The organism is Microbacterium wangyouchuni (assembly GCF_054072595.1).
Window position 1 is genome coordinate 1 of record NZ_JBSVRM010000001.1, and the last position, 55,406, is coordinate 55,406.

General features: G+C 65.0%; 57 protein-coding genes and 2 tRNA genes (1 of these 59 running past the window's edge). 27 read left to right on the top strand and 32 right to left on the bottom strand.

Annotated elements, in window-relative coordinates; genetic code table 11:
- The first annotated feature begins 183 nt into the window (after positions 1 to 183).
- The 7 genes from ACW5CM_RS00005 to pknB are packed head-to-tail and all read left to right on the top strand — an operon-like array spanning position 184 to position 9,118.
- A complete protein-coding gene (locus ACW5CM_RS00005) occupies positions 184 to 876 on the top strand; it encodes an FHA domain-containing protein (protein ID WP_439255442.1) in 693 nt (230 codons plus the stop codon).
- Positions 873 to 1,400, top strand: coding sequence for an FHA domain-containing protein FhaB/FipA (locus ACW5CM_RS00010; RefSeq protein WP_457123731.1), 528 nt, complete (start codon positions 873 to 875; stop codon positions 1,398 to 1,400). Before ACW5CM_RS00005 ends, ACW5CM_RS00010 begins: the two co-directional genes overlap by 4 nt.
- Before the next feature lie 7 nt (positions 1,401 to 1,407).
- The gene (locus ACW5CM_RS00015; protein ID WP_438252453.1) at positions 1,408 to 2,733 is read left to right on the top strand and encodes a PP2C family protein-serine/threonine phosphatase; all 1,326 of its coding nucleotides are present in this window, start codon (positions 1,408 to 1,410) and stop codon (positions 2,731 to 2,733) included.
- Positions 2,730 to 4,115: an FtsW/RodA/SpoVE family cell cycle protein gene (locus ACW5CM_RS00020; RefSeq protein WP_439255440.1), complete on the top strand. Its 1,386-nt coding sequence runs from the start codon at positions 2,730 to 2,732 to the stop codon at positions 4,113 to 4,115. Before ACW5CM_RS00015 ends, ACW5CM_RS00020 begins: the two co-directional genes overlap by 4 nt.
- Positions 4,115 to 5,569, top strand: coding sequence for a peptidoglycan D,D-transpeptidase FtsI family protein (locus tag ACW5CM_RS00025; RefSeq protein ID WP_457123732.1), 1,455 nt, complete (start codon positions 4,115 to 4,117; stop codon positions 5,567 to 5,569). Before ACW5CM_RS00020 ends, ACW5CM_RS00025 begins: the two co-directional genes overlap by 1 nt.
- Positions 5,566 to 7,359, top strand: a complete 1,794-nt coding sequence (locus ACW5CM_RS00030; RefSeq protein ID WP_457123733.1) for a protein kinase domain-containing protein — start codon at positions 5,566 to 5,568, stop codon at positions 7,357 to 7,359. The genes ACW5CM_RS00025 and ACW5CM_RS00030 overlap by 4 nt, the downstream gene beginning before the upstream one ends.
- 46 nt (positions 7,360 to 7,405) lie before the next feature.
- Positions 7,406 to 9,118 (top strand): Stk1 family PASTA domain-containing Ser/Thr kinase, encoded by a 1,713-nt coding sequence (gene pknB / locus ACW5CM_RS00035; RefSeq protein WP_457123734.1) that lies wholly within the window; start codon positions 7,406 to 7,408, stop codon positions 9,116 to 9,118.
- Here pknB and ACW5CM_RS00040 read toward each other — a convergent pair.
- The 3 genes from ACW5CM_RS00040 to ACW5CM_RS00050 are packed head-to-tail and all read right to left on the bottom strand — an operon-like array spanning position 9,106 to position 10,728.
- The gene (locus ACW5CM_RS00040) at positions 9,106 to 9,762 is read right to left on the bottom strand and encodes an anthranilate synthase component II (protein ID WP_457123735.1); all 657 of its coding nucleotides are present in this window, start codon (positions 9,760 to 9,762) and stop codon (positions 9,106 to 9,108) included. The two genes, pknB and ACW5CM_RS00040, sit on opposite strands and share 13 nt — an antisense overlap.
- Before the next feature lie 2 nt (positions 9,763 to 9,764).
- Positions 9,765 to 9,920: a hypothetical protein gene (locus tag ACW5CM_RS00045; protein ID WP_438252446.1), complete on the bottom strand. Its 156-nt coding sequence runs from the start codon at positions 9,918 to 9,920 to the stop codon at positions 9,765 to 9,767.
- Between the two features lie 10 nt (positions 9,921 to 9,930).
- Positions 9,931 to 10,728, bottom strand: coding sequence for a class E sortase (locus ACW5CM_RS00050; RefSeq protein WP_457123736.1), 798 nt, complete (start codon positions 10,726 to 10,728; stop codon positions 9,931 to 9,933).
- Between the two features lie 78 nt (positions 10,729 to 10,806).
- Between ACW5CM_RS00050 and ACW5CM_RS00055 the strand changes: the two genes are divergently transcribed.
- Positions 10,807 to 11,046, top strand: coding sequence for a cell division protein CrgA (locus tag ACW5CM_RS00055; RefSeq protein WP_438252444.1), 240 nt, complete (start codon positions 10,807 to 10,809; stop codon positions 11,044 to 11,046).
- A gap of 156 nt (positions 11,047 to 11,202) precedes the next feature.
- Here the strand turns inward: ACW5CM_RS00055 and ACW5CM_RS00060 are convergent, their stop codons facing one another.
- Together ACW5CM_RS00060 and ACW5CM_RS00065 are read right to left on the bottom strand one after the other, a co-directional pair.
- Entirely contained in the window at positions 11,203 to 12,090 is an 888-nt protein-coding gene (locus tag ACW5CM_RS00060) for a rhomboid family intramembrane serine protease (RefSeq protein ID WP_438252443.1), read from the bottom strand.
- A 25-nt stretch (positions 12,091 to 12,115) separates the two neighbouring features.
- Positions 12,116 to 12,673 carry a peptidylprolyl isomerase gene (locus ACW5CM_RS00065; protein ID WP_438252442.1) on the bottom strand — a complete coding sequence of 186 codons (558 nt, stop codon included), beginning with the start codon at positions 12,671 to 12,673 and terminating at the stop codon, positions 12,116 to 12,118.
- 156 nt (positions 12,674 to 12,829) lie between these two features.
- Here ACW5CM_RS00065 and ACW5CM_RS00070 point away from each other — a divergent pair, with 156 nt between their 5' ends.
- Together ACW5CM_RS00070 and ACW5CM_RS00075 are read left to right on the top strand one after the other, a co-directional pair.
- On the top strand, positions 12,830 to 13,324 hold the full coding sequence (locus ACW5CM_RS00070) for a DNA helicase (RefSeq protein ID WP_438252441.1): 495 nt from the start codon (positions 12,830 to 12,832) through the stop codon (positions 13,322 to 13,324).
- A gap of 29 nt (positions 13,325 to 13,353) precedes the next feature.
- Complete coding sequence (locus ACW5CM_RS00075; RefSeq protein ID WP_457124102.1) at positions 13,354 to 13,815, top strand: aminoacyl-tRNA deacylase; 462 nt, start codon at positions 13,354 to 13,356, stop codon at positions 13,813 to 13,815.
- Positions 13,816 to 13,840: 25 nt separating this feature from the next.
- Here ACW5CM_RS00075 and ACW5CM_RS00080 read toward each other — a convergent pair whose 3' ends face one another.
- A complete protein-coding gene (locus ACW5CM_RS00080; protein ID WP_457123737.1) occupies positions 13,841 to 14,263 on the bottom strand; it encodes an NUDIX hydrolase in 423 nt (140 codons plus the stop codon).
- 111 nt (positions 14,264 to 14,374) lie between these two features.
- Here ACW5CM_RS00080 and ACW5CM_RS00085 point away from each other — a divergent pair, with 111 nt between their 5' ends.
- The 3 genes from ACW5CM_RS00085 to ACW5CM_RS00095 are packed head-to-tail and all read left to right on the top strand — an operon-like array spanning position 14,375 to position 16,706.
- A complete protein-coding gene (locus ACW5CM_RS00085; protein ID WP_457123738.1) occupies positions 14,375 to 15,481 on the top strand; it encodes a zinc-binding dehydrogenase in 1,107 nt (368 codons plus the stop codon).
- Between the two features lie 23 nt (positions 15,482 to 15,504).
- A complete protein-coding gene (locus ACW5CM_RS00090; RefSeq protein WP_439255433.1) occupies positions 15,505 to 16,254 on the top strand; it encodes an SDR family oxidoreductase in 750 nt (249 codons plus the stop codon).
- Complete coding sequence (locus ACW5CM_RS00095; RefSeq protein ID WP_457123739.1) at positions 16,251 to 16,706, top strand: MaoC family dehydratase; 456 nt, start codon at positions 16,251 to 16,253, stop codon at positions 16,704 to 16,706. The genes ACW5CM_RS00090 and ACW5CM_RS00095 overlap by 4 nt, the downstream gene beginning before the upstream one ends.
- Before the next feature lie 71 nt (positions 16,707 to 16,777).
- Here ACW5CM_RS00095 and ACW5CM_RS00100 read toward each other — a convergent pair whose 3' ends face one another.
- Both ACW5CM_RS00100 and ACW5CM_RS00105 read right to left on the bottom strand, forming a co-directional pair.
- Positions 16,778 to 18,001, bottom strand: a complete 1,224-nt coding sequence (locus ACW5CM_RS00100) for an acetyl-CoA C-acetyltransferase (protein ID WP_439255432.1) — start codon at positions 17,999 to 18,001, stop codon at positions 16,778 to 16,780.
- 25 nt (positions 18,002 to 18,026) lie between these two features.
- On the bottom strand, positions 18,027 to 19,253 hold the full coding sequence (locus ACW5CM_RS00105) for an acyl-CoA dehydrogenase family protein (protein ID WP_457123740.1): 1,227 nt from the start codon (positions 19,251 to 19,253) through the stop codon (positions 18,027 to 18,029).
- Positions 19,254 to 19,365: 112 nt separating this feature from the next.
- On the opposite strand from ACW5CM_RS00105, the gene ACW5CM_RS00110 reads away from it, so the two are divergent.
- The 5 genes from ACW5CM_RS00110 (at position 19,366) to ACW5CM_RS00130 (ending at position 24,455) form a co-directional block, all read left to right on the top strand.
- Entirely contained in the window at positions 19,366 to 20,034 is a 669-nt protein-coding gene (locus tag ACW5CM_RS00110) for a QsdR family transcriptional regulator (protein ID WP_439255430.1), read from the top strand.
- A 58-nt stretch (positions 20,035 to 20,092) separates the two neighbouring features.
- Positions 20,093 to 20,494, top strand: coding sequence for an acyl-CoA thioesterase (locus ACW5CM_RS00115; RefSeq protein WP_438252433.1), 402 nt, complete (start codon positions 20,093 to 20,095; stop codon positions 20,492 to 20,494).
- A 97-nt stretch (positions 20,495 to 20,591) separates the two neighbouring features.
- Positions 20,592 to 21,626, top strand: a complete 1,035-nt coding sequence (locus ACW5CM_RS00120; protein WP_457123741.1) for a phosphotransferase family protein — start codon at positions 20,592 to 20,594, stop codon at positions 21,624 to 21,626.
- On the top strand, positions 21,626 to 22,840 hold the full coding sequence (locus ACW5CM_RS00125) for an acyl-CoA dehydrogenase family protein (protein WP_457123742.1): 1,215 nt from the start codon (positions 21,626 to 21,628) through the stop codon (positions 22,838 to 22,840). Before ACW5CM_RS00120 ends, ACW5CM_RS00125 begins: the two co-directional genes overlap by 1 nt.
- A gap of 40 nt (positions 22,841 to 22,880) precedes the next feature.
- Positions 22,881 to 24,455, top strand: coding sequence for an AMP-binding protein (locus ACW5CM_RS00130; RefSeq protein ID WP_457123743.1), 1,575 nt, complete (start codon positions 22,881 to 22,883; stop codon positions 24,453 to 24,455).
- Here ACW5CM_RS00130 and ACW5CM_RS00135 read toward each other — a convergent pair.
- Positions 24,421 to 25,329, bottom strand: a complete 909-nt coding sequence (locus ACW5CM_RS00135) for a helix-turn-helix transcriptional regulator (RefSeq protein WP_439255426.1) — start codon at positions 25,327 to 25,329, stop codon at positions 24,421 to 24,423. The two genes, ACW5CM_RS00130 and ACW5CM_RS00135, sit on opposite strands and share 35 nt — an antisense overlap.
- Before the next feature lie 151 nt (positions 25,330 to 25,480).
- Here ACW5CM_RS00135 and ACW5CM_RS00140 point away from each other — a divergent pair, with 151 nt between their 5' ends.
- On the top strand, positions 25,481 to 26,461 hold the full coding sequence (locus ACW5CM_RS00140) for an SMP-30/gluconolactonase/LRE family protein (protein ID WP_457123744.1): 981 nt from the start codon (positions 25,481 to 25,483) through the stop codon (positions 26,459 to 26,461).
- 74 nt (positions 26,462 to 26,535) lie between these two features.
- Here ACW5CM_RS00140 and ACW5CM_RS00145 read toward each other — a convergent pair whose 3' ends face one another.
- The 10 genes from ACW5CM_RS00145 to ACW5CM_RS00190 form a co-directional block, all read right to left on the bottom strand.
- Entirely contained in the window at positions 26,536 to 27,822 is a 1,287-nt protein-coding gene (locus ACW5CM_RS00145) for an ABC transporter substrate-binding protein (RefSeq protein ID WP_438252427.1), read from the bottom strand.
- 7 nt (positions 27,823 to 27,829) lie between these two features.
- Positions 27,830 to 28,867, bottom strand: a complete 1,038-nt coding sequence (locus ACW5CM_RS00150; RefSeq protein WP_438252426.1) for a branched-chain amino acid ABC transporter permease — start codon at positions 28,865 to 28,867, stop codon at positions 27,830 to 27,832.
- Entirely contained in the window at positions 28,864 to 29,742 is an 879-nt protein-coding gene (locus tag ACW5CM_RS00155) for a branched-chain amino acid ABC transporter permease (RefSeq protein ID WP_438252425.1), read from the bottom strand. Before ACW5CM_RS00155 ends, ACW5CM_RS00150 begins: the two co-directional genes overlap by 4 nt.
- A complete protein-coding gene (locus tag ACW5CM_RS00160) occupies positions 29,742 to 30,461 on the bottom strand; it encodes an ABC transporter ATP-binding protein (RefSeq protein WP_438252424.1) in 720 nt (239 codons plus the stop codon). The genes ACW5CM_RS00155 and ACW5CM_RS00160 overlap by 1 nt, the downstream gene beginning before the upstream one ends.
- Positions 30,458 to 31,219, bottom strand: a complete 762-nt coding sequence (locus ACW5CM_RS00165) for an ABC transporter ATP-binding protein (RefSeq protein WP_457123745.1) — start codon at positions 31,217 to 31,219, stop codon at positions 30,458 to 30,460. The genes ACW5CM_RS00160 and ACW5CM_RS00165 overlap by 4 nt, the downstream gene beginning before the upstream one ends.
- 102 nt (positions 31,220 to 31,321) lie before the next feature.
- The gene (locus tag ACW5CM_RS00170; protein WP_439255421.1) at positions 31,322 to 32,056 is read right to left on the bottom strand and encodes a glucose 1-dehydrogenase; all 735 of its coding nucleotides are present in this window, start codon (positions 32,054 to 32,056) and stop codon (positions 31,322 to 31,324) included.
- Entirely contained in the window at positions 32,053 to 33,060 is a 1,008-nt protein-coding gene (locus ACW5CM_RS00175) for an NADPH:quinone oxidoreductase family protein (RefSeq protein WP_457123746.1), read from the bottom strand. The genes ACW5CM_RS00170 and ACW5CM_RS00175 overlap by 4 nt, the downstream gene beginning before the upstream one ends.
- On the bottom strand, positions 33,044 to 33,637 hold the full coding sequence (locus ACW5CM_RS00180) for a TetR/AcrR family transcriptional regulator (protein WP_457123747.1): 594 nt from the start codon (positions 33,635 to 33,637) through the stop codon (positions 33,044 to 33,046). The genes ACW5CM_RS00175 and ACW5CM_RS00180 overlap by 17 nt, the downstream gene beginning before the upstream one ends.
- A 45-nt stretch (positions 33,638 to 33,682) precedes the next feature.
- Positions 33,683 to 34,441: an SDR family oxidoreductase gene (locus ACW5CM_RS00185; RefSeq protein WP_438252419.1), complete on the bottom strand. Its 759-nt coding sequence runs from the start codon at positions 34,439 to 34,441 to the stop codon at positions 33,683 to 33,685.
- A 199-nt stretch (positions 34,442 to 34,640) separates the two neighbouring features.
- Positions 34,641 to 35,777: an aminotransferase class V-fold PLP-dependent enzyme gene (locus tag ACW5CM_RS00190; protein ID WP_457123748.1), complete on the bottom strand. Its 1,137-nt coding sequence runs from the start codon at positions 35,775 to 35,777 to the stop codon at positions 34,641 to 34,643.
- A gap of 256 nt (positions 35,778 to 36,033) precedes the next feature.
- Here ACW5CM_RS00190 and ectA point away from each other — a divergent pair, with 256 nt between their 5' ends.
- The 5 genes from ectA to ACW5CM_RS00215 all read left to right on the top strand — a co-directional run bounded on the left by ectA (position 36,034) and on the right by ACW5CM_RS00215 (position 40,721).
- A complete protein-coding gene (gene ectA / locus ACW5CM_RS00195; RefSeq protein WP_457123749.1) occupies positions 36,034 to 36,534 on the top strand; it encodes a diaminobutyrate acetyltransferase in 501 nt (166 codons plus the stop codon).
- 74 nt (positions 36,535 to 36,608) lie between these two features.
- Positions 36,609 to 37,925: a diaminobutyrate--2-oxoglutarate transaminase gene (gene ectB, locus ACW5CM_RS00200; protein WP_457123750.1), complete on the top strand. Its 1,317-nt coding sequence runs from the start codon at positions 36,609 to 36,611 to the stop codon at positions 37,923 to 37,925.
- Complete coding sequence (locus ACW5CM_RS00205) at positions 37,922 to 38,314, top strand: ectoine synthase (protein WP_438252415.1); 393 nt, start codon at positions 37,922 to 37,924, stop codon at positions 38,312 to 38,314. Before ectB ends, ACW5CM_RS00205 begins: the two co-directional genes overlap by 4 nt.
- Positions 38,315 to 38,446: 132 nt before the next feature.
- Positions 38,447 to 39,343, top strand: a complete 897-nt coding sequence (gene thpD, locus ACW5CM_RS00210; protein ID WP_457123751.1) for an ectoine hydroxylase — start codon at positions 38,447 to 38,449, stop codon at positions 39,341 to 39,343.
- 295 nt (positions 39,344 to 39,638) lie between these two features.
- Complete coding sequence (locus ACW5CM_RS00215; protein WP_457123752.1) at positions 39,639 to 40,721, top strand: 3-deoxy-7-phosphoheptulonate synthase; 1,083 nt, start codon at positions 39,639 to 39,641, stop codon at positions 40,719 to 40,721.
- A gap of 128 nt (positions 40,722 to 40,849) precedes the next feature.
- Here ACW5CM_RS00215 and ACW5CM_RS00220 read toward each other — a convergent pair whose 3' ends face one another.
- The 13 genes from ACW5CM_RS00220 to dnaA all read right to left on the bottom strand — a co-directional run bounded on the left by ACW5CM_RS00220 (position 40,850) and on the right by dnaA (position 54,519).
- Positions 40,850 to 41,128, bottom strand: coding sequence for a hypothetical protein (locus tag ACW5CM_RS00220; protein ID WP_438252412.1), 279 nt, complete (start codon positions 41,126 to 41,128; stop codon positions 40,850 to 40,852).
- Positions 41,129 to 41,207: 79 nt separating this feature from the next.
- Positions 41,208 to 41,280: transfer RNA gene (locus ACW5CM_RS00225), tRNA-Ala, on the bottom strand.
- Between the two features lie 24 nt (positions 41,281 to 41,304).
- Positions 41,305 to 41,378: transfer RNA gene (locus ACW5CM_RS00230), tRNA-Ile, on the bottom strand.
- A gap of 52 nt (positions 41,379 to 41,430) precedes the next feature.
- Positions 41,431 to 42,465, bottom strand: a complete 1,035-nt coding sequence (locus ACW5CM_RS00235; protein ID WP_457123753.1) for a DUF4097 family beta strand repeat-containing protein — start codon at positions 42,463 to 42,465, stop codon at positions 41,431 to 41,433.
- The gene (locus ACW5CM_RS00240; protein WP_438252410.1) at positions 42,462 to 43,151 is read right to left on the bottom strand and encodes a response regulator; all 690 of its coding nucleotides are present in this window, start codon (positions 43,149 to 43,151) and stop codon (positions 42,462 to 42,464) included. The genes ACW5CM_RS00235 and ACW5CM_RS00240 overlap by 4 nt, the downstream gene beginning before the upstream one ends.
- A complete protein-coding gene (locus ACW5CM_RS00245; RefSeq protein ID WP_457123754.1) occupies positions 43,139 to 44,428 on the bottom strand; it encodes a sensor histidine kinase in 1,290 nt (429 codons plus the stop codon). Before ACW5CM_RS00245 ends, ACW5CM_RS00240 begins: the two co-directional genes overlap by 13 nt.
- 183 nt (positions 44,429 to 44,611) lie before the next feature.
- Positions 44,612 to 45,016 carry a DUF3566 domain-containing protein gene (locus ACW5CM_RS00250; protein WP_438252407.1) on the bottom strand — a complete coding sequence of 135 codons (405 nt, stop codon included), beginning with the start codon at positions 45,014 to 45,016 and terminating at the stop codon, positions 44,612 to 44,614.
- Positions 45,013 to 47,598 (bottom strand): DNA gyrase subunit A, encoded by a 2,586-nt coding sequence (gene gyrA, locus ACW5CM_RS00255; RefSeq protein WP_438252406.1) that lies wholly within the window; start codon positions 47,596 to 47,598, stop codon positions 45,013 to 45,015. Before gyrA ends, ACW5CM_RS00250 begins: the two co-directional genes overlap by 4 nt.
- 38 nt (positions 47,599 to 47,636) lie before the next feature.
- Complete coding sequence (gyrB, locus tag ACW5CM_RS00260) at positions 47,637 to 49,682, bottom strand: DNA topoisomerase (ATP-hydrolyzing) subunit B (protein ID WP_438252405.1); 2,046 nt, start codon at positions 49,680 to 49,682, stop codon at positions 47,637 to 47,639.
- Between the two features lie 119 nt (positions 49,683 to 49,801).
- On the bottom strand, positions 49,802 to 50,293 hold the full coding sequence (locus tag ACW5CM_RS00265) for a DciA family protein (protein ID WP_457123755.1): 492 nt from the start codon (positions 50,291 to 50,293) through the stop codon (positions 49,802 to 49,804).
- Entirely contained in the window at positions 50,286 to 51,470 is a 1,185-nt protein-coding gene (recF, locus tag ACW5CM_RS00270) for a DNA replication/repair protein RecF (RefSeq protein ID WP_457123756.1), read from the bottom strand. Before recF ends, ACW5CM_RS00265 begins: the two co-directional genes overlap by 8 nt.
- A gap of 86 nt (positions 51,471 to 51,556) precedes the next feature.
- Complete coding sequence (gene dnaN, locus ACW5CM_RS00275) at positions 51,557 to 52,699, bottom strand: DNA polymerase III subunit beta (RefSeq protein ID WP_438252401.1); 1,143 nt, start codon at positions 52,697 to 52,699, stop codon at positions 51,557 to 51,559.
- Between the two features lie 428 nt (positions 52,700 to 53,127).
- Positions 53,128 to 54,519: a chromosomal replication initiator protein DnaA gene (dnaA, locus tag ACW5CM_RS00280; RefSeq protein WP_457123757.1), complete on the bottom strand. Its 1,392-nt coding sequence runs from the start codon at positions 54,517 to 54,519 to the stop codon at positions 53,128 to 53,130.
- A gap of 322 nt (positions 54,520 to 54,841) precedes the next feature.
- Here dnaA and rpmH point away from each other — a divergent pair, with 322 nt between their 5' ends.
- The 3 genes in view from rpmH to yidD are tightly spaced (at most 5 nt apart) and all read left to right on the top strand, a layout consistent with a single transcriptional unit that may run on beyond the window.
- Positions 54,842 to 54,979, top strand: coding sequence for a 50S ribosomal protein L34 (gene rpmH / locus ACW5CM_RS00285; protein ID WP_438252400.1), 138 nt, complete (start codon positions 54,842 to 54,844; stop codon positions 54,977 to 54,979).
- A gap of 5 nt (positions 54,980 to 54,984) precedes the next feature.
- The gene (gene rnpA, locus ACW5CM_RS00290; RefSeq protein ID WP_438252399.1) at positions 54,985 to 55,335 is read left to right on the top strand and encodes a ribonuclease P protein component; all 351 of its coding nucleotides are present in this window, start codon (positions 54,985 to 54,987) and stop codon (positions 55,333 to 55,335) included.
- Positions 55,332 to 55,406: the beginning of a membrane protein insertion efficiency factor YidD gene (gene yidD / locus ACW5CM_RS00295; RefSeq protein ID WP_439255409.1), read on the top strand. The gene runs 276 nt beyond the window's last position; the window shows 75 of its 351 coding nt (coding positions 1-75); it begins with the start codon at positions 55,332 to 55,334; its stop codon lies off the right edge, out of view. The genes rnpA and yidD overlap by 4 nt, the downstream gene beginning before the upstream one ends.

Genomic DNA, 55,406 nt, shown 5'->3' on the forward strand with positions numbered 1-55,406 from the left:
CCACCAAATCAGCAAGAAGCGTTACCGATGTCCTGAGACACAACCGTCACCAATGTCCTGAGACTTCACACGCCCTGTCTCGTGCTGGAAAGTGTTTTTCGCGGCCGCGACGCCCCCCGCGGGCACACATCCAGCTCACCTGGCTACGATGTGTCTACCGGTCAGCCATGCCAGAGGAGCCCAGTGGGACTACTTGACAGCTTTGAGAAAGGTCTTGAGCGCGCCGTAAACGGCGCATTCGCCAAGACCTTCCGCAGCGGCATCCAGCCGGTCGAGATCGCCTCGGCCATCCGCCGTGAAGCTGACATCAAGGCCGCCGTCGTCAGCCGCGACCGCATCATCGCCCCCAACAGCTACGTCGTGCGCCTGAGCGCCGACGACTTCGACCGGATGCACGCGCTCGGCGGAGCACTCACCGACGAATTGCACGCTCTGCTTGACACCCACGCGAAGTCACAGGGCTACAGCTTCGCCGGCCCCGTCTCGATCGCACTCGAAGAAGACGAAAAAGTCGCCACCGGCACCGTGCGCGTCAACTCCGGAACCGTCGAGGGCCGCGTCAGCTGGCAGGGCGTCATCGATGTCGAAGGCCATCGTCATTCCCTCACCCGCGCCCGCACCGTCATCGGACGCGGCAGCGACGCCGACATCACCATTTCGGATGCCGGATCCAGCCGCAAGCACGTCGAAATCCTGTGGGACGGCGAGCGCGCCATGATGCGCGACCTTGGTTCCACGAACGGCACGAAGGTCAACGGCACCAAGGTGCGCGAAGCGCCGCTGCCCACCGACACCACGCTCACGATCGGTCGCACCGACCTCGTCTTCAGAATCGTCCCCGTAACCATGGATCGCACGTCGGGAGTGAATCGATGAGCGATGTCCCTGAACTCACGCTCCTGCTGCTGCGCATCGGCTTCCTCGTGCTGCTGTGGTTCTTCGTGTTCGGCGTCGTCTACTCGCTGCGCGCCGACCTGTTCGGCGTGAAGGTGCGAAAGCTTCCCGCCGAAGTAGCACCCGCTGGCCCCGCCCCGGCCTCGGCACCTGCCCCGGTCGCACCGCGACCGCAGTCGACGCCGCGCACCACGGGAGCTGCCACCACCAGCACCGTGTCCAAGCTCGTCATCACCTCCGGTCCCAAAGCCGGACTCGAGCTTCCCCTGGGCACGCAGCCGATGACCATCGGCCGCTCCAGCGAATCCGGCCTCGTCATCCGCGACGACTACACCTCCAGCCACCACGCGCGCCTGCTGCTGCGCGGCGACACCTGGATCATCCAGGACCTCGACTCCACGAACGGCACCTTCCTCGCCGGAGCGCGTGTGAGCGGAGCTCCGGCACCCATCAGTATCGGCGACCCCATCAAGGTGGGCGCCACGACGTTCGAGCTGCGAGCCTGACGCGGACATGGTGTTCGAAGGCTCGAGTGCCGCGATCTCCCACACCGGGAAGATCCGCTCCAACAACCAAGACTCCGGCTTCTCCGGCGACAACCTCTTCGCCGTCGCCGATGGCATGGGCGGCCACGCCGGCGGTGACGTCGCATCCACGATCGCGATCCAGCACCTCGAACGCCTCGACCGGGCCTATGAGAGCACCGATGACGCGCAAGCATCCCTGCAGGCCGCCGTCACCACAGCGGCAGGCGACCTCATCCGTGCGGCCAAAGAGCGCCCGGAACTCGCCGGCCTCGGCACCACCGTCAGCGCGATCATCATGGTCGACGATCACGCCGTCATCGGCCACATCGGCGACTCACGTATCTACCTCTACCGCGACGATGCGCTGACCCAGATCACCGCAGACCACACCTTCGTGCAGCGGCTCGTTGACTCCGGCCGCATCACTCCCGAGGAAGCCCGCTACCACCCGCGGCGCTCCGTGCTGATGCGCGTGCTCAGCGATATGGACCACGATCCAGAGCTCGACCTCTTCGTCATGCCGACGCTTCCAGGCGATCGCTGGCTGCTGTGCTCCGACGGGCTCTCCGGCGTCGTCGACGAAGTACACATCCTCAAGGCCATGCGCCTGGGCCTTCCCCCCGGCCGCACCGCCGACAACCTGCTCAAACAGGCTCTCGACGGCGGCGCACCCGACAACGTCACCATCGTGCTCGTCGAGGTCGGCGGTGCGCACCCGCTCTCCTCAGGACCTGCCACCATCGTCGGTGCAGCAGCAACTCCCTCCGGTGTTTTCATCCCGGCCGCTCGCGCCGCCCGCACGAACTGGCTGCACCCGGTGCGCCAGGCCGCGAACGAGCCCTCGCACTTCGAGCCGGACGACGATTACCTCGAGGAGCTCATCGAAGAAGACCGCCGACGCGCCAAGCGTCGACGGATCGGCTGGATCGCCGGGCTCATCGTCTTCCTGCTCGCTCTCACCGGGGCGGGCATCCTCGCCTACAACTGGACGCAGACCCGCTACTTCATTGGCGCCGACGAAGACAGCGTGGTGATCTTCCAGGGCGTGCAGCAGAGCATCGGTCCGATCTCGCTGTCCACCGAGCTCGAAGACACCCACATCCTGCTCGCCGACCTGCCGCCGTATCAGCGCGCCTCCGTCGAGCGCACGATCAACGCACGCTCGCTCGCCGATGCGATGGCGATCGTCGACCGGCTGCGCGCCGGCGCTGAAGCCGTCGTCGGCGAACCGCTCCTGCCCAGCCCCACGCCGACCCCGGAACCGACCACGCCTGCGCCCGCACCCACGACTGACGGGGAGGATGCCGGATGAGCGCCGACGTCGCCGCCGACACCGCGGTCATCAAAGCCCTGAAGCGGATCCGGATGCCGCAGACGCAGCGCAACCGGGAATTCTGGCTGCTGCTGTTCGCCTGCGCGATCAGCGGTGCAGCACTCACGCTGGTTCAGTTGGGCGCGCTCAAACTCATCGATCCGTTCATCCTGTTCATCGGCGGGGGGCTCGCGGTTCTCGCCTTCGCCCTGCACTTCGTGCTGCGGTTCGTGGCATCCGATGCTGATCCTTTCGTCCTGCCGATCGCGACCCTCCTCACTGGCCTCGGCATCGCGATGATCTACCGTCTCGACATCGCCGAGCACCTCACCGGATGGGCGGCGTACTCGACGAAGCAGCTGGTCTGGACGGCGATCTCCCTCGGCGGCGCCATCGCCGTGGTCATTCTGCTGCGCAACTACCGGGTGCTGTTCCGGTACACCTACCTGTTCGGCCTCGCCGGCATCCTGCTGCTGCTGCTGCCGTTCGTGCCGGGACTGGGCGTCTCCGAAGCGAACGCCGATGTCTGGGTGTCGCTCGGTGGCCTGTTCTCGTTCCAGCCCGGTGAGATCGCCAAGATCTGTCTGGCGATCTTCTTCGCCGGCTATCTGGTGCGCACCCGCGAGAGCCTCACCTCGGTTGGCAAGTCCTTCCTCGGGATGACCTGGCCGCGGATGCGGGAGCTCGGACCCGTCATCGTCGTCTGGGTGATCTCACTCGGCATCATCGTCTTCCAGCGCGACCTCGGCACCGGAATGCTCATCTTCGGCATGTTCATCGCCATGCTCTACGTCGCCACCGGCAAGACCAGCTGGGTGCTGATCGGGTTGACGCTTGTGGCGGCCGGAGTGTTCGTCGCCACGCAGATCCTGGCGTACGTGCGCGGCCGCTTCACCAACTGGCTCTTCGCCTTCGACCCCGAGATCGTCGACCCGCAGGGCCCCGGATATCAACTGGTGCAGGGCATCTTCGGCCTTGCACACGGCGGCCTGATCGGCACCGGGCTCGGCCAGGGGCGCCCCGACATCACCCCTCTCGCCCAGAGCGACTACATCATCCCCAGCCTCGGCGAGGAACTCGGCCTCATTGGTCTGTTCGCGATCCTCTGCCTGTACATGGTGTTCGTCAGCCGCGGTGTGCGCATTGGTATCGCAGGTCAAGATGACTTCGGCAAGCTGCTCTCGATCGGCCTGTCGTTCACGATCGCGCTGCAGGTGTTCATCATGGTCGGCGGCGTCACCCGGGTCATCCCGCTGACCGGTCTCACCACGCCCTTCCTCGCCGCTGGTGGATCGTCGCTGGTCGCGAACTGGCTCATCGTCGCGCTGCTGCTGCGCATCTCCGACGGCGTTCGCCGCCAACCCCGGGTGGTGATCGGCTGATGACGAAAGAACTCCGACGCCTCAGCATCGTGATGCTGTTCATGTTCCTCGCGCTGTTCGCGGCGACCAGCTGGATCCAGGTGGTCGAGGCCGAGAACCTCGCCCAGGCCGACCGCAACACCCGCTCACTGCTGGACAGCTACGAGATCCAGCGCGGGTCGATCATCGCCGACGGTACGCCGATCGCCTATTCGGTGCCGTCTGAGGACGAGTACCGCTACCAGCGCATGTATGCCGACTCTGCGATGTGGTCCGACGTCACCGGGTTCTTCAACCCAGCATTGCAGTCATCCACGGGCATCGAGAACGCACTGAACGCGGATCTGTCCGGTACCGGCGCAGGCGCCTTCTTCGCCGAGATCGAACGCATCGTCTCCGGCCAACCGCAACGCGGATTCAGCGTCGAACTGACTCTGGATGCTCCGGCTCAGCAGGCAGCGTTCGAAGCACTCGGCGACCTGCAAGGCGCCGTCATCGCGATCGAGCCGGCAACGGGCCGCATCCTCGCGATGGTCTCCAGCCCCGGGTACGACGCGAATCAGCTCGCCGTGCACAGTGCCAGTCAGGCCGAAGCGGCCTATGACGCTCTGGATGCCCAGAAGCCGAACCCGCTCATCAACCGTGCAATCGGCGAACTCAACCCGCCAGGGTCCACGTTCAAGGTGCTGGTGGCCGCTGCCGCATACGAGACGGGCGAGTGGACCCCGCAGTCGACGCTGCCGAACCCGGCGAGCTACACACTGCCGGGAACGTCGACCGCCGTGCATAACGCCTGGAACGGCACCTGCGGACCCGGCGCGACGGTGACAATCGCCGAGGCGCTCCGCCTCAGCTGCAACATTCCCATGGCGCAGCTCGCAATCGAGATCGGCAACGCCGCGATTTTCGAGACGGCCGAGAAGTTCGGGTTCAACCAGAGTTTTGAAACTCCCCTCGCATCAGCGGTGTCGAGCTACCCGCGTGGCCTCAGCGCCGATCAGACGGGCCTGACCGGTTTCGGGCAGAGAGCGGTCACCGCGACGCCGCTGCAGGTCGCCATGATCTCCGCCGGCCTCGCCAACGATGGCGTGGTGATGAACCCTCGTCTCGTGGATGCCGTGATCGGCAACGACCTCTCGGTGGTCCGTGAGTACGAGAACACCGAGTTCGGCCGGGCCGTAGATGCTGACGTCGCCAAGGATGTGACCGATTCCATGGTGGCCAGCGTCACAAACGGCGCCGCAACGGGTGCAAGAATAGACGGGATCGACGTCGCCGGTAAGACGGGGACGGCCGAACACAATCCAGACGATCCGTACACACTGTGGTTCACCGGTTTTGCACCGGCGAACGATCCGCAGATCGCTGTGGCGGTCGTCGTCGAAAACGGCGGCGGAATGGGACAATCGGGAACCGGCGACACGCTCGCCGCCCCGATCGCGAAGAAGGTCATTGAGGCGGTGCTTTACAAATGAGGCCGACGCAGGGTGTGTCGTTCGGTGGTCGATACGAGCTCCAGTCGCGTATTGCGATCGGTGGGATGGGCGAGGTCTGGGAAGCGACAGATCACGTCATCGGACGGACCGTCGCCATCAAGATCCTCAAGGACGAGTACATGGGGGATCCGGGCTTCCTCGAGCGCTTCCGCGCCGAGGCCCGGCACGCCGCACTCGTCAACCATGAGGGCATCGCGAGCGTGTTCGACTACGGCGAGGAGAACGGCAGTGCCTTCCTCGTCATGGAACTCGTCCCCGGTGAAGCGCTGTCGACAATTCTCGAGCGCGACGGGGCACTGAGCGCCGACAAGACACTCGACATCGTCGCCCAGACGGCATCCGCTCTGCAGGCAGCGCACGCAGCCGGTCTCGTGCACCGTGACATCAAGCCGGGAAACCTGTTGATCACCCCGGATGGGCGCGTCAAGATCACCGACTTCGGCATCGCCCGAATCGCCGATCAGGTACCGCTGACCGCCACCGGGCAGGTCATGGGCACCGTGCAGTACCTCTCTCCCGAGCAGGCCTCCGGCCACCCGGCGTCGCCGGCGACGGACACCTACTCGCTGGGCATCGTCGCGTACGAGTGTTTGGCCGGCAAGCGTCCGTTCACGGGCGAATCGCAGGTCGCGATCGCGATGGCGCAGATCAACGAGCAGCCTCCGCCGCTGCCGCCGACCGTGCCGATTCCCGTGCAGAACCTGGTCATGGCGATGATCGCGAAGAAGCCGGCAGATCGGCCTTCCTCCTCGGCGACGGTCGCCCGTGCGGCGCAGGCTCTGCGCCGCGGCGATCTGAACTCGGCAGCAATCGCTGTTCCGGCGATCGCCTCCGGCGGAGTCGCGGCAGACGACGCCACCCGCATGCTCACGGCCACGGGAGATGACGGCGCCACGCGAATCCTCGCGACCACCGCCCAACTGCCCGCAGGCGGCGACGACGAGGTGCGCCCGAAGAAGAAGCGCAGTCCCTGGACCTGGCCACTCATCGCGCTCATCACGCTGCTGGTGATCGTGCTCGGCGGCACGGTCTTCGCGCTCATGGATCAGGGTGAGACGCCGGGACCGGCACCCTCGTCTTCCACGCCACAGACCCCGAAGCCCGAACCGAGCACGCCCGCCCCGACGCCGACACCGACGCGCGTCAACGTCGACTCCCTCGGGCTGACCGGGCTGAGCTGTGATGAGGCGACCGCGAAACTCAGCGAGAACGGGTTCACCCTCTTCAGCTGCGTGCCCGGCGACCCAGCCAGCACCGATGAAGACGTCAACAAGGTCTACGAGGTCGCCCCGGGCGGCAACGTGGCAGTCGACCAGACAATCACCCTCACCCATTACAGCGGCCGCACCCCGCTGACGGCGCCCAGCGATGTTCCGATGATCAACGGCAACCCGGGCGAAGTCGAAGCGGGCTCGACCGTGACCATCACCTGGGGTGCCGGGTTCTCCTGCCCCAGCGGCACAACCGTGGCCGGATACACCCTGAACCTGCAGGGGGCGACATTCGCCGACGGATCGGGACCCTCGTTCGGGGCGGACGTCCGCAGCGTCCAGGTGATCGTCGCCGAGGATGCAGAGCGGCTGGTCGTCTCGTACGCCGGCATCTGCAGCGGCGGCGGCGAACCGCGCACGTCTCCGAACTCGAATGACCTCTCGGTCACGGTCACGGTCGCCCAGCCGGAGCCGGACCCGACGCCGACCACCGGTCCGGAAGAGGGCGGCGCCGGAGATAAGAACGAGTCGAACGGAAACGGCGCCAAGACCAACTGAGGGTAACCTTAGGCAATCGAGGTCACCAGCCCAGGGGGAGTCTTCAGTGTCCACAGAGCCACGCATCATTGCCGAGCGCTACCGCGTGGACGAGCTCATCGGCCATGGCGGGATGGCAAAGGTCTACCGCGGCTATGACATCACGCTCGGTCGCGAGGTCGCGATCAAGATTCTTGACCCGGATCTCGCTCGTGACACTGCTTTTCGCACCCGGTTCCGCTTAGAGGCGCAGTCGGCATCTCGCATGTCGCATCCGTCGATCGTTCGCGTTTTCGACGCGGGCGATCCGACCTCTGCCGGTGACGGTGCCATCACCGCCGGCGCTCCCGGCAGTGAGCCGTACATCGTCATGGAGCTCGTGCAGGGTCGGCAGCTGAAGGACATCATCGCCGAGGGGCCGGTTTCCACCGAGGATGCCCTCCGCTACATCGACGGCATCCTCGAAGCCCTGGACTACTCGCACCGCGCCGGCGTCGTGCACCGCGACATCAAGCCCGGCAACGTGATGGTCACCGACAAGGGCCAGGTCAAGGTGATGGACTTCGGGATTGCGCGCGCGGTCTCGGACTCGTCGTCGACCGTTGCGGAGACGACCCAGATCATCGGGACGGCCGCGTACTTTTCACCGGAGCAGGCCAAGGGCGAGCCGGTGGATGCCCGCGCCGACCTGTATTCGACCGGCATCGTGCTCTACGAGCTGCTGACGGGTCGTCAGCCGTTCCGCGGCGAATCACCGGTGGCGGTCGCCTACCAGCACGTCAGTGAGACGCCGGTGCCGCCCACCGAGGTCAATGAAGACGCACCCGGCGCGCTCGATCCGATTGTTCTTCGTGCGCTGGCCAAGGATCCCTATCAGCGCTATCCGGATGCTGCGAGCTTCCGCGCTGCGCTCGACAGCGCGGTGGCCGGCAAGGCGCCCACCAAGAAGCAGCTGGGCGCGCTGACCAGCGAGTTGTACGGACCGTCGCCGCGTCAGGCGCAGGAGACTGCCCGTTCGCTGCGTCAGCTCAGCACCGACACGACGATGGCGCGCACGCAGTCCGGGCCGCCGGTGGTCTGGATCTGGGCCGGTGTCGCTCTGCTTGCGGTACTGCTGGTCTCGGTGCTGCTGTGGGTTCTGCTGATGCCGCGGGGCGAGCAGATTCCCTCTTCGTCGCGCATCGTGCCCGATCTGGTCGATGTCTCCGCCCAGCGCGCACAGGACGACCTCGAAGACCTCGACCTGCTGTGGACGAGCGTGTCCGAGCAGAGTTCCGAGATCACCGAGGGGAATGTGGTGCGCACGGACCCCGCCGCCGAACAGACGGTCGAGGTGGGCCAGACGATCACGCTATATGTCTCTGCCGGTGCGGAAACGGTGCTCGTGCCGCCGCTGGTCGGACTGTCGCAGCAGGCGGCCTCCGCAGCTCTCGAGGCCGCGGGTCTGCAACTGGGCAATGTGATTCCCAGCAACGATGCCGACAGTGCCGCCGAAACCGTGCTCGAGACGCAGAACGTGCAGGAGGGTGATGAGGTCGCCCCGGGAACGATCGTGAATCTTGTGGTCGCCAGCGGCCGAATCGCGCTGGCGGATCTGACCGGTTACACCATCGACGGCGCCACAAAGGCGCTCGAAGCTCAGGGACTCACGCCGCTGCCGACAGCTGTCGGCGAGTGCAACGCTGACAAGGACGAGGCGCCCAATACGGTGCTGACGATGTCTTTGGCGCCGGGCGATGTGCCGGTGCACTCAGAGGTTGAGCTGCGCTACTGCGAGTGACGGGCAGGCAGGGCGCTCAGCCCGACTGACGCCTGCTCGGCATCGAATGCCGAACCGCCGGCGATCGCAACCTCAGCAAGCCAGTTGGCCAACAGCCGGTAGCCGTGCTGGGTGAGCACGCTCTCCGGGTGGAACTGCACCCCGCGGATTGGCAATTCGCGGTGGGCCAGCGCCATCACCGTGCCTGATCGCGTCCGCGCTGTGACGACCAGTTCTGGTGCGAGATCGTCCGCCGCGAGAGCGAGGGAGTGGTAGCGCCCGGCATCGAAGGGCGAGGGGATGCCGTCGAACAGGGCGGATCCGTCATGGCGGACCTCAGAGACCATGCCGTGCATGAGCTCCGCGGCCTCGGTGACCGCGGTGCCGAAGGCGACGCCGATCGCCTGATGCCCGAGGCACACGCCCAGAAGCGGAGTTTGCGCGGCCGCAGCGATCTGCACAACGGCTACGGAGGCGCCGGCATCCTCGGGTTGACCGGGACCGGGCGAGAGCATCACCGCATCGAAACGGGGCAGAAGACGCGCGAAGCCTGCTGCGGTCTCGGCATCCGCCTCGATCATCTCGGTCTCGGCACCGAGCTGGTGCAGGTAGCCGACGAGGGTGTGCACGAAGCTGTCGTGGTTGTCGACGACGAGCACCCGCACGCTCACTCCAGGTCGACCTCACCCGGGGTGATGAGCGGGCTCACCCAGGGGAACACGTAGAAGAACAGCCCGTACAGGATTGCGGCTACCGCGATGAGCAGGATCAGCACCCGCAGCCACCACGGGCCGGGCAGGATGCGCCAGATTGCTGCGTACATCAGATTCTCCTCACCACGACGGGGTCGCGACTTCGTCGACGGATGCCATGGATTCCGGGGCGCCCTCGGCGCGGGGCTGGAAACCTTCGAAAACCGCGTAGCCGACGATCCGCTCGGCGAGCGAGTACAGCGGCGAGCACGCGGTCAGCGTCAGATAGCGCTCACCCGTGACGGCCCCGGGTACCTGCGGTACATCCAGGAGCACGTCGACCTGGTCGGGCTGGACGTACTGGAGCGTGCGGAAGCGGTATGTGTACCAGCCCTCCTGCGTTTCGACGACGATCGCGTCGTTCAGCTTCAGTTTGTCCATGCGGTTGAGCGGGAAGCCCCAGGTCGTGCGGTGGCCGGCGACGGAGAAGTTGCCCACCTGTCCGGGCATGACCGACTGGTTGTAGACGCCGATCCAGCCGTTGTCGAGGGTGACGGAACGGCTGGTCCCGCCCGCGATCTGCACGTTGTAGTCGTCGCCGAACCGCGGGATGCGCATCTGCGCGAGGTATTCGCCGCTTTCCGGATGCTCCATCAGCGGCGGCTCGTACCAGGTCTGACCGGTGGTCGCGTCTTCGATGACCGGCGGAGGCTCGGGCGGAGGAAGCTGTTCCCACTCCTGGGTGACCGCTTGGCCCTCGCTGTTGCTCTGAGCGCTGATGATGATGTCGCCGATCCACATCTGCCAGGCGACGAACAGCAGAACCAGCACGCCGGCTGTCAGCAGCAGTTCGCCGAGAACGCTGGTGAAGGTGGCCTGTGGTGCACGACTGCGCCGTCGGTGATCACGCCGGGTCAGCGGCACGGCGGAGGCAGTCATAGGGGTGATCTTATCTCTCGGTGATGAACGTGAACCCGAGAAGAGAATGGATCGGCCTGTGATGGGTAGAATGACCCCATGGCACGTGACCGCAAGAATGAAGAACCCGTCGTCGAGCGCGCGGAGGGCGAACAAGCCCCGAACGCCGCATGGTTCAAACCGGTGATGCTGGGCTTCATGCTGCTGGGCCTCGCGTGGATCCTCGTCTTCTACATCTCGGGGATGCAGTTCCCAATTCCGGGTATCGACTCCTGGAACCTGGCCATCGGCCTCGGCATCGCCATGATCGGCTTCCTCATGACCACCCGCTGGCGCTGACGCCGCATCCAGATTCTTCGAAGGGCCTCCGCGGTGCGGGGGCCCTTCGTGCATGTCGCCCAGAGTTATCCCCAGAGTTATCCACACCTGGGGAGAATTACACGGTTGTTATTCACAGGGGTGGACAACCCTGTTAACAACTCCTGAACTGGGCTGTTAAGTCAGAATCAGCGGAGCGACGAGGAACACGAGCGCCAGCAGCACCAGGGCCACGGCAATCAGCAGCAGGATCTGCCAGCGCCGCTGCGAACGCTTGCGGGTGCGCAGCACGATGAGGCCGACCAGCGCGCCGACGACAGCGCCGCCGAGGTGCGCCTGCCAGGCGATGTTGAAACCGGGAACGAATCCGATCACCAGGTTGATGCCCAGTAGCACGAACAGGCCGGTCATGTTCGCACCCAGATGGAGCCCGATCACCAGCAGCGCGCCGAACAGCGCGAACACCGCGCCGGATGCCCCGACGGTGACGGTGCCCGGGGCGATGAGCCCGACGGCGACCGAGCCGCCGATCGCGCCCAGCACGTAGAGCGCGAGAAAGCGCCAGCGACCGAGCATGGGCTCCAGGCTCCGGCCGATCATCCACAGCGCAAGCATGTTGAGGCCGATGTGCCAGATGCCGCTGTGGACGAGTGCAGCGGTCAGCAGACGCCATGGCTGGAACGGGGCGCCGGAGAGTTCTGGCAGCAGATAACCGATCCAGAACTGCAGCCACGCGGTGACATTCAGGCCCGGCACCAGTTGCAGCAAGCCGACGAAGCCCGTGACAGCGATGATGGCGTAGGTCATCATCGGTTTGCCGGACTGCACGGCCGTGATCGTGCTGCTGCGACGGCTGCCCCACTGACGCTGCGCACGCTTCTGCGCCGGGGTGCGGCCCTTGCGCTCGGCCTTCATGCACTCCGGGCAGATGACGCCGACCGGCGCCTGGGTCTGGCATTCATGACAGACGGTGCGCATGCACCGCTGACAGAGCACGAAGCTCTGCCGATCCGGATGGCGATAACAGTAGTTCTCGCGATTGCTGGTGAACTCAGGCGTAGTCATCCGGATCAGCCAGTACTGACGTGGATCAGACGGCGGCGATGTCGACCGACTGCAGGACGACATCCTCGATCGGGCGGTCACCGGCACCGGTCTGCACCGCGGCGATCGCGTCGACGACCTTCTTGGAAGCGTCATCGGCGACCTCGCCGAAGATCGTGTGCTTGCCCTGCAGCCACGGCGTCGGGTCGGTGGTGATGAAGAACTGCGAGCCGTTGGTGCCCTCGGCCTTGCCGGTGATGGCGTTACGACGCTGGCCGGCGTTGGCCATGGCGAGGATGTAGGGCTCGTTGAAGTTGAGCTCCATATTGATCTCGTCGTCGAAGTTGTAGCCGGGGCCACCCACACCCTGACCGAGCGGGTCGCCGCCCTGGATCATGAAGTTCGGGATGATGCGGTGGAAGATGACGTCCTTGTACAGGGCGCCCTCGCCGGGCTTGCCGGTGGCGGGGTGCGTCCAGTCCTGAGTTCCGTCGGAGAGACCGACGAAGTTCTTGACGGTCTTGGGTGCGTGGTCACCGAAGAGGTTGATGACGATGTCGCCGTGGTTGGTGTGCAGAGTTGCAACGTGAGAGTGCTGAGCCATGCATCCATTCTCGCAGAGCTTCATATGACTTCGCTCGTGGCGGACGATGACGTTAGCGTGGAGAGTAAGAGTTGACAAGGGTCGGAAATTCCAGCCCGCAATACAGACTCGTCTGGCAAGATGGGGAACCCATACGCCAATGGACAGGAGAGCATCGTGAGCCTCACCCGCAAGCGGAAGAAAGAACTGCGCCGTCTGCAGAACGACGCCAATGAACTCTGGGAGTCTCAGCAGGTGCTTGTCGGCCACGCTGCAGACGTCGCCCGAGAGGCAAGTCGTCAGCTCGGCAACCTCGGCCGCGAGCAGGTTCTCCCGGTCGTGCAGGACACCTACAACCGCCGCTTCGCCCCGACAGTCGACCGCGGACTGAAGCTCGGCCGCCAGGTCGTCGACGACAAGGTCGTCCCGATCGTCGGCGGCGTCGTCGGCACTGCGCTGTCGGCGTGGGATGTCGCGAACGCAAAGCGTCAGGGTCTGTCGTTCTCGCATCACCCCGCCCCGAAGAAGAGCGGCCCTGGTGTCGGCTCGATCATCGCGATCGTTCTCGGTGCTGCCGCCGCAGCCGGTGTGCTCTACGCCGCCTGGCAGGCGCTGCGCGCCGATGATGAGCTCTGGGTTGCTGACGACCCGCTCTCCGCTCCGGACGCGTGAGTCCGTCTGCATCTGACCCGCATTCGCGGGTGCGGGATGCCGCGGCTGCTCGCGGGCTCGACATCGAGATCCGCGAGCGCCCGGCGGCGAACAGCCTGTATGAAGCGGCGGCCCTGCTGGGGATCGACCCATCCGGAATCGTGAAGACTCTGGTCGTCAAGCGCGCGGATGACACCTACCTGTTCGCGCTGGTACCGGGCGGACGATCGATCTCGTGGCCGAAACTGCGCGCCCTGGTGGGCGTGAACAAGCTGCGCCTGCCCGAGCCGGAGCTCGCTCTGGCAGCAACCGGCTACGAGCGCGGCACGATCGTTCCGATCGGCAGCAGCACCGACTGGCCGATCTACGCCGACGAATCAATCGTCGGCCAGCAGGTCGCGATGGGCGCGGGAGCACACGGCTTCAGCCTGTTCGTCGATGCGGATGCGCTGATTGCCGCCTACGGCGCGACGGTCGCCGATATCTCGGAGCCGGAGAAGCCCCGCTCCTGAGCGCCGCCCCCGCGCGGGATCCGCGTCACAGGACCTCGCCCATGCGCAGAGCGATGTCGACGAGCTTCACGCGCTGCAGCTCTGCAATGCTGGGAACCATGAACCAGCCGGCCATGTCGGTGGAGCCGTTCTCCTCGAAGCGGAGTTTTCCGCCGGAGATCTTGGCGCGATAGACAATGCGCAGGGTGTGCAGCGGCACGTCAGCCTTCTTCACGCGCCTGCCCGCGGGGATGACCCGCGAGTGGACGCCGAGAAGCTCCTGCACGTGCACGGTGTAGCCGGTTTCTTCGCGCACCTCGCGGCGCACGGCATCCTCTGGATCTTCACCGGCTTCGAGGCCGCCGCCGGGCATCGTCCAGGCGACGCGTCGCCCCTCGGTCCAGCGCGCCAGCAGCACCTTCCCGTCGTCATCGGTGACGACGGCGTATGCTGCGACCCGCAGATCCATGTTCACACCCTACTGGCGTCACCGTGATCTGATCGACTGGATTACATACCGCCCAGTCGGTATGATTATCGGACCGCGATGCATCGGAGCATCGCGTGCGAAGGAGACCGGATGCTAATCCGTGGAGCCGTACTCGAGACATCCGGATCGAAAGCGCCCTTCGCGAGGTCGAATCCGTTCACGATCGGTGAGGTGGAGCTGGATCAGCCCGCCGCCGGCGAGCTCCTTGTCCGCATCGAAGCGGCCGGCATCTGCCACTCCGACCTCAGCGTCGTCGACGGCAACCGCACTCGCCCGATGCCGATGCTGCTCGGACACGAAGCGGCGGGAAACGTCGAGCAGCTCGGGCCCGGCGTCTCTGACATCGCCATCGGCACGCGTGTTGTGATGACGTTCCTCCCACGCTGCGGCTCCTGCGAGAACTGCCAGACCGACGGCAGACTGCCCTGCATCCCCGGATCGGCGGCGAACAGCGCCGGCACGCTGGTCGGCGACGGCATCCGACTCCATCGAACAGCCACCGGCGAGAGCGTTCATCACCATCTCGGCGTCAGCGCCTTCGCCACGCACGCGGTTGTCAACCGCCAGAGCGTCGTGGCTGTCGAGTCCGATGTACCAGCGGAAATCGCCGCCCTGCTCGGTTGCGCCGTGCTCACCGGCGGCGGCGCGGTCATCAACGCGGCCCGCCCCGCGCCCGGCGAGCGCGTGATCGTGGTCGGTCTCGGGGGCGTCGGCATGGCAGCACTCCTGGTTGCCATCGCCCTCGGCCACGACGTCATCGGTGTCGACGCCGTGCCCGCCAAACTCGATCTCGCGCGGGAACTCGGTGCCTCTGCAGCGTTTGAGCCGGCCGCAATCATCGCCGCCGGGCACCAGACGTCCGTCGTGATCGAAGCGGCAGGGTCAGCACGGGCCTTCGAGACGGCTCTCGCCCTCACGGCCCCGGGCGGAACCACGGTGACCGTCGGCCTGCCCCCACCCGACGCCACCGCCACCGTCTCGCCACTGCAGCTGACCGCCCAGGCCCGAACCATCATCGGCAGCTATCTGGGTTCGGCCGTTCCGGAACGCGACATTCCCCGCTATGTCGACCTCTGGCGCACGGGGGCATTGCCGCTGGAACGACTGATCTCATCGAAAATCACCCTCGACGACCTGCCAGAGGCGATGGATCTCCTGGCCTCCGGCACCCAGCTGCGCCAACTGCTCACCTTCTGAATCACCCACTGAGAGGACACTTTATGACTCGCACTGCCATCGTGACCGGAGCCGCGCGCGGTATCGGCGCTGCCACCGCCATCCGTCTGGCCGCCGACGGATGCGCCGTCGCCGTGCTCGATCTGGACGAAGCCGCCTGCGCCGACACCGTGCAGGCCATCACTGATGCTGGCGGACAGGCCCTCGCCGTCGGCGCAGACGTCTCCGATGCTGCTGCCGTCGCCGCCGCCGTCGACCGCATCGCTGCCGAACTCGGAGCCCCGACGATCCTGGTGAACAATGCCGGCATCATCCGCGACAATCTGCTGTTCAAGATGACCGAGGATGATTGGGATCTCGTGCTGTCGGTGCATCTGCGCGGCGCGTTCCTGATGAGCAGGGCGGTGCAGAAGCATCAGGTCGACGCCGGCTGGGGTCGGATCGTCAACCTGTCGAGCACCTCGGCGCTCGGCAACCGCGGGCAGGCGAACTACTCCGCAGCCAAAGCCGGGATGCAGGGGCTCACCAAGACCCTCGCGATCGAACTGGGCCGCTACGGAGTCACCGCCAACGCGATAGCTCCCGGATTCATCGTCACCGATATGACGCGTGCAACCGCCGAGCGGATGGGCGTGGGATTCGACGAGTTCGTCGAGCACATGGCCAAAGAGGTTCCGGTGGGCAGGGCAGGAGCCCCCGACGACATCGCGGCCGCCGCGGCGTTCTTCTGTTCCGAAGAGGCGAGCTTCGTGTCGGGTCAGGTGCTCTATGTGGCAGGCGGGCCGACCGCATGAGCATCGTCGCAGATCACCCGTCCGCACTCGCCGATATGGTCGGCCGCAGCGCAACCGGCGACTGGTTCACCATTGACCAGGAGCGCATCCAGGCGTTCGCCGATGCCACGCAGGACTGGCAGTGGATTCACCTGGACGCCGAGCGTGCAGCATCCGGTCCTTTCGGCGCAACGATCGCGCACGGCTATCTCACCCTCTCGCTGCTGCCGCGCCTGACTGATGGCCTGCTCCAGGTCAGCGGAGCATCCATGGTCGTGAACTACGGACTCGACAAGGTGCGATTCCTGCAGCCGGTGACCGCCGATTCACGCGTGCGCGCGATGACCGAGATCACCGCGGCGGATGGCGGGGCGCAGGGCTGGCGGGTGAGCGCCCGCACCACGATCGAAATCGAGGGGTCCGAGCGTCCGGCGCTGGTCGCCGAGACCATCGCCCTGTTCATTCCGGCGTAGTCGGCAGACGAACAGACGAGGCGCGACCCTCAGCGGGTCGCGCCTCGTCTGTCGCTGTGTGGTGTGCCTCGTCAGACGCGCTCGAGCACCATCGCCATGCCCTGCCCGCCGCCGACGCACATGGTTTCCAGACCATAGCGTCCGCCGGTAGCGGCCAACCCATTGATGAGCGTCGACGTGATGCGCGCGCCCGTCATCCCGAAGGGGTGACCGACCGCGATCGCCCCGCCATGCACGTTCAGCCGCTCCTCGTCGATGCTCAACTCGCGAGCCGAGGCGATCACCTGCGAGGCGAAGGCCTCATTGATCTCCACGAGGTCGATATCGGCGATGTCGAGCCCCGCCCGGGAGAGCGCGCGCCGCGAAGATTCCACGGGCCCCAGCCCCATGATCTCCGGCGACAGCCCGCTCACCCCGGTCGAGACGATCCGTGCCAGTGGTTGAAGTCCCAGCTCCTCCACCACCCGTCCCGACACGATCACCACGGCCGCTGCCCCATCGTTGAGTGGGCAGCAGTTGCCGGCCGTCACAGTGCCGTCCGGACGGAAGACCGGCTGCAATCCGGCGAGCGACTCCGTTGTGACCCCGGGGCGGGGCCCATCATCAGCCGACACCACCGTGCCGTCCGCGAGGCTCACCGGGGTGATGTCACGCCCCCAGAAACCAGAGGCGATCGCCGCTTCGGCCCGCTGCTGCGACCGTGCGGCGAAAGCATCCTGCTCCTCACGGGTGATCCCGTGGATCTGCGCAACGTTCTCCGCGGTCTGCCCCATCGCGATATACGGATCGGGGAGCCGTCCGGCCGCCCGCGGGTCGGTCCATGCGGCAGCGGCGCCCCCCGAACGCGCCGTGGAGAGCGCGACGGCTTCATCGAATACCCGATTCTGAATCACCTGCCCCGGTGACACGTCTGCCATCCCCTGGCCGTAGCGACTGACCATCTCCACACCCGCGGACACGAAGATGTCTCCCTCGCCGGCCTTGATCGCATGGAACGCCATCCGGGTGGTCTGCAGTGAAGACGAGCAGTACCGGTTCACGGTGGTGCCCGCAACCGTGTCGAGCCCGAGCAGCACCGAGACGATGCGCGCAATGTTGAACCCCTGCTCGCCAGCCGGCTGGCCCGTGCCGAGCATCAGGTCATCGATGCGCGCCGGGTCCAGGCCCGGCACCTGGTCAAGTGCTGCCTGCACCATATTCGCGGCGAGGTCGTCACCGCGAAGTGACGTCAGTGAGCCCTTGCCCGCGCGGCCGATCGGTGAGCGGGCGGTGGCGACGATGTATGCCTCGGTCATGAAATTCTCCTGGATTCGTAGCGGATCAGACGAATGCCGGGATGCCGGTGATGGCACGTCCGACGATGAGGGAGTTCATGTCATAGGTGCCCTCGAAGGTGTAGACGGCTTCGGCGTCGGCGAAGTAGCGCGCGACCCCGTAGTCGAGCTGGATGCCGTTTCCGCCGCAGATCTCGCGGCTGCGGGCCACGACCTCGCGCATCCGCTTGGTCACGAATGCCTTCGCCATTGCCGAGTGATGATCGCGCTGCTCGCCCTCATCCTGCAGTTGCGAGACGCGCATGCACAGGGCGATGGATGCCGTGATGTCGGCGAGCGAGTCGGCAAGCTTCTGCTGCACGAGCTGGAACGACGCGATCGGTTTGCCGAACTGCATCCGCTGTTTTGCATAGGCCAGGGCGCCTTCGTAGGCACCGACGGCGACGCCGAGTGCTTGCCACGCGACGTCTGCCCGGGTGAGCCGAAGCACAACGGCGAGGTCGCGGAAGCTGTCGATGCGTTGCAGGCGGTCGCTCTCTGCAACCACGACGTTCTCCAGCATGATGTCCGCGTTCTCCACTGCGCGCAGCGACTGCTTGCGTTCGATCTTCGTGCCGGTGAATCCGGCGGTCGGGGTGCGCACGAGGAAGCCCTTCACCTGGTCGTCGGCGACATCACGCGCCCAGATGACGACGAGATCGGCGAAGGCGCCGTTACCGATCCAGCGCTTGGCACCGTTGAGCACCCACTCCTGTCCGCGGCGCTCAGCCGTGGTCTCCAACCCTTTCGCGGTGTCGGATCCGTGTCCGGGTTCGGTGAGACCGAACGCTGCGACCTGCTCACCGGCGGCGAGAATGGGCAGCCATTCCGCCTTCTGCTCATCGGATCCGCCCACCGCGATGGCGGTCATCGCGAGTCCCGAGTGCACGCCGATGAAGGTGGCCGTCGAGGGGTCGGCGCGAGAGATCTCCATCGCCACCCAACCGCGGAAGACCGCGCTGTTGTCGAACTGCTGCGTCTCGGGGAAGGCGTTTCCGTAGAGGCCGAGCTCGGCGATCTGCGGCACGAGGTGGCGCGGACTCTCCGCACGCTCCCAGTGCTCATCGGCGAATGGGCGGACCTCGGTATCGAGAAACGCCCGGATTCCACGCAGTGCGTGCTGCTCGGTGTCGGTCAGTCGGGTCTGGAAGTCGTAGAAATCGACGTCGAGAAGATCCGCGGGCGCAGGATCTGTCGTCGCCGCGGAGGTGGTTGCGGTCAGGGTGGTCGTCATGGGGGCTCCGATCGTCAGTGATCAGAATCGAGTATGCATCATTATTCAAAACGTTGCACTACAAATTCAGAAACGTTGCAAACAGACGACTCGACCCAGGTAGAGTGCTCGCATGACCCGCACGGCCGCGCCCGCCATCACCCCTGCATCCACCATTACCGTGGCCTCGATCGCTGATGCCGGACTCACGGCAGCGCCCTCCTGGCTCTCCGAGCGCCTGAACACCCACGCCGATGCCCGCCGCGCCTTCGACTGCGCCCGCGAGATTTTCATCACCGGAGAACGCATCGACATGGGCGGTTTGGCCGCATCCCTCGGAATCGAGCGAACGTCACTGTTCCGTTGGGTCGGCAATCGTGACGCGCTGCTGGGCGAGGTGCTCTGGTCGCTCGCGACGCCCACACTCGCACAGGCTGATCATGCGACCGCTGATCTCAGCGGCGGAGATCGCATCGCGGGCATCCTCACGCACTTCGTGGATGATCTGATCACCGCCGAGTACTTCCGCCGATTCCTGCGGCGAGAGCCGGCGCGTGCGCTGCGCCTGCTGACCACCAAAGAGAGTCCGATCCAGCGACGCTATGTGGCGACCGTCGAATGGCTGGTGCATCGCGAACTCGGCGACGAGCCTCTCGGCGGCGCGATCGACCCGGCCGGCCTCGCCTACCTACTGGTGCGGATGTCGGAGTCATTCACCTACGCGGATCTGATCTCTGGAGATCCCCCCAGCGCCGCACGCGCACGCACCGCGTTCCGGCTGCTGCTGCGCGTCGACGACTGACGAGCCTGCTGACCGAGCCTGCTGACCGAGCCTGCCGACCGAATCAAGGAGGATTCGCATGTCTGAATACCGCGTGCATGAGCCGTTCGCGACCCGCTGGAGCGACAACGACCAGTACGGCCACCTCAACAACACCGTCTACTACCTCGCGATGGACACGGTCATCAACACCTGGATGATCCGGGAGGGCGCCCTAGACCCGCAGGGCGACGCGATCGCCCTGTGCGCAGCATCATCCTGCGAGTTCCACGCCCCGGCATCGTTCCCCGAAGCACTGTCGGTAGGCATCGGGATCGAACGGCTGGGAACGACGAGCATCACCTGGAGCCTCGGCATCCTCCGCGATGACGAGCAGATCGCAACGGGTCGTTTCGTGCACGTGTTCGTGGATGCCGCCACCCGCCGACCCACACCCGTCCCGGCATCCATCCGGCAGGCGATCGACACGCAGCTGCGCTGAGCGGCGCGCATCCGTATCGGAATCGCTCGCACACAAACCGACCATCCGGTATGCTGACCACGACGGCTCATCGCAGAGTCGCAGGAGGGTGGCGCAGATGCCTGAGGTTCCCGGTCTCGACGTGACGGCGCTGACCGCCTGGTTGGCACAGACGCACCCTGAACTCGCCACGTCGGCCGCACTGCGCGCATCCGTGATCGCCGGCGGGCGCAGCAACCTCACCTACGCCATCGACGGCGGTGCTGTTGCGCTGATCCTGCGCCGTCCACCACTCGGGCACGTGCTCTCCAGCGCGCATGACATGGGCCGTGAGCACCGCGTCATCTCCGCGCTGTCTGCGACCCCGATCCCCGTTCCGGTCGCCATCGACCTGGTCGACGACACCACCGGAACCATCACCGGCACCCCGTTCTTCCTCATGGAGCGCGCACCGGGACAGGTGCTGGTCTCGCCCGCGCAGAACGCCGAGTACGCCCCGGCGGCGCTGCGATCACTGAGCATCGAGCTCGCCGAGCACCTCGCCGACCTGCACGCCGTCGACCCCGGCTCGGTCGGTCTCGCCGATTTCGGCCGACCGGACGGCTACCTCAAACGTCAGCTGTCCACCTGGCGGCGCCAGCTCAAGGCATCCCGATCCCGCGCGACCCCCCACCTCGATCGGCTCCAGGCCTCGCTCGCCGATGGCATGCCCGAAACCACACGCACCGGCATCGTGCACGGCGACTATCGTCTCGACAACGCGCTGGTAGACGGCCCGGTCACCGCGCCCCATATCTCCGCGATCCTCGATTGGGAGATGGCAACGCTCGGCGACCCCCTCGTGGACCTCGGCATCTTCGCCCTGTACTGGGACATCGCCCAACTGCCGGGCGCGGAAGCCGCCGTCGCCAGTGCCGTGGACCCGGATGCCGGCTACCCCAGCTTCGACGAACTCGCCGACGTCTACGCCGCCCACGCCAAAACCACCCTCCCCGATCTCGCCTGGTACCGCGCATTCGCCGCCTACAAGCTGGCCGTCATCCTCGAGGGCATCCACTACCGCTTTCGCACCGGATCCACCGTCGGCGAAGGATTCGACAGTATCGGCGGGCTCGTCGAGCCACTGGCCGAGAAAGGACTGCAGGTGCACTGATGGATTTCGCTCCGGACGCACGAACCACGACGATCACAGCGCAGGTACGCACTTTCCTCGATGAGGAGGTGCTCCCGGCGGAGGCCATCCTCGACGAGCAGCTGGCCGCCACCCCGGATGATTGGTCGTTCCGGCCCATCGTGCGCGAACTCCAGCAGAAGGCGCGCGAGCGCGGCCTGTGGAATCTATTCCTGCCCGGAGATGCTTCCGAGACCGGGGCTGCTGGATTGACGAACCTGCAGTACGCCGCCGTGGCCGAGCTCACCGGGTGGAGTCCGCGCCTGGCACCCGTCGCCTTCAACTGCGCGGCGCCCGACACCGGGAACATGGAGGTGCTGAACGACTTCGGCACCCCCGAGCAGAAGCAGCGCTGGCTGACGCCGCTGCTGAACGCCGAGATCCGCAGTGCGTTCTGCATGACGGAGCCGGATGCCGCATCCAGCGATGCGACCAACATCGGCACCCGCATCCGCCGTGATGGTGACGACTACGTCATCACGGGCCGCAAATGGTGGTCGACTGGCGCGATGAATCCGGATGCCGCGATCTTCATCGTGATGGGCAAGACCGATCCGGACGCGGCTCGTCACCGGCAGCAGTCGATGATCCTCGTGCCGCGCGAGACGCCGGGTGTGCGGATCGTGCGCCCTCTCACCGTCTTCGGTTACGACGATCGGGATCACGGCGGCCACGCCGAGGTGGTGTTCGACGAGGTGCGCGTGCCGGCATCGAACCTGATTGCCGCTGAGGGCGACGGCTTCGCCATTGCGCAGGCACGACTCGGACCCGGGCGCATCCACCACTGCATGCGTGCCATCGGCATGGGTGAGCGGGCGCTGTCCTTGATGACTGCACGCGCCAACGCGCGACACGCATTCGGCCGGCCGCTCGCCGAACAGGGCGTCATCCGGGAATGGGCGGCCGAGGCGCGCATCCAGTTGGAAGCGCTGCGACTGCTGGTGCTGAAGACCGCGTGGCTCATGGACACCGTCGGCAATCGCGAGGCGATGACCGAGATCCAATCGATCAAGATCGCCGTTCCCCGTGCCGTGCAGACCATCATCGACCGTGCCATTCAGGTGCACGGCGGTGCTGGTGTGTCCGGTGACACCCCCCTGGCCGAGCTCTACGCCGGTATCCGCTCGCTGCGCATCGCCGACGGCCCCGACGAAGTGCACCTCGCCAGCCTCGGGCGCGCGCAACTGCGCCGCTGACCCACTCGCGCCCGACAGCATCCACGTCAAAGGAGACATGATGACCCACAGCCCTGACCCTGCGATCGATGGCGCCGGCTTCCCGACGCTGTCGGTTGCCACTATCCTCGCCGAATCCGCCGTGCGTCATGCCGATCGGCCCGCAGTGCTCTTCGCCGGCACCACGACCACCTATAGCGAGCTGTGGGATCAGACCCGCGCCTATGCCGGGGCGCTGCGTGATCGGGGCATCGGTCGGGGCGACCGGGTGGCGATGCTGATCCCGAACGTGCCCGACTTCGCCCGCGTCTACTACGCGGTACTGTCGCTGGGCGCGATCGCCGTGCCGGTGCATCTGCTGTTCAAGTCAGAGGAGATCTCCTATGTGCTGCGGGATGCCGAGGCCGACCTGCTCGTGGCCGCAGCACCTCTGCTGGCTGAAGCCGTTCCGGCCGCGCAGCAAGTCGGCGTGCCGCTGGTGACGGTGCTTCTGCCCACAGATGCCGGGGTGGCGCTGCCGCGCCTGGAAGTCGAGGCGGCAGCATCCATCCCCATCGTCCGTCACGAGGCGACCAGTGCGCTCGATCCCGCAACGATTCTGTACACAAGCGGCACCACCGGCACCCCGAAGGGGGCGGTCGGCAGCCACCTGTCGATCATCGAACAGGTGCACTGCACCCTGATCGATGCCTTCGACCTCCGAGCCGATGACGTCGTGTTCGGCGGCCTGCCGCTGTTTCACACCTTCGGTCAGACCGCGGTGATGAACATGGCCTTCCGCGTCGGGGCATCCGTCATCCTGCTGCCGCGCTTCGATCCGGATGAGGCTCTCGCGCTGATGGTGGCGCAGCAGGCGACGGTGTTCACCGCCGTTCCGACCATGTATGTCGGGATGCTGGAGGCAGCACGACGCTCACCCGATCGACCGCCGTTGCGGTATGCCGTCTCCGGAGGCGCAGCTCTGCCGGTCGCCGTGCTGGAAGCATTCCACAGCGCCTATGCGGCCGAAGTTCACGAGGGTTATGGCCTGACTGAGACCGCACCGACGGTGTCATCAAACCCGCTGGGAACGCCCATCCGCCCCGGAACCGTCGGGCGCGCGATGTGGGGTGTCGATGTCGCGATCGCCGACCCCGAGATCGATGAGCGCGTCGTCCTGATCGATGACACGGACGCGCTGGGAGAGGTGGTCGTACGCGGCCACAACCTTTTCAAGGGGTATCTGGGCAGGCCCGACGCATCGGCAGGGGCGGTGGTGGACGGCTGGTTCCGCACCGGCGACCTCGGCACGTATATCGACGGCGTTCTGACCATCGTCGACCGCAAGAAGGACATGATTGTCCGCTCCGGCTACAACGTGTACCCCACCGAGGTGGAGGCGGTGCTCGCCCGGCATCCTGACGTCGCCGTCTCGGCTGTCTTCGGTATCGCCGACGACGTCAAGGGTCAAGAGGTGCACGCCGCCGTCGTCGCCCGCGAGGGTGCGTCAGTGGATGCCGATGAGCTGATCGCCTTCGTCCGTGAACACATCGCCGCATACAAGTATCCGCGCGTCGTGCATCTGGTGACCGAACTGCCTCTGGGCAGCAGCGGCAAGGTGCTCAAGCGCGAGCTGGTGGAGGAGTACTCGCGCTGAGTTCACTCGGGGCGAGCGCACCCGGAACGACATGGTGCAGGAGCGACAGCCCCTCCCGCGATGTCGAACCGGCTGGGGCGGTGTGCGTCACGAGCACCTGCGAATAGTTGCCCGGCGATTGCAACGACTGCTTCGTCACCGTGAGCGCGCCCACCAGCGGGTGGCGCAGTTCGTAGACGGCGGTGCTGCGGGCCTGCACGCGATTATCGGCCCACAGTCGCGCGAACTCGGGGCTCTTCATCGACAGCATCCCGATCAGCGATGCCAATCCGGTGTCGTCCGGGTACTGGCCCACGGCCAGGCGGAGGTCGCCGACCACGGCACGACTCTTCGCCGTCCAATCCACATAGAGTGCCTTCAGCGCGGAGTCGAGGAAAACCAACTCAGCCAGCACAGGACGCGAGTGCGGATGCTGTGGGGCATCGAAGCTGAGATGCGGGGTCAGCAGCGCGTGGCCGACGTGATTCCACGCGAGAACCTCGCTGCGTCGCCCGAGCACCATCGCCGGGATGTCTGGCATCGAATCGATGAGTTCGAGCAACGCCGGATCGGCTGATTCCGCTGTGCGCACTGCGCGCATCCGCAGCGTCCCGTCGTTATGGCTGGCCAGGGTGTGCAGGTGCGCACGCTCATCATCGTTGAGCAGCAGTGCGGCGGCAAGGGAGTTGAGCACCTGCGCGGATGGTCCGCCTGCCTGCCCCTGCTCGAGGCGCGTGTAGTACGAAGAACTGACGCCTGCCAGCATCGCGAGCTCTTCGCGGCGCAGTCCCGCCACGCGGCGATTGTCGCCGTATAGGGTCAAGCCCGCCTGCTCCGGCGTGATCCGCGCACGGCTTGCACGCAGGAACATGCCCAGCTCATTTTTCTCCGCCATCTCCCCATTGTGCCCGGGTCAAGCGGCGGCGGGGTATCCCTCTCGGGGATACCCACACGGCGGGCTGGCGCCCCGTATCAGGCGACCGCACAGTGGAATCCGGGAACCCCCCGCACCTACGCCAACACACCAACCAAAGAGGTACACGCTCATGTTCACCACCCGATTCGCCACTGTCAGCCTCGGCCTGCTTACCGTCGGGGCGGCGCTCGCCCTCAGCGCCTGCTCTGCACCCGCAGCGTCGAGCGAGGCGACACCGGCGGCACTCTTCTCGAGCGCGACCGATGCCACGATCGTTGCGTCCTTCGACCTCACCTCCGGGCAGCTGCCCGAGAACATCGTCTCTGCCGCCGGCGACGGCGTTGCTGTCACCTTCGCGGCCAGCCGTCAGATCGCAGAGATCTCCGCCGCCGGAGACATCGACATTCTGGGTACGCTGCCCGCCCCCGCCGCGGGAGGCACCGCCACCCCGGTGCTCGGTTTCCCGCTGGCAACCGGCCTCGCCTACGTCGACGGCTCGTACTTCGCGCTGTATGCGACCGGCGAAGCAGATACCACCGGACTGTGGGAGCTCGACGGGGACGGGGAGTTCGATCTGATCGCAACGCTGCCCGCCACAGGCCTTCCGAACGGCCTCGCCTATGACGAGGAACATGATCAGTTCCTTGCGGCCGACTCGGTGCTCTCAGCGGTCTACAGCATCACGCTCGACGGTGAGGTGTCGACCTGGTCAGATGACGCCGCTCTCGCCCAGGGCGGGTTCCTCGGTGCGAACGGAGTGCAGCTGCACGACGGTGACGTCTACGTCTCAAACCTGGATGCCGGAACCATTCTGCAGATCGACATCACCGCTGACGGGACTGCGGGCGAGATCAGCGTCGCCGCCGACGACCTTGTCGGCATTGACGACTTCGCCTTCACCGGACGCGAAGACCAGATCGTCGCGACGCTCGACCCGAGCAGCGAGGTCGTCCTCGTGCACGACGGAGAACGCACAACGGTGCTGACTGAGCACGACGGTCTCAGCAACCCGACCTCGGTGCTCGTGCAGGAAGACACGATCTACGTGCCCAGCGCCGCCTATGTCACTCAGGACAACCCGAACCTGTTGACCGCAATTCTTCAGCCGTAATCGCCTCCAGTACGCAGAGGACGAGGAGTGGCTCGGATCTCAGGATCCGAGCCACTCCTGTCGTGCGTGAGAGGTCAGGATCCGGGCACGCCCTCAGCCGTGAGCGCCACCGGCGCCGGTTCGACCGACGTGACGGTGCCGCCCTCGACCATGTAGGTCGCGCCAGCATAGTCCTGCACACCCTGGTCAACCAGACTGATGCCGACACCCAGGTACGCCGCATGGTTGTCTTCGCTGAACGACAGCGGCAGGATGCCGTTACCGGCGAGGTCACCGGAGCGAACAGCATCCACCAGCGCCTCGCGGGTCGGGTTCTCGCCCGCTGCGGCCAGCGCCTCGGCGAACAGATACGCCACGCTCATGCCGTAGATCGTGTTTCCGTCGAACGGTGCGCCGGCGTTGTACTCGTCGTTGACCTTCTGGAACAGCGTGACCCAGTCACTGTCACCGTCCAGGGCCGGCAGGTAGTTCGTCCCCACGAACCCCTGCAGCACCTTCGGGCCGACGTCCTCACCGAGGTAGCCGATCAAAGTCGGATAGTCGGCGCCGGACGACGACGAGAACCACTGCGGGAACCACCCGAGCTGCGCGGCCGTGCCCACCGCCAGGGCCGTGAACCCATTGATCGTGCCGAGGATGTTGATCTCGCACCCGGCCGCCTTCAGGGCACCGACCTGCGCGGTGACATCCTGGTTCGACGTCGAGTAGCGCTCGATGTGGGTGAGGCCGCCCTCGCCGAGAACGAGCTCAGCGCCCTCGATCATCTCGTCTCCGAAGTCGTCGTCCTGCCCGAGCAGGCAGACCTTCTTGTCGGGGTACTCGTCAGTGGCGTACTGCGCGAGCGCGGCGGACTCGACGATGTAGTCGGCGTTGAACCCGAAGGTGAACGGGTACTTCTCCGGCTGATTCCAGTTCGTGGAACCGGACGCGACGAACAGGTCGGGTACCTCGTTCTGATTGAGGAAGTCGAGCACGGCCATGTGCGGCGCGGTGCCGAGGCCGTTCACGATCGCGAAGACCTCATCCTCCTGGACGAGTTCTCGAACCACCGTCTGGGTGGTGGCGGGGTTGTAGCCGTCGTCCTTGACGATGTACTCGATCTGTCGGCCGTGCACGCCGCCCTGCTCGTTCAGGTAAGCGAAATATGCGGTCGCTGCGGCCGAGATCGATGAGTAGCCGGCAGCTGCCGGACCGGTCAGCGGTGTGTGCGTGCCGATCGTGACGGTGTCGTCCGTGACACCCGGAACGGCAACGGCAGGATCGTCAGCGGGGGCGGGAGTGCTGCAGCCGGCGAGCGCGATCGCGACGGCGGATGCCGTCACGAGTGTCGCGATCCGCCGGAGCGGGGAGTGCTGTGACATGGTTCACCTATTTCTGTGGGTAGGGAATTGCAGATCGGATGCGAAGACTGGCGAGGCCGCCCGGGCGGGCGATCATCGTGATGATCAGAAGAGCGCCGAACACGAGCAGCGGCAGGTTGCCCGCAAGTCGCTGGGCGACCTCTGCCGGCAACGGAAGCGCTGCCGTTCCGGTGCCGATGACCCAGGGCAGCATGACAATGAGAGCAGAACCGATCGCGGCGCCTCCGATGCTGCCGAGGCCGCCGAGCACCGCGGCGACCAGCAGTAGCAGCGAGAACGCGAGCGTGTATGCGCCGGGGCTCACCGACTGCGTGATGAAGCAGAGCACCGCACCGCCTGCCCCGGCCGCCACTGCACTCACCACGAACGCGGTGACCTTGACCTGCGCTGCGGCGACGCCGTTGAGTCGGGCTGCGGTCTCATCGTCGCGAACGGAGCGCATCCGTAGTCCGAGGGCACCGCCGCGCAGCACGGCCAGCACGGTCACCACGATTCCTGCCACGATGATGGCAACCCAGGCCTGCCACTGTTCGAGCGCGATGATCGTGCGCAGCGCCTCGGGAACGCCGTCATAGGCGATCTGCAGTCCCTGATCTCCTCGGAAGACTCCAGAGAACACGGCGGTGACGGCGGGGACCGCGATCACGAGCGCGAGCGTCACTCCGGCAAGATACGGTCCGCGCAGACGTGCGGCAGCAAGCCCGAGCAGCAGGCCGAGGATCCCTGCCGCCACAATCGCGACGAGGAACGACACCAGAAAACGCACCACGCCATCGATGCCGGCTTCCGTCAGCGCATTCGCCGTGAGGGCATAGCCGTAGCCGCCGGTGGCCATCAGGGCCGCGTGTCCGAGCGAGAGCTGGCCGCTCTGCCCGACCAGCAGCGTGAGGCCGGCGACCGTGCAGAACGATGCCGCGATGGTAGCGAGCTGGAAGTTGCGATAGGGATCGAGCAGGAAAGTGGCGCCGATCGCGAGGATGGTGAGGATCACACCGAATACGATCGTGCGACGTGTACCGCGCAGTGCGGGCAGGATGCGGTTCATGCGCTGCGCGCCTCTCGTAGGGAGAACACTCCGCCGGGCTTGAGCAGGAGCACCACGACGAGCAGCAGGAGCACGCCGATCGGTGCGACGGTGGCGCCGAGGTATCCGGTGACGAGTGTCATCAGAACGCCGACGATCAGTCCGCCGAGCATTGCGCCGACGGGGGAGTCCAGACCACCCACCACGGCGACGGCGAACGCGTAGACGAAGAGCATGTCGGTGGAGTGCGGGTTGAGGCCGAGTTCGGTGGGCACCAGCAGGATGGCGGCCAGCGCTGCGACAGCGCTGGAGAGCATCCATCCGATCGTCACCATCCTGTTCACTCGCACACCCAGCACGCGCGACACCTCGGGGGAGAATGCCGCGGCGCGCAACTGCAGGCCGAGTGATGTGCGGGTGAACAGGAGGGCGAGAGCAGCCATCACCGCGAACGCGACGACAAGAATGAAGATGTCGTTCGGAGAGAGCAGGGGCACGCCGCCGACAATGATCGGTGCATCGTCGAACGGCGCGGTCATCGGCCGATACTGCGGGCCGAACAGGATGCCGAGCAGCGATTGCAGCACCATGACGAGGCCGATCGCGATGATGACGCCGGTGAGGGGATTGGCGTGCGGCGCGAAGCGCATGACCCCGCGTTCCACCACCAGACCCACCACCGCTCCGGCGATGAGTCCTGCGCCGAGACCAGCGAAGTAGTTGCCGGTGAGGCCGCTGACCGCGAAGGCGACGTAGGCCGCGACCAGGGCCATCGCACCCTGCGCGAAGTTGATGATGCGCGCGGCGCGCCAGATCAGCACGAGCGACAGCGCAAACAGCGCGAAGATCGCGCCGCGGGCGAGGCCGGTGGCAAGCAGGAAGGCGAGACGATCCATCAGAACCCCAGGTAGGCGTGTCGTACGGCGGCGTCGCCGGCAAGCTCGGATGCCGGAGCATCGGCCACCAGGCGACCGAGATCAAGCACCACGCCACGGTCGGCGATCGACAGGGCGCTGGTGACGTTCTGCTCGGCGAGGAGCACGGTGATTCCGCGCTGCTCTGCCGCGTCGCGGAGGGTGGCCATCAGCTGAGCGACGACCAGTGGCGCCAGTCCCAGCGACGGCTCGTCGAGGACGAGCACACGCGGCTCGGAGATGAGCGCACGGCCCAGGGCGAGCATCTGCCGCTCCCCTCCGGAGAGCTGATGGCCGTCGGCGCTGCGCCGGCGGGCAAGCGGCTCGAACAGTTCGAGGATGCCGGCGATAGCGCGCTCGCGCGCGGCTGGGCGGTGGCGCCACAGTGCGCCCAGGCGCAGATTCTCCTCGACGGTCAGCTCGGCGACGACGCTCTGGCCTTCGGGGACGAGGGCGAGGCCGCGCCGGGCGCGGTCTTCGGTGCGGAGCCTGCCGAGGTCGGTGCCGTCGAGTGCGATCGAACCGGATGCTGCAGGCACGAGCCCTGCGAGTGTGCGCAGCAGCGTCGTTTTGCCGGCGCCGTTGGCCCCGAGAAGCGCGACCACCTCGCCGGGGCGGAGGTCGATGCTGACCTCGTGCAGCACCGGGGCACCGCCGTATCCGACGGTGAGGTCGGTGATGGTGAGAGCGGCGCCGGTCATGCCGACAGCTCCTCGGGCGAAGCGTCTTCTGCTTTGACGCCGAGATAGGCCTCTTCGACCCGGGGATCGTTGCGCACCTGATCGGGTGCACCCTGGGCGATCACGCGTCCGAAGTCCAGCACCACGATGCGGTCGGCGATGCCCATTACGAAGTCGACATGATGCTCGACCAGCAGAACAGCGCACCCGGCGTCTGCGACGCCGCGGATGACCTGGGCGAGAGCATCAATGTCTTCGACTCCGAGACCGCCGGCCGGTTCGTCGAGCAGCAGCAGCGAGGGGGAGGCCACGAGTGCTCTGGCAAGCGCGACCCGCTTACGGTCGGGGTACGCGAGGGCGGCGACCGGGCGATCAGCCAGGGCAGTGAGGTTGTGAGCTTCGAGTTGCGCTGTGACAGCGGTCTCGGCATCCCGCTCCCCCACCACCGGGATGCGAATGTTCTCGCGCACGGTCAGGCTGCCGAACAGACCGAGGCCCTGCAGGGTGCGCGCGAGTCCCCGTGCCGTCAGGCGTGCGGTCCGGCGCGGGGCGGGGCGACCATCGATGGTGACATCGCCGCGAGTGCTGACCAGCGCGCAGATCGCGTTGAACACCGTTGTCTTTCCGGCGCCGTTCGGGCCGATCAGCGCAACGATCTCGCCGGGGCGCACGTCAAACGAGACATCGTCGACGGCGGTCAGGCCGCCGAACGTCACGGTGAGATGGCTCACCTCGAGTCGGGCGGGTTCCTGCTTGGACTGCAGGGTATGGGTATTCATCGGCACCTCTTCGTGTCGCTGGTTCGACCACTGTACCTTAGAAACCGACCGGGCGGTATGTGAATGTTGCAGAAGGGTTTAGCGCCGGGTTTTGCGACGGGTTCAGCGGTGCGGGATGCCGGCGATCATGCCGCCGTCGACGACGAACTCCGCGCCGCTGGTGAACGACGACGCATCGCTCGCGAGGAACACGATGGTGCCCGCCAGGTCTTCCGGCTCGCCGGGGCGCCCGAGCGGGATGTCGAGATGCGCCGGGTCGATCCTGGTCGTCATCGACGTGTTGATGAACCCCGGATGCACCGAGTTGACCCGGATCCCGAACGGCCCCAACTCGACCGCGAGAGATGCCGCGAGCCCGCGCACCCCGAACTTCGCCGCCGTGTAGCCATGTAAACCTGCACTGCCGCGCATCCCCTCGACCGAGGAGATGTTGATGATCGATCCTTTGCCCTGCTTCTTCATGGCTGGCACCACCGCGCGGCAGCCGAAGAAAGTACCGGTGAGGTTGACCGCGATCACGGCGTTCCATTTCTCGGTGCTGAGGTGCTCAATCGGCGCAGCGTTCGCGATGCCCGCGTTGTTCACCAGAACGTCGACGGCGCCGAAGGCCTGCACCGCAGCATCCACCGCGGCCGTCCATTGCACCTCATCGGTGACATCCAAGGAGACGAACAACGCGCGATCACCCAACTCGGCGGCAAGAGCCCGTCCGGCATCCTCGAGGATGTCCGCGATCACGACCCGACCGCCCGCGGCGTGCAGCGCACGGACGTACGCCTCTCCGATGCCGCGCGCACCACCGGTGACCAGCGCCACCCGGCCATCGAGCTCGTTCATGATGCGATCTGAATGACCACGCGGCCCACGGTCGTGCCGGTCGCGAGCTTGGTGATCGCCGCCGGCGCATCCTCGAACGCCACCACACTGTCGATCACCGGCGCGATCTTCCCCGCCTCGAACAGCCGGATCAGCTCGTCATGCGCCTCGTCGACCAGATGCGGCAGACGCTCCTGATACAGACCCCAGTACAGCCCGAGCACGGCGTAGTTCTTCACCAGGGCGTGACTCACGGTGAGCTGGGGAATCTCGCCACTCGCGAACCCGATCACGACGATCCGGCCCTCGAAGGCGACGGCACGGGTGGATGCGGTGAACGCGGCACCACCCACCGGATCGAACACGACGTCGGCGCCGTGCCCGCCGGTGATGCGCTTCACTTCGGCGACGATGTCGTCGCCGCGCAGGATGACGTGCTCTGCGCCCGCCGCCCGCGCGACTTCGGCTTTCGCCTCGGAGCCGACGACGCCGATGACTCTGGCACCCGCCGCTACGCCGAGCTGCACGGTGGCAGCCCCGACTCCACCCGCCGCGGCATGCACAAGCAGCCACTCGCCCGCTTGCAGCTTCGCCCGCCGGTGCAGTGCGAACCATGCCGTTTGATAGGCGATGTTCAGACCCGACGCGGCGTTGAAGTCAAAGCTCTCCGGAATGGCATGCACGGATGCCGCATCCACTGCCGCGTATTCGGCGAGAACGCCGATCTTCCCCGCGACGACCCTGTCGCCCACAGCATGTGTGGAGACACCACTGCCCACGCCAACCACTGTCCCGCTGCACTCCACCCCGGGAATGAAGGGCAGCTCGGGCTTCACCTGGTACTCACCGCGAGCAAGCAGCACATCCGGGAAGTTCGCTGCGACTGCCGCGACCCGGATGAGCACCTCGCCTTCGGCGGGCACGGGTGTTGGCACACTCTGCTGTGTCAGCGCTTCTGCGGGTTCACCGAGACTGGTGACCCGCCAGGCGCGCATGGACTGCGAAACTTCAGTGGGGGACAGCATCCGTTCTCCTCAGGCTGGTGAGAAACAGGTCGGTGAGCTGCTCGGCAATGAGCGTCTTGCCTTCCGGTCCCTCGGGTGAATACCAATGCGACAGATAGTGCACGTCGCTGAAGAAGTGCGCGACGAGCAGGGCGACCGGAATGTCGTCACGGAAGAGGCCCTCGCGCTGGCCGCTCCCGATGAGAGCGGCGAACTCGTCGTGGTATCCGCGGCGTCGGCGCGTGACATCCTGCTGCCTGGGCGCCGAGAGCATGTTCATGCTGCGGAAGAACACCGCCCCTTCGGCGATGTGATCGATCGAGGTCTCCAGCACGTCGACGCACGCTGCCCGCAGGACCTCGTCTGTGGCCCCGCCGCGCGCGATAATCTCATCGAGGTGTGCCCTCTGCAGCGTCAGCAGCGCATCGTAGATACCGAAGAGCAGATCATCCTTCGATTCGAAGTAGTGGTACATCGCACCCTTGGTGACGCCCGCGGCCTCGACGATCTGCTGAACGCTCGTGTTCGCGTACCCGCGAGTGGCGAACAACTCGACGGCAGCGCGCGTGACATTCTCTGCGACGTGTGAATCCTTCATACCCTCATCTTTCCGTGAATCATGATCGGCCGTCGCATTCGCGCGTCACAGCGGGCGGATGCTTGCCCCGCCATCGATCGACACGGTCTGTCCGGTCATCCACGCGGCATCATCAGAGAGAAGGAAGGCGACGGGGCCCGCCACATCATCCGGCTCACCCAGTCGTGCGAGCGGGTAGCCGGCCGCGACCTCGCCCTCGCGTCCTTCGTACAGAGCCCGCGCGAACGCCGTCTTGATCACGCCCGGTGCGACCGCATTGACGCGGATGCCCGGGGCGAGCTCGTACGCAAGCTGCGTCGTGAGGTTGATGAGCGCCGCCTTGGAGATGCCGTAGAACGCGATGCCCGGGCTCGCGCTCAGGCCCGCCACCGAGGCCACGTTCACGATGCTGCGGCTGAGGCCGGCGGCGAGCGCGGCACGCGTCCAGTCGAGTGCAGCGACCACGTTGACCTCGAGGATCTTGCGTGCGGCGTCTGCATCGACGTCGACGATAGGCCCGTAGACGGGATTGATGCCGGTGTTGTTCACGAGATGGTCGAGTCGGCCATGCTGGGCTGCGATGTGCGCGAATACCGCGGCACGGTGATCAGCATCGTCGGCGCGACCGGCGACAGCGGATGCCGCGGGGCCGAGCTCTGCGACGGCAGCGCCCAGCGCCTCCTGCTTACGGCCGGTGATGACGACTGAGCCGCCCTCGGCGACGATGCGCTGAGCAATTGCGAAGCCGATGCCCCGGCTGGCCCCGGTGATGAGCGACACGGTGTTGTTGAAGCGTGCGCGGGCGTCGAACTGTGCTGCGGACATGGCGCCTCCTTGCGCAATCTACATACCGTCCAGTCGGTTTGAGCAACTGTAGCATGTGCGCGTGGGTGACCCGCGTCCCGAGGTGTCGCATGTTGCCGCTTCGACCGGCGCGAAGCGACCATATGCGACACCTCCGCGGCGCGAAGCGACCATATGCGACCCCCGCCCAGCGCGGCGCGCGCTCAGCCCACGGAGACAGTCAGCCGCCGATCCGGTCCAGTGCCGCCTGCAGACGAGCGACAGTCCCGTCGACGTCGGAGAGCTTGTCCAGGCCGAACAGGCCGAGGCGGAAAGTGGAGAATCCGGCCGGTTCCTCGCAGTGCAACGGCACCCCGGCAGCGATCTGCAAGCCCTGCTCACGGAACACGGCGCCGGACTTCAGCGCGGGGTCAGCGGTGTGTACGACGACGACACCGGGGGCATCGAAACCGGATGCCGCCACCGAGGGGAATCCGTGCTCGGCCAGCAGCGCACGCACCCGCGCGCCCAGCTCGATCTGCGCCGCACGCAGTGTCTCGAATCCGCGTTCACGGGTCTCGAGCATGGCGGCGAGGTTATGGGTGAGCGGGTCCGTCGGCATGGTCGCGTGGTACGCCGCACGCCCGGCACGATACTCGTCGGCGATGAACAGCCACTTGGCGAGATCGATCGCGAAGCTGGTCGAGGGACGGCTGGTCACAGCATCCCGACCAGCCTCACTGAGCATGACGAAGCCCGCGCACGGCGAACCGCTCCACCCCTTCTGCGGCGCGCTGAGCAGCACGTCGACACCGAGCGCCTGCATGTCGACCCACATCGCACCCGATGCGATGCAGTCGAGCACCAGCAGGCCGCCGACCTCATGGGTGGCATCGGCCAGAGCGCGCACGTACTCATCGGGAAGGATCATGCCCGCTGCCGTCTCGACGTGCGGGGCGAAAACCACCTCGGGCTGGCGCGAACGGATCGCCGCGACGACCTCATCGATTGGCACCGGCGCCCAGGCGGCCTGCACGTCGTCCGAATCCGGACGCGCGGACAGCACGGTGACGTCGTCGCTGATGCCACCAGCATCCAGAATCTGCGACCAACGGAACGAGAACAGCCCATTGCGGACGACCAGGGTGCGTCGCCCCGTGGCGAGCTGGCGCGCCACCGCCTCCATCGCGTAGGTCCCTCCGCCCGGGACGATCGCCGCAGTGTGCGCGTTGTACGCCTGCTGCAAGATCTGCAGGGTCTGCTGCATCACGTCGACGAACCGCGCCGACATGTGATTGAGCGAGCGATCGGTGAACACCACCGAGTACTCGAGCAGGCCATCCGGGTCGATATCTTCGTGCGGCAGATGCGAGGTCATGCGCCCAGCATTCCACAGGCGGAGGCCGCGCGGCAGATCCCCGATCCGGAGAAACGATTTGAGGTCAGCGGATGAGCATGACACTGTGGAAGGCAGACCGACGCTGTTCGCAGCACCGATCACAACCCCCTATGGATATGAATTCTCACGCGATGCACGCCCCGATTTGGGATGGTGACACGCTCTGACTTCCCCCGGCTCCCCCGAGCCGAGCACGTCAGCACCGGCCGCGCATAACGATGCGAGGTCGAGTGGGGTGAGCCTGATTCGTCCACCGCGCATCGATGAGGGAATCGACCTCTGGCGCATCGCCCGCGACTCGCAGACGCTCGATCTGAACTCGTCCTACGCCTACGTCCTGTACGCCAGAGACTTCGCGTCCACCTGCCGTATCGCGCTGGTCGACGGGCATCCGGCCGGGTTCGTCATCGGCTACCGCCGTCCCGCTGACCCCTCCTGCCTGTTCATCTGGCAGGTCGCCGTCGACGAGAACTTCCGCGGTCTGGGCCTAGCCGGGCGGATGCTCGATGATCTCCTGCACGACGACAGTGTTCATCCGCGCGTGCGCACACTGCAGACCACGATCACCGATGACAATGTCGCATCCCAGCAGACATTCCGCAGTCTCGCTCGTCGCTGGGGAGATGCTCCGGTCGTCGTCACCCCGCTTTTCGAAAGCGCGCATCTGAGCGTCGATGAACCGGATGCTGCGCACCATGAACCTGAACGGCTATACGAACTCGGTCCGCCGGTGTAGTCGTCGCCATCCGCCCGACCCCGGGCGGCGTGCACTCCCCGCACGACAACAACCAGGAGGAGAACAACCACAAAATGAATATTTTTACCCAGCTGGAATCCGAAGTCCGCAGCTACTCGCGCTCATGGCCCGTCGTGTTCGACCGCGCCGTTGGCAGCACGATGTACGACGAGTCCGGCACGGAATACCTGGACTTCTTCTCGGGCGCTGGCGCGCTGAACTACGGTCACAACAACCCGGAGTTGAAGAAGGTCCTCATCGACTACCTGGCCGATGACCGCGTCGTGCACTCACTCGACATGTTCACGAGCGCACGCCGTGACTTCCTCGAAGCCTTCAACGACGTCATCCTGAAGCCGCGTGAGCTCGACTACAAGGTCGTCTTCCCTGGCCCCGGCGGCGCGAACGCTGTCGAAGCCGCCCTGAAACTCGCCCGCAAGGTGACCGGCCGCGAATCGGTCGTGAACTTCACCAACGCCTTCCATGGCATGACGCTCGGTGCCCTCTCGGTCACCGGAAACTCGCTCAAGCGCGGCGGCGCCGGTGTACCGCTCGTGCACGCGACCCCCATGCCGTACGACGATTACTTCGACGGCGACTACCCGGACTTCTTCTACTTCGAGCGCCTGCTGGATGACTCCGGCAGTGGCCTGAACACCCCCGCCGCCGTGATCGTCGAGACCGTTCAGGGCGAGGGTGGCATCAACGCCGCGCGTGCAGACTGGCTTCGTCAGCTCGCGGCGCTGTGCAAGCAGCACGAAATCCTGCTCATCGTCGACGACATCCAGATGGGCTGCGGCCGTACCGGCGAGTTCTTCAGCTTCGAAGAGGCCGGCATCGTCCCCGACATCGTGTGCCTCTCGAAGTCGATCTCCGGATACGGCATCCCGATGGCACTCACCCTTATCAAGCCCGAGCTCGACGTCTGGGCGCCCGGCGAGCACAACGGCACCTTCCGTGGGATCAGCCCGGCGTTCATCACCGGTGCGGAGGCGATTCGCCGCTACTGGTCAGACAACACGCTGCGCGATTCGACCGTCACCAAGGGCGTGCGCGTCGAGGGTCGCTTCAACATGTTCGTCGCGCAGTACCCGCAGCACGAACTCGTCGCCAAGGGGCGGGGGCTTGCTCGCGGGCTGCAGTTCCCCTCGGGCGAACTGGCGGATGCCGTGTGCCAGGAGGCGTTCGCGCGGGGCCTGCTCATGGAAACCTCTGGGCCGGAGGGCGAGGTCATGAAGATTCTGCCCGCTCTGACCATCACCGACGCAGAGCTCGACCGGGGCCTCGACATCATCGGCGAGTGCATCCGTGTCGTGCTGGGCGAGCCCGATCCGGATGCCGCGACCGAGACCGACCTGAATGTCCAGAGCAAGGAGCACACACACGCATGATCGTCCGAACCATCGACGAGATCACCGACACCGACGCCGACATCAAGAGCGAGAACTGGCGCAGCAAGCGCATCGTTCTGGCGAAAGAGGGCGTGGGCTTCTCGGTGCACGAGACCACGCTTTACGCCGGAACCGTAAACCAGTTCTGGTACGCGAACCACATCGAGGCGGTGTTCATCGTGGAGGGCGAGGGAGAGATCACCGACCTCGCCACCGGTGAGACGCACCAGCTCGCGCCGGGGTCGCTGTATCTGCTGAACAACCACGACAAGCACGAGGTGCGTCCGCGCACGCAGATGCGCACCGTGTGTGTGTTCAACCCGCCGATCACCGGTCGCGAGACCCACGACGAGAACGGCGTGTACCCACTGGTCACCGAAGAGGTGTGACCCGGGTGCGGGCCGAATCCCAGACGCCCCCGGCGCTCTGCGGCGTGTCATCCGATCGACACGCCGCAGGGCTGTCCGACCGTCTGGGATTCGGCCCGTCCCACATCCATAGAAGAGACAGGAGAACGACGCATGACAGCCCCGACGACCGCTGAGGATCTGTTCCCGACTCGGTTGACATCCCCCAGCGACTTCATCGAAAGGACCCAGCCCGCAGTGTGGGGCTCGGTCAACGACGGCCCCTTCTCGGCAGCAGAGCTGGAAGCGCACGAGAGGCGCGGATTCACCATTCTCGACGACTTCATCACGGCTGATGACGTCGCCCTGTACTCGAGCGAGCTCGATCGCCTCGCGGCGGACCCGGCGCTGCAGAATGATCCGCGGAAGATCACGGAGCGGACCACGGGTACTGTGCGCTCGGTGTTCGAGGTCGAGAAGCTCAGTTCGGTCCTCGACGACCTCGCGCGCAATCCGCAGGTGCTGGACCGTGCCCGGCAGATCGTGGGATCTGAGGTGTATCTGCACCAAACGCGGATCAACTACATGCCGAGCTTCACTGGCACCGGGTTCTATTGGCACTCCGACTTCGAGACCTGGCACGCCGAGGATGGCATGCCGGTTCCGCGATCGGTGAGCCTGTCGATCGCACTGACCGACAACTACCCGTACAACGGCGGACTCATGGTGATGCCAGGCTCGCACCGCACATTCGTACCGGCGGTGGGCGAGACCCCGGACAACAACCACGAGCAGTCGCTGCAGGCGCAGGAGGCAGGCGTGCCCAGCCATGCGGCGATCACCGCGATGGCCGAGAAGTACGGCATCGATCAGTTCACCGGCGCTGCAGGGTCTGCCCTGTGGTTCGACTCGAACATCATGCACGGGTCGGGGAACAACATCACCCCGTATCCGCGATCGAACGTGTTCATGGTGTTCAACAGCGTCGACAACGCGCTGGTCGAGCCGTACGCTGCGAAGTCGCCGCGCCCCGAGCACATCGCGAACCGCGACTTCACACCGCTGCGCTGAGCCTGCTGTGCCGGATCCCAGACGGTCGGGCATCCGCTCGGCGTGTTGACCGAATGACACGCCGTGGATGCCCGGAACGTCTGGGATCCGGTCCGGGAACTCTCCGGGATGGGGTAAGGTCGTGGGCATGACAACCCGTTGGTATGCGTATTTCGAGTCGGCTCTGGAGGGGCCGGCGCCGATCTAGCGCGCACCGACACCTTCAGAGCCGACAAGCCAGAGCATTTGCTCTGGCTTTCGCCGTTTCGGCGGGCTCTGCATCCGGGTCCGCCTACACAGGATAGGACCCAGGAACATGAACGCCACCGTCACCGTCACCACCGACACCACCGCCGATCTGCATGTCGCGCAGTTCACCACGCTGCCGACGCCCGGTGACATCGCCGCCGAACTGCCGGTGGGCGATGAGCGCGCATCGCTCGTCGCTCGCACCCGCGACGAAGTGCGCGCGATCATGGCGGGCGAGGATGACCGCCTGATCGTCGTGGTCGGGCCGTGCTCGATCCACGATCCCGCAGCCGGACTCGAGTACGCCGGTCGACTGCTGCGCGAGGCCGAGCAGCACCGCGATGACCTGCTGATCATCATGCGGACGTACTTCGAGAAGCCCCGCACCACAGTCGGGTGGAAGGGCCTCATCAATGATCCGCACCTCGACGGCAGCCATGACATCGAGGCCGGGCTTCGCATGGCCCGCGGGTTCCTCCTCGATGTCACCGCTCTCGGTGTCCCGTGCGCGACGGAGTTCCTCGAGCCGATCAGCCCCCAGTACACCGCCGACCTGATCACGTGGGGGGCCATCGGCGCGCGGACTACGGAGAGCCAGATCCACCGGCAGTTGGCATCCGGTCTGTCGATGCCGATCGGTTTCAAGAACGGTACGGATGGCGGACTTCAGGTGGCGCTGGATGCCGCGGCCGCAGCATCCGCTCCGCAGGCGTTCCTCGGGATCGGCGCCGACGGGCGGGCAAGTCTCGTCTCGACGACCGGAAACCCGGATACGTCCGTCATTCTGCGCGGCGGAGCCGACGGCCCGAACTACGATGCGGAAACCGTGCGGCACGCATCGGCACGCCTGTCTGCGGCGATGCTCACCCCACGCGTCATTATCGACGCCAGCCACGGAAACAGCGGCAAGGATCATGTGCGTCAGGCCGCGGTCGCGGTGGAGATCGGTTCGCAGATCGCCACGGATGGTGCGGCGATCGCCGGCGTGATGCTGGAGAGCAACCTCGTCGCGGGAGCGCAGAAGCTCGATGTCTCGGTGCGTGGACGTCTCGTGTACGGCCAGAGCGTGACGGATGCCTGCATGGACTGGGATGCTACGGCTGCTTCACTGGCCGCCCTCGCCGGCGGCGTCCGCTCCCGGCGCGGCTGATCGCGCTGCTGGCCTCGCCTCCACCCGACCCCACTCTGGCTCCGGTCGCAGTTGGTGCTGCTAAAACTCGCTGAGAGCAGCACCAATTGCGACCGGAGCGAGAAGAGGGGTTCTGCCGAACGGGGGAGTCAGACGGTGCTGCGCACGTTGAGCAGCTGCCAGCCTTCGGGAACTTTGGCGTGCAGGGCATCCATGTCTTCGGCCTCGATCTCTTGGATCGAGTCACGTCGCGAGAAGGTTCCCGTCGACTTGAGAATCTGGGCGCCCTTGATCATCTGCACAGGTGCGGAGACGAGGTCGAAACCATCCGGCCGATGCGTGGCGAGCTCGGTGTGGATGCCGGCGATATCAGCCGCCTCGACGTCAAAGGACTGAAATTCCACGGGACGCATCAGACCGATCAGCACACTTCGATCCTACGGTGAATCTGTCGAACGAGAGCCCAGGAACGAGAGAACCCCCGGCCGAAGCCGGGGGTTCTGATTGTGGAGCCTAGGAGATTCGAACTCCTGACATCCTGCTTGCAAAGCAGGCGCTCTACCAACTGAGCTAAGGCCCCTCAAGGGTATTAAATTGTGACGAGTGGGGCTACCTGGATTTGAACCAGGGACCTCTTCATTATCAGTGAAGCGCTCTAACCAACTGAGCTATAGCCCCGTCAACCTCGTAAACATTACCGGAGATTGACGGAAAATCCGAATCGAGCCCGTCAGTTGCCCGAGCGAAGAATCGCGCTGCCCGCAGACACGGTTGCATCGATCGTGTGCTGCGATGAACTCGAGGTATCCAGCCGGTTATCCAGGCTTCCCGCGCTGACATCCTGCGTGACATCGTACGACTCATCGGGCACGGTCAGCTCCAGTGCTCCTGCGCTGACATCGATGCTCACCGTGCGCGGGGCGTCCCCGGTCAGATCGGCGATCAGCTTGCCCGCCGAGAGCGAGAACTCCGCCTCGGTGACGTCGGCCAACTCCAGATCGGCGCGTCCCGCGCTGAGCTCGACATCGACGGATGTCGCGGAGCCCTCCATGCGCAGGATTCCGGCACCGACCGCGATGCCCACCTCACCAAAGGACCCGTCGATCGTGAGGCTGCCGGCGCTGAGGTCGAAATCGGCCTCCAGCCCGGAATTGTTCAGGCTCTCCGGCAGTGTGAGGATCACACTCTCTTCGTCGAACCAGTTGTCACCGAACCAGTTGCCGCCTAACCAGCCGTTCCCGAACCAGCCGAAGCCGTGATCAGGTCCGCGCACGATGAGTTCATCACCATCGCGATCCAGACGCCAATTGCCACCGCGGGTTCCTGTCACCTCCAGCGTCGCCTCGTCAACGTCGCCGAACCGGGTGCTCACAGCACTCGCTCCGACCTCGAGATCGATACTCTCGATGCCCTTGACGTCGACTGTCAGGACGTCGCCGCTGACCGTACTGCTACTACGCGATACATCGTGCACTGCTGCGACGGCGGCCGTGGCGCCGGTGCCCAGCAGCACCACGCCACCGAATACCGCAACGGCGATGGCGGCGGCGCGTGCACCAGCCCCGCTGCGCGGGCCCTGCGAAGACGGGGACTGTGAAGACGGGGACTGTGAAGACGGGCCCTGTGAAGACGGCGCCGGCGGAACGGATGCCGCGGGCGGAACGGGCGGGCTCTGAACACCGGATGCCGGCGCACCAGATGCTGCCGGCGGAGGCGTCAGCGGAACGTCATGTCCGCCCTGCGGGTTCTGCGGTTCGGTGTTCATCGTGTCGCTCCTGGCTGGTTTGCGGATGGCGCTGCGCTACCCGAGTTCTCAATGTGAGCGAGTGCTGCGAGCACGCGCCGGTTGCCCGATTCATCCTGTTCGAATCCGAGCTTCTGGAAGATGGCCGTGATGTTCTTCTCGACGCTGGCGGCCGAGAGGAACAGCATCCCGGCGATCGCCTGGTTGGACTTTCCCTCGGCAATCAGTGCCAGCACGGTTCGTTCGCGTTCGGTGAGCCGCAGCATCCGATCGTCACGGTTGCGCCGGGTCAGAAGCTGCGCAACTACCTCGGGGTCGAGTACCGTCGCCCCCTCGGCGATCCGCGCCACCGACGCGAGGAACTCGGCGACATCGGCGACCCGATCCTTCAGCAGGTATCCGAGCGGTCCGCCCTGCGCTGCGATCAGATCGCTGGCGTAGCGTTCCTCGACATACTGCGAAAGCACGAGCAGCGGCAGCGACGGGTGGGTCTTGCGCAGTCCGAGCGCTGCCCTGATGCCCTCATCCGTGAATGTCGGCGGCAGCCGAACATCCAGAATGCACAGCTCCGGATTCGCGTCCTCGACCGCGTCTGTCAGACCGACGGTGTCGTTCAGGGCTGCGACCACCTCGTGGCCGGCATCCTCAAGCAGGCGAACGAGTCCTTCCCGAAGCAGGACCGAGTCCTCACAGATCAAGATGCGCATGGCACACTCACCTCCACGGAAGTCGGACCGCCCTGCGGGCTTTCGATGCGGATCGTCCCGCCGGCTGCAAGAACGCGGTTCGAGATGCCGTCGAGACCGCCACCGGGCTGCACCTGCGCGCCGCCGATGCCGTTGTCTTCGACGCGCGCCCAAAGCACACCACCCTCACGCTGCCGCACCACGACCCGTGTTTCACTGGCCCGGGAGTGCTTGGCCGCGTTCGTCAGCGACTCGGCGATGACGAAGTACACCGCCGCCTCAGCATCCCGGCATCCGGCGTGAGCACCCGTCGACGCGCCATCCATGCGGACGTCGAGGTTGACGGGAATATGCGACCTGCTGGCCAGCGCTGACAGCGCGGCATCCAGCCCTCGATCATCGAGAACAGACGCATGGATGCCGCGGGCAAGCTGTCGCAGCTCGGTGATCGCAGCCTTCGTGGATGTGTGCGCCTCATTGATCAGCGCCTTCGCGGTCGCCGGATCGTTGTCGATCTTCTGCTGCGCGAGACCGAGAGTCATACCCACCGAGACCAGCCGCGGCTGGACGCCATCGTGGAGGTCCCGCTCGATGCGGCTGCGCTCGACATCCGCCGCGCGGACCGCGCCTTCGCGCTGCGCCGAAGTGGTGCGCACGCGCTCGGTGAGCTCGGCCTCTCTGCTGGGAACCACCAGACTGCGTGTGATCACGCGGTGCACAAGCGCGAATCCGATGATGCCGGCGGCAGCCGCCAGAACACCGAGGATACCGACCACCGGCGCCCAGGCGGCTGACATTGTCGTGCCGAACGGCCCCGCGGTGTCTTTGGTGCTGAACAGGGGAGTGAAGGCGAAGATCGCCGACCACACCAGGCCCCAGAACAGGCGAATCACCAGCGAGCCGAAGATGCACGCGATCGCGAAGTTCGCTACTGCGCGCCACATCGAGCCGTCGATGCTCTGGCGTCCGAGCGAGCGGATCCAACCGCCAAATCCAGGGGTTCTGCGCTGGCGTGCCTGCAGATCAGGGATGTCCAGGTCGTACAGGCTTCTGACCCGCACAACCTCGAACCACCCGATGCCGTACACCGCGTAGACGAAGCCGACCAAGAACAGGGCGCCGATTCCGAGGGCGAACAGCAGTCCGACTCCAGCGCCGAAGAAGCCCGCAAGGATGCCGAGGATGATGCCGCCGAGACTGCCGAGCGCGGCAAGATGCAGAACGGTCAAGAAGATGCGCAGCGGCGGAGTCACCCGAGGCGGTGTTTCCGCGGCTGGGGAAGCTGTCTGAGTGGTCATGTTTCAAAGGTAGGCCGCGCTTCACCCCGTCAACACCGTGCCACCCAGCATCCCATCTTCGGGTTTTCCCTACTCCTTAACCTCCTCCAACCTGCGAGTGGCCATTTGTGGCGCTTCGCCGGGGCGAAAGCGAGCCACAAATGGCCACTCGGAAGGAGGTAAAGAAGGAGGTAAAAGGGGGTACTAATTTGACATGAAGCCGACCAGGAGGCCGCCGGTGACCTTCACGGCGAGGTTGTAGATACCGGCTACGACGGCACCGAGCACGGTGACCACGATCAGGTTCAGAATCGACACGACCGCAGCGAACGCCATGACCTGCGGCAATCCGAGCAGCGACGAGATCGACACGGCACCCTCAGTGATGTTGCCGATCAGCTCATCCGCCTCGCCCAGAAGGCCAGTAGCCTGCACGACCATGTAGATCAGGAAGAACGCGACCATGGTCACGATCGCCAGCGCAACCGCCGCCAGGAACGACAGCTTCACGGCCGACCAGAAGTCAATGTAGACCAGGCGCAGGCGGACCTGCTTGCCACCGGTTTTGCGCGTCGACTTCTTCGCCAGCTTGTCGGCTACTGTGCTCATGCGTCGGTACTTTCCTCGGGGGTCTGGGTGGATTCGGGAGCCGCATCTTCGGGTGCTGACTCCTCCTCTGCCTCTTCATCGGCGAGGCCCCGCTCACTGTTGCGGGCAATGGCGAGGATGCGGTCCTTCTCGGACGTCCGGGCGAACACCACTCCCATGGTGTCTCGACCCTTCGCAGGCACCTCGGCCACGGCAGAGCGTACCACCTTGCCGCTGGACAGAACCACCAAAACCTCGTCGTCCTCATCCACGATCAGACCGCCGGCGAGCACCCCACGATCGTCGTTGAGCTTGGCGACCTTGATGCCAATACCGCCGCGACCCTGAACGCGATATTCGCTGATCGAGGTGCGCTTGGCGTATCCCCCATCGGTGACGACGAACACATAACCGTCCTCGCCAGCGACGGATGCTGACAGCAGATCGTCCTCGCCCCGGAAGCTCATGCCCTTCACACCCTCGGTCGCACGCCCCATCGGACGAAGGGCCTGATCGGTCGCGTTGAAGCGCAGCGACATGCCATGGCGGGAGATCAGCAGGATGTCATCGGTGTTGTCGACCAGCATCGCGCTGACCAGTTCATCACCCTCGCGCAGACGGATGGCAATGACGCCGCCCTGACGGTTCGTGTCGTAGTCACTCAGGCGCGTCTTCTTCACAACGCCAGTACGAGTGGCGAGCACCAGATAGTCCGCCACCTCGTAGTCGCGCATCGCGAGAATCTGTGCGATGTTCTCGTCCGGCTGCAGCGCCAGCAGGTTCGCGACGTGCGTTCCCTTCGCGTCACGACCGGCCTCGGGTGCCTCATAGGTCTTCGCCCGGTAGACGCGGCCCTTATCGGTGAAGAACAGCAGCCAGTGGTGCGTCGTCGTCACGAAGAAGTGCTCGACGACATCATCCGCGCGCAGCTGGGCGCCCTTGACACCCTTGCCACCGCGGTGCTGCGAACGGTAGTTGTCGCTGCGCGTGCGCTTGATGTATCCGTCGCGGGTGACGGTGACGACCATCTCTTCTTCAGCGATAAGGTCTTCCATCGACACATCGCCGTCGAAGCCCTGCAGGATGTGCGTGCGGCGCTCGTCGCCGAAACGCTCGACGATTCCCTCGAGTTCTTCGCGGATGATCGCGCGCTGACGCATCTCATCGGCAAGGATCGCCTTGAAGTCCTCGATCTGCAGTTCAAGCTCAGTGGCCTCATCGACGATCTTCTGGTGCTCGAGAGCTGCGAGGCGACGCAGCTGCATCGTCAGGATCGCATCCGCCTGGATGTCATCGATGTCCAACAGCGTCTTCAGTCCATCGCGCGCCTCATCGACCGTGGGCGAGCGCCGGATCAGAGCGATGACCTCGTCCAACGCATCGAGCGCCTTCAGATAGGCGCGGAGGATATGCATCCGCTCTTCGGCCTTGCGCAGACGGAAACGAGTCCGCCGGACAATCACATCAATCTGGTGAGCGATCCAGTTCGAGATGAAGCCGTCCAGCGCCAGTGTGCGCGGCACACCGTCGACGATCGCGAGCATGTTCGCGCCGAAGTTGTCCTGCAGCTGGGTGTGCTTGTACAGGTTGTTCAGCACGACCTTGGCGACAGCATCCCGCTTGAGAACTACGACGAGACGCTGACCGGTGCGGTCACTGGTCTCATCGCGGATGTCGGCGATGCCGGTGATCTTGCCGTCACGGGCGAGGTCACCGATCTTCACCGCGAGGTTGTCCGGGTTGACCTGGTAGGGCAGCTCGGTGATCACGAGGCAATTGCGGCCCTGGATCTCCTCCATATTGACGACCGCGCGCATCGTGATCGAGCCGCGCCCGGTGCGATAAGCCTCCTGGATGCCCTTGGACCCGAGAATCTGCGCGCCGGTCGGGAAATCGGGTCCGGGAACGCGCTGGATCAATCCCTCGAGAAGCTCGTCACGGGACAGGTCGGGGTTGTCGAGCGCCCACAGTGCGGCGGCTGAGATCTCACGCAGGTTGTGTGGCGGGATGTTGGTGGCCATACCCACCGCGATACCGACCGAGCCGTTGACCAGCAGGTTCGGAAAGCGCGCAGGAAGAACCGTCGGCTCCTGCGTCTGACCGTCGTAGTTGTCCTGGAAGTCGACGGTCTCCTCTTCGATGTCACGCACCATCTCGAGGGCCAGCTGCGCCATCTTCGTCTCGGTGTAACGAGGAGCTGCAGCGCCCATGTTTCCGGGAGAGCCGAAGTTTCCCTGGCCCTGAGCGAGCGGGTAGCGCAGCGACCAGGGCTGAACGAGACGGACCAGGGCGTCGTAGATCGCCGTGTCACCGTGCGGGTGGTACTGACCCATCACCTCACCGACGACACGAGCGCACTTGGAGAACGACTTGTCGGGGCGGAATCCGCCGTCGTACATGCCGAAGATGACCCGGCGGTGCACAGGCTTGAGACCATCACGCACGTCGGGGAGCGCACGGCCGACGATGACCGCCATCGCGTAGTCGAGGTAGCTGCGCTGCATCTCCGACTGCAGATCGACCTGGTCGATCTTGCCGTGTTCGTGGAAGGGCTCTTCGCGACCGGATCCGGTCGCTTCGCCGGTCGAATTGTCGTCAGTCATGTGTTTCTTTCAATCGTTCGCTGAGCGTTGCCGACGGGTCAGATGTCCAGGAAGCGGACATCCTTCGCGTTTCGCTGAATGAAGCTTCGTCGGGACTCGACGTCCTCGCCCATCAAGACACTGAAGATCTCGTCAGCGGATGCCGCGTCTTCGATGGTGACCTGGCGAAGGGTTCGGGTGGTGTGATCCATCGTGGTTTCCCACAGTTCCTTGGCGTTCATCTCGCCGAGACCCTTGTAGCGCTGCACGCCGGAGTCCTTCGGGATGCGCTTGCCGTTGTCCAGCCCGTGCTTGAGCAGCGCGTCGCGCTCAGCATCCGAGTAGACATACTGGTGCGGCTGATTCGACCACTTCAGGCGATAAAGCGGCGGCATCGCGAGATACACGAATCCGGCCTCGATGAGACCGCGCATGTAGCGGAATAGCAGCGTCAGCAACAGGGTGGTGATGTGCTGGCCGTCGACATCGGCATCCGCCATCAGAACGATCTTGTGATAGCGAGCCTTGGAGATATCGAAGTCCTCCCCGATGCCCGTGCCGAAGGCCTGGATCATCGCCTGAACTTCACGGTTTCCGAGTGCTTTGTCGAGCCGCGCGCGCTCGACGTTCAGGATCTTGCCGCGAAGGGCGAGAATCGCCTGCGTGTGCGGATCGCGACCCTGCACGGCAGAACCACCGGCCGAGTCACCCTCGACGAGGAAGATCTCACTGATCGACGGGTCCTTGCTCGTGCAGTCCTTGAGCTTGTCCGGCATGGCGGCCGACTCGAAGACGCTCTTGCGGCGAGCAGTCTCGCGCGCCTTGCGGGCAGCCATCCGAGCAGTTGCCGCATCGATCGCCTTGCGAATGACGTTCTTGGCCTGCGCGGGGTTGCGATCGAACCAGTCACCGAGCTGATCGCCGACGACCTTCTGCACGAAGGCCTTCGCTTCAGTGTTGCCGAGCTTGGTCTTGGTCTGACCCTCGAACTGCGGCTCACCGAGTTTGATCGAGATCACTGCGGTGAGACCCTCGCGCACGTCGTCACCGGAGAGGTTCTCTTCCTTCTCCTTGATCAGATTGTTCGCCCGGGCGTATTTGTTGACGAGTGTCGTCAAGGCCGCGCGGAAACCCTCTTCGTGCGTGCCACCCTCGTGAGTGTTGATCGTGTTCGCGTAGGTGAAGACGTTCTCGGTGTAACCGGTCGTCCACTGCATCGCGACTTCGAGCGAGATCTTTCGATCGGTGTCTTCGGATTCGAAGTCGATGATCTCCTCGGTGACGACCTCGGCGTGACGCACCTTGTTCAGATACTCGACGTAATCGACAAGTCCGCGCTCATAGAGGAACACATCGCTGCGCTGCTTGCTGACCAGAGCGCCCTCTTCTTCGACCTCGTACGTTGCACCTTCGCGCTCGTCAGAGAGTTCGATGCGCAGGCCCTTGTTCAGGAACGCCATCTGCTGGAAGCGCGTGCGCAGCACGTCGTACTCGAATTCGACCGACTCAGTGAAGATCTCGGGATCCGGCCAGAACGTGATGATGGTTCCGGTCTCGTCAGTCTCGGGACCCTTGACCAGGGCCTGCTGCGGGTGACCACCGTTGGCGAAACGGTGATTCCAGACGTGTCCCTGACGCCGGATCTCGACGTCGAAACGCGTGGAGAGAGCGTTGACGACGGAGGATCCGACACCGTGCAGTCCACCGGAGACGGCATAACCGCCACCGCCGAACTTTCCACCGGCGTGCAGAATGGTCAGCACGACCTCGACGGTCGACTTGTTCGGGTCGGAAGAGTGCGGGTCGACCGGGATTCCTCGACCGTTGTCAAAGACGCGAACACCGCCGTCGGGGAGTATCGTCACCCGGATCGTGTCGCAGTACCCGGCCAGGGCCTCATCGACGGAGTTGTCGACGATCTCATAAACCAGGTGGTGGAGTCCGCGCGGGCCCGTGGACCCGATGTACATGCCGGGCCGCTTACGAACGGCCTCAAGACCCTCAAGAATCTGAATGTCGTCGGCACCGTAATCAACAGCAGCATTCTCGTCGGGGGTGACCCCGGTTGTCGATTCAGGCTCGTCAGCAGGTGATTCAGGCGTCATCAGAGGGCATTCTCCACATCGATATCTCGAATGTCCAGTCTAGCGGGTCTGCCCGTCGAAAGCCTCGCTAGACGCCCGTGTATGGCCCTGAAATCGATCGAGGGGCGTCCGTTGATGCCCTACCCGTAGGTATCGCGCGGACCGCGCCCTGGAACGGCTCTCGGCCCCCATTTCCAGGAGGGAACGTCCGGGCCGATGAAACGAAGGTTGTTCACACCCGCTTGCGGATAGCGTCGGCCGATCTCCGTGAGGATAGTTGCGCGCATGAACTGCAGGTTTTTCGCCCACGCCGTCGAGTCGCATTTGACCGTCAGCATCCCGTTCTCGAGACCGACCGGTTCGGAGTGCTTGGCGGTATCGGCACCGGCAAGATCTGCCCACTGGCGAACGAGGTCTTCGCGGGCGAGTGTGATCTCCCAGCCGGAATCTCGACTGAGCTTGTCGAGCACCGCGCCGAGGGCGCCCGGATCACGCCCGGGAGTGAACGGAGCGTTCTCGTCGTCATCACGGATGCGACGCTTGCGCTTCCACGATTTCGAGCTGGGCTTGAGTCCGCGAAGACGCAGATATGTCGCCACCGTCTCGGGGGTATCGGACTCTGCGTCACTCATCACCGTCATCCCCCTTTCGCTCATCGGAGATCGTGCCGGCATGGATGCGCACCACATGACGGTGCAGCTCATCAGGAATATCTTCCTCGACTGCGGCCGTGACGACCACCTGTTCATAGCCGACCGTGAGACCCGCGAGACGCTTTCGCCGATCGGCGTCGAGTTCGGCGAACACGTCGTCCAGAATCAGCACCGGGTCGCCGGCCGGCGATTCTTCGCGAAGCAGTTCAGCGGATGCTAGCCGCAGAGCGAGTGCGACCGACCATGATTCTCCGTGCGAGGCATAACCCTTCACCGGGAGCTCGCGCACTCGCAGCACCAGATCGTCACGATGGGGTCCGACCAGGGTCAGTCCGCGCTCAAATTCTTTGGAGCGTTTGGCCTGCAGCGCGGCGCGGAACATCTCGGCGCCCTTCGCCAGACTCAGCGAACGATTATTCGGGTCAAAGGCGGCATCTTCGCCCTCTTCCGGGTCGCCACCGCGAACGGAGAGTGCCCAATCCATCTCGGGATGGTGATCTTCGCCGGCGATCGCGGCATATGCCGAAACCAGCGGTGTACGCAGATCTGCTGCCAGACGCAGTCGCGCGTCGATGATCTCGGTGCCTAGAAGAACAAGTTTGTCGTCCCACACCTCGAGGGTGTTGAGTCCTTCACCCCGGATGCCCCGGGCGCGAGCAGATTTCAACAGCGCGGTGCGCTGCTTCAGAACCCGGTCGTAATCGGCCAGCACCGCCGACATTCGCGGGGTGCGCTGAATCAGCAGCTGGTCGGCGAAACGCCGACGTGCTGACGGGTCGCCGCGCACGATCTGCAGATCTTCCGGAGCGAAGAGAACAACATGCGCGTACCGGGGGAGTTCACTGGTCTTCGAAGCGGAGCCGTTGATACGCGCCTTGTTCGAACCCTGCCGGTTGATCTGGACTTCAGCGAGAACTTTGCGCTCTCCGACCGAGAGCCGAGCACGGATGACAGCGAAATCTTTGCCATCGCGGACCATCGGGGCATCTGATGACACCCGATGGGATCCGAGCGTTGCAAGAAAAACGATTGCTTCGGCGAGGTTGGTCTTGCCCTGGCCGTTTCGGCCGACCAGAACATTGGGACCCGGATGCAGCGCGAGTTCAGCGGTCGCGTAATTGCGAAAATCCGCCAGGCTCAGGTGCTCCACAATCACGTGATCAGCCTACCTTTCGCCTCTGACACCGGCTCCTGAGCTGTCGCGGTCCGTGAGTTATCGCGGTCGCCGAGCCTGTCGAAGGGTCAGCGCAGCAGGAGGTTCGGCTGAAGCAGGTACTTGTACGAGTCGAGCCCCGCCTGATCGACCGACGTCTGGCTGGTGATGAGCACAGGGCTGAGCTTGTTGGCGTTGTCGCTCGAGGTGAACGTGACGCGGACGAACTCGCTCTTGACCGCCCCGAGAGCTTCGGTCAAATACTGCGGGTTGAGGCCGAGAGTGACATCGTCGCCACCGGAGAGGTGAGCATCCACCGACTCTGAAGCTCGCGCCTGCTCACTGCCGGAGGCATCCATGGTCACGCTGTCGGAAGTGAACGTGAACCGGAGCGGAGCAGCACGATCAAGGACGAGCGCCACGCGGCGAACAGCCTCGATGAGATCTGCGGTGTTAACGACCGCGTAGTGGTCGGTCTGCTCGGGGAACAGGCGACGAACCGGAGGGAAATTGCCCTTGATCAGCAAAGAAGTAACGGTCTTGTTGCCGGAGGTGAACGCGATGATCTCGCGATCGCCCGCTCCGGAGAAAGCGATCTGGATGTTTCCTGCGTGGCCGAACGTCTTTCCGACCTCGGTCAGAGTGCGCGCTGGAACGAGGGCCGTCTGCTCGGGTGTCTCGCCATCCCACGGAACGTTGCGAAGCGAAACGCGATAGCGGTCGGTTGCGACCAGACTCAAATTCTGCTCCGAGACTTCGAGCTGCACACCCGTCAGAACCGGAGTCACATCATCGCGGGATGCGGCGAAGGCGACCTGCGCGATCGCGGTGCCAAAATCGTCAGCGGGGACGACGCCCGAAGAACCGGAAACCTCAGGAATCGACGGATATTCCTCAACCGGCATGGCTGCCAGCGTAAATCGCGCCGAACCGCACGTGACAGTGATCCCACCATCGTCTTCGACAGCGATCTCGATCGGGGCATTCGGAAGCCTGCTAGCGATGTCAGAGAGCAACCGGCCGTGAACGAGGATCGTGCCGGGTGTTTCGACTGTCGCTTCGATCGTCGTACGAGCGGATGCTTCGTAGTCGAATGCCGAAAGTGTCAACCCATCGGCGCCGGCTTCAATGAGCACTCCGGCCAGAATCGGCTGCGGATTGCGCTGCGGCAACAGCTTGACGACGAAGGACACTGCTTCGCTGAAGACATCGCGATTGACCTGGAACCTCACGGGCGCTCCCTCGTCGTAATTACAAAACCTGACGATCATGGGCCCATGCGTCAGGGGGTTCCCATCGTATCCCCACAGCCGCGCTGCGCCATACGCGCAGTTCTGCACACCCTTGAGGTGATCGGATCGCGCTCTTTCAGGATTAACTTCTTAACAGTGTTAACAGCTGTGGATACTGTGGATAACTCGGTGGATATCAATCGCGAGTAGGGAACTACATGCGTGTGAGATGTGGAAATGCTGAGGAATCCGCATCAATACGCGATGGCCCGCGACCGGTGAGGTGTGGGAGTTATCCACAGGTTGAGGAAAATCTCACACGATCGTCCAGATGTTAAGCGGATTCATCCACAGGTTATCCACATGTGCAAACCGGCATTTTTCTGCGACTCGCGGGTGAATTGACACTCCTCGGCGCGGAAAATGAGTCAGCGCCGGCCGAGCTGAGTCGTAATTTCCGTCACCTGGTTGTAGATCGAGCGTCGTTCTTTCATCAGATCGCTGATCTTCTTATAGGCGTACATGACCGTGGTGTGATCGCGGTTTCCGAACAGCTGACCGATCTTCGGCAGCGAGAGGTTCGTACGCTCCCGGCACAGGTACATGGCGATCTGACGCGAGGTCGCGATCTGCTGCGATCTGCTCGAGCCGTAGAGATCGTCGACAGTGAGCTTGAAGTAGCGAGCGGTGGCCGTGATGATGTCGGTCGGCGAGATGATGTTGTCCTCGGCCGTATCGATGATGTCGCGCAACACCGTCTGGGCGAGTGAGATGTCCAGCGAAGACCGGTTCAAGCTCGCGAACGCCGAGACTCGGATGAGAGCGCCCTCGAGTTCACGGATGTTGGATGAGACGACAGTGGCGATGTACTCCAGTACCTCATCCGGAATATGCAGGGCTTCGCTCTGCGCCTTCTTACGGAGGATCGCGATGCGGGTTTCCAGGTCGGGCGCCTGCACATCGGTGATCAGGCCCCACTCGAAACGACTGCGCATCCGATCTTCGAACCCGGTGAGGTGTTTGGGCGCGACATCACTGGTGATGACGATCTGCTTGTTGTGATCGTGCAGCGTGTTGAAGGTGTGGAAGAAGGTCTCCTGTGTCTCTGCTCGTCCCTGCAGGAACTGGATGTCATCGATGAGGAGGATGTCGACGTCGCGGTAGCGCGCTTGAAATGCGGATCCGCGGTTGTTCGCGATGGAGTTGATGAAGTCGTTGGTGAACTCTTCACTCGAGACGTAGCGAACCTTCACGCCCGTATAGAGAGACTGTGCATAATCCCCGATGGCGTGCAGAAGGTGCGTCTTACCGAGACCCGAATCGCCATAGATGAACAGCGGGTTGTAGGCCTTCGCCGGAGCCTCGGCTACAGCGACGGCTGCAGCATGAGCGAAACGGTTGGACTGCCCGATGACGAAGTTATCAAAGGTGTATTTCGGGTTCAGTCGTGACTCATGACGCATCGGGGTCGGCTGATCGATGGTGTAGTCCGTGCGCGGAGCGTCGGGGCGACCGAAATCAGCAACGGCGATCGGAGCGGTCTGCTGGTCTGCGAGCTCGTGGTTCACCACGACCCGGAACGAGGTGACCTCCTCGCCGAGGTGAGCGAGAGCTTCCATCACGGGAACACGCAGTCGCTTGTTGATCTGGGCTGCGGTGAGGTCGTTTGGAACATCGAGATAAAGCGTTGCGCTCATGACGCCGGCCGGGACAGCGAGGCTCAGGAATCCCTGCAACTGGGGGGTGACACGATCATCCTGATCGAGCAGGTCCATCACCTGGCTCCAGATTGGAACGTCAGGCTGGGCAGGAGAGGACATGGTGCTCCGGGAAAAGGCTCGCGGAGGGTAGTCGAATTCGGACAGATCCCCCCTGTGGATAACTTCGGATGCAACGGTAGTCACCCAAGCTGTGAACGGCAACCTGCCACGGAAAATCAATGGTGTGTCGAGTCGACCGGGTGAGCGAGGGTTGTGGATAATTAACGTGCGGAGCGTTGCAGCTCAGACCGGTCGTGGCGCGGAGATTTGCTCTCTGCGCCGGTAAGACGTACCCTGAATCGGTTGACTTATGCCCGAAAAAGGGCAGTTCCCTATGTCTCCGGTCGTACACATCCGGTGACAGCGTTCCCGGAGTGATTCCATGAGCAAGCGTACGTTCCAGCCCAACAACCGCCGTCGCGCCAAGAAGCACGGCTTCCGCGCCCGCATGCGCACCCGCGCCGGCCGCGGCATCCTTGCGGCCCGCCGCGCGAAGGGCCGCGTCGAGCTCTCGGCGTAAGCCTCGTGCTCGCCCGTCCGTTCAGACTGACGCGAGGAACCGACTACCGGTTGGTCGTCCGTCGCGGGGTCCGATGCGGGGGCGCTCGCGTCGTCACCTCTGTTTTGGCGACGGGTGAGACACGTGAACCCAGATTCGGGTTCATCATCAGCAAACAGGTAGGCACTGCCGTGATCCGCAATACCGTGCGCCGAAGGCTCAAAGCCGTGTGCGCGGAAGCGCTCTCAACAGTGCCCGAGGGCACGGATGTCGTCATCCGTGCCCTTCCTGCGTCTGCCACCGCGACATTTGCCGAGCTCAACGCGGATGTGACGCGCTGTCTGTCACGGCTGAGCCGCACCAGGACATCGTCATGAGCGCGCTGCCGTCTTACGCTTTCGGGTCGGCTCATCTGCATGCCGGCGATCTGGCTCGCAGCATCCCGCTG

Coding starts and splice junctions, on each gene's coding strand:
- ACW5CM_RS00010 (WP_457123731.1), top strand. CDS start 873: ATGAGCGATGTCCCTGAACTCACGCTCCTGCTGCTGCGCATCGGCTTC.
- ACW5CM_RS00015 (WP_438252453.1), top strand. CDS start 1,408: ATGGTGTTCGAAGGCTCGAGTGCCGCGATCTCCCACACCGGGAAGATC.
- ACW5CM_RS00020 (WP_439255440.1), top strand. CDS start 2,730: ATGAGCGCCGACGTCGCCGCCGACACCGCGGTCATCAAAGCCCTGAAG.
- ACW5CM_RS00025 (WP_457123732.1), top strand. CDS start 4,115: ATGACGAAAGAACTCCGACGCCTCAGCATCGTGATGCTGTTCATGTTC.
- ACW5CM_RS00030 (WP_457123733.1), top strand. CDS start 5,566: ATGAGGCCGACGCAGGGTGTGTCGTTCGGTGGTCGATACGAGCTCCAG.
- ACW5CM_RS00045 (WP_438252446.1), bottom strand. CDS start 9,920: ATGTACGCAGCAATCTGGCGCATCCTGCCCGGCCCGTGGTGGCTGCGG.
- ACW5CM_RS00050 (WP_457123736.1), bottom strand. CDS start 10,728: ATGACTGCCTCCGCCGTGCCGCTGACCCGGCGTGATCACCGACGGCGC.
- ACW5CM_RS00055 (WP_438252444.1), top strand. CDS start 10,807: ATGGCACGTGACCGCAAGAATGAAGAACCCGTCGTCGAGCGCGCGGAG.
- ACW5CM_RS00060 (WP_438252443.1), bottom strand. CDS start 12,090: ATGACTACGCCTGAGTTCACCAGCAATCGCGAGAACTACTGTTATCGC.
- ACW5CM_RS00065 (WP_438252442.1), bottom strand. CDS start 12,673: ATGGCTCAGCACTCTCACGTTGCAACTCTGCACACCAACCACGGCGAC.
- ACW5CM_RS00080 (WP_457123737.1), bottom strand. CDS start 14,263: ATGGATCTGCGGGTCGCAGCATACGCCGTCGTCACCGATGACGACGGG.
- ACW5CM_RS00085 (WP_457123738.1), top strand. CDS start 14,375: ATGCTAATCCGTGGAGCCGTACTCGAGACATCCGGATCGAAAGCGCCC.
- ACW5CM_RS00090 (WP_439255433.1), top strand. CDS start 15,505: ATGACTCGCACTGCCATCGTGACCGGAGCCGCGCGCGGTATCGGCGCT.
- ACW5CM_RS00095 (WP_457123739.1), top strand. CDS start 16,251: ATGAGCATCGTCGCAGATCACCCGTCCGCACTCGCCGATATGGTCGGC.
- ACW5CM_RS00100 (WP_439255432.1), bottom strand. CDS start 18,001: ATGACCGAGGCATACATCGTCGCCACCGCCCGCTCACCGATCGGCCGC.
- ACW5CM_RS00105 (WP_457123740.1), bottom strand. CDS start 19,253: ATGACGACCACCCTGACCGCAACCACCTCCGCGGCGACGACAGATCCT.
- ACW5CM_RS00110 (WP_439255430.1), top strand. CDS start 19,366: ATGACCCGCACGGCCGCGCCCGCCATCACCCCTGCATCCACCATTACC.
- ACW5CM_RS00115 (WP_438252433.1), top strand. CDS start 20,093: ATGTCTGAATACCGCGTGCATGAGCCGTTCGCGACCCGCTGGAGCGAC.
- ACW5CM_RS00120 (WP_457123741.1), top strand. CDS start 20,592: ATGCCTGAGGTTCCCGGTCTCGACGTGACGGCGCTGACCGCCTGGTTG.
- ACW5CM_RS00125 (WP_457123742.1), top strand. CDS start 21,626: ATGGATTTCGCTCCGGACGCACGAACCACGACGATCACAGCGCAGGTA.
- ACW5CM_RS00130 (WP_457123743.1), top strand. CDS start 22,881: ATGACCCACAGCCCTGACCCTGCGATCGATGGCGCCGGCTTCCCGACG.
- ACW5CM_RS00135 (WP_439255426.1), bottom strand. CDS start 25,329: ATGGCGGAGAAAAATGAGCTGGGCATGTTCCTGCGTGCAAGCCGTGCG.
- ACW5CM_RS00140 (WP_457123744.1), top strand. CDS start 25,481: ATGTTCACCACCCGATTCGCCACTGTCAGCCTCGGCCTGCTTACCGTC.
- ACW5CM_RS00145 (WP_438252427.1), bottom strand. CDS start 27,822: ATGTCACAGCACTCCCCGCTCCGGCGGATCGCGACACTCGTGACGGCA.
- ACW5CM_RS00150 (WP_438252426.1), bottom strand. CDS start 28,867: ATGAACCGCATCCTGCCCGCACTGCGCGGTACACGTCGCACGATCGTA.
- ACW5CM_RS00155 (WP_438252425.1), bottom strand. CDS start 29,742: ATGGATCGTCTCGCCTTCCTGCTTGCCACCGGCCTCGCCCGCGGCGCG.
- ACW5CM_RS00160 (WP_438252424.1), bottom strand. CDS start 30,461: ATGACCGGCGCCGCTCTCACCATCACCGACCTCACCGTCGGATACGGC.
- ACW5CM_RS00165 (WP_457123745.1), bottom strand. CDS start 31,219: ATGAATACCCATACCCTGCAGTCCAAGCAGGAACCCGCCCGACTCGAG.
- ACW5CM_RS00170 (WP_439255421.1), bottom strand. CDS start 32,056: ATGAACGAGCTCGATGGCCGGGTGGCGCTGGTCACCGGTGGTGCGCGC.
- ACW5CM_RS00175 (WP_457123746.1), bottom strand. CDS start 33,060: ATGCTGTCCCCCACTGAAGTTTCGCAGTCCATGCGCGCCTGGCGGGTC.
- ACW5CM_RS00180 (WP_457123747.1), bottom strand. CDS start 33,637: ATGAAGGATTCACACGTCGCAGAGAATGTCACGCGCGCTGCCGTCGAG.
- ACW5CM_RS00185 (WP_438252419.1), bottom strand. CDS start 34,441: ATGTCCGCAGCACAGTTCGACGCCCGCGCACGCTTCAACAACACCGTG.
- ACW5CM_RS00190 (WP_457123748.1), bottom strand. CDS start 35,777: ATGACCTCGCATCTGCCGCACGAAGATATCGACCCGGATGGCCTGCTC.
- ectB (WP_457123750.1), top strand. CDS start 36,609: ATGAATATTTTTACCCAGCTGGAATCCGAAGTCCGCAGCTACTCGCGC.
- ACW5CM_RS00205 (WP_438252415.1), top strand. CDS start 37,922: ATGATCGTCCGAACCATCGACGAGATCACCGACACCGACGCCGACATC.
- thpD (WP_457123751.1), top strand. CDS start 38,447: ATGACAGCCCCGACGACCGCTGAGGATCTGTTCCCGACTCGGTTGACA.
- ACW5CM_RS00215 (WP_457123752.1), top strand. CDS start 39,639: ATGAACGCCACCGTCACCGTCACCACCGACACCACCGCCGATCTGCAT.
- ACW5CM_RS00235 (WP_457123753.1), bottom strand. CDS start 42,465: ATGAACACCGAACCGCAGAACCCGCAGGGCGGACATGACGTTCCGCTG.
- ACW5CM_RS00240 (WP_438252410.1), bottom strand. CDS start 43,151: ATGCGCATCTTGATCTGTGAGGACTCGGTCCTGCTTCGGGAAGGACTC.
- ACW5CM_RS00245 (WP_457123754.1), bottom strand. CDS start 44,428: ATGACCACTCAGACAGCTTCCCCAGCCGCGGAAACACCGCCTCGGGTG.
- ACW5CM_RS00250 (WP_438252407.1), bottom strand. CDS start 45,016: ATGAGCACAGTAGCCGACAAGCTGGCGAAGAAGTCGACGCGCAAAACC.
- gyrA (WP_438252406.1), bottom strand. CDS start 47,598: ATGACTGACGACAATTCGACCGGCGAAGCGACCGGATCCGGTCGCGAA.
- gyrB (WP_438252405.1), bottom strand. CDS start 49,682: ATGACGCCTGAATCACCTGCTGACGAGCCTGAATCGACAACCGGGGTC.
- ACW5CM_RS00265 (WP_457123755.1), bottom strand. CDS start 50,293: ATGAGTGACGCAGAGTCCGATACCCCCGAGACGGTGGCGACATATCTG.
- dnaA (WP_457123757.1), bottom strand. CDS start 54,519: ATGTCCTCTCCTGCCCAGCCTGACGTTCCAATCTGGAGCCAGGTGATG.
- rpmH (WP_438252400.1), top strand. CDS start 54,842: ATGAGCAAGCGTACGTTCCAGCCCAACAACCGCCGTCGCGCCAAGAAG.